This is a genomic window from Pseudarthrobacter sp. NKDBFgelt (assembly GCF_046097905.1).
Lineage (GTDB): Bacteria > Actinomycetota > Actinomycetes > Actinomycetales > Micrococcaceae > Arthrobacter > Arthrobacter polychromogenes.
In genome coordinates, this window is sequence record NZ_JBJURL010000026.1 from 1 (window position 1) to 49,522 (window position 49,522).

General features: G+C 66.0%; 44 protein-coding genes. 26 read left to right on the forward strand and 18 right to left on the reverse strand.

Annotated elements, in window-relative coordinates; genetic code table 11:
• Positions 1-209 precede the first annotated feature (209 nt).
• On the reverse strand, positions 210-1,760 hold the full coding sequence (locus ACKAE7_RS09050; RefSeq protein WP_408978985.1) for a PucR family transcriptional regulator ligand-binding domain-containing protein: 1,551 nt from the start codon (positions 1,758-1,760) through the stop codon (positions 210-212).
• Positions 1,761-1,869: 109 nt separating this feature from the next.
• Between ACKAE7_RS09050 and ACKAE7_RS09055 the strand changes: the two genes are divergently transcribed.
• The 4 genes from ACKAE7_RS09055 to ACKAE7_RS09070 all read left to right on the forward strand — a co-directional run bounded on the left by ACKAE7_RS09055 (position 1,870) and on the right by ACKAE7_RS09070 (position 6,341).
• Positions 1,870-3,393, forward strand: coding sequence for a cytosine permease (locus ACKAE7_RS09055; protein WP_190614105.1), 1,524 nt, complete (start codon positions 1,870-1,872; stop codon positions 3,391-3,393).
• 18 nt (positions 3,394-3,411) lie between these two features.
• Positions 3,412-4,368: a polysaccharide deacetylase gene (locus tag ACKAE7_RS09060; RefSeq protein ID WP_190614103.1), complete on the forward strand. Its 957-nt coding sequence runs from the start codon at positions 3,412-3,414 to the stop codon at positions 4,366-4,368.
• Positions 4,369-4,586: 218 nt separating this feature from the next.
• On the forward strand, positions 4,587-5,018 hold the full coding sequence (locus ACKAE7_RS09065; RefSeq protein ID WP_190614100.1) for a translesion error-prone DNA polymerase V autoproteolytic subunit: 432 nt from the start codon (positions 4,587-4,589) through the stop codon (positions 5,016-5,018).
• 24 nt (positions 5,019-5,042) lie between these two features.
• Positions 5,043-6,341, forward strand: a complete 1,299-nt coding sequence (locus ACKAE7_RS09070; protein WP_408978986.1) for a Y-family DNA polymerase — start codon at positions 5,043-5,045, stop codon at positions 6,339-6,341.
• Between the two features lie 41 nt (positions 6,342-6,382).
• Here the strand turns inward: ACKAE7_RS09070 and ACKAE7_RS09075 are convergent, their stop codons facing one another.
• Positions 6,383-6,820, reverse strand: a complete 438-nt coding sequence (locus ACKAE7_RS09075) for an SRPBCC domain-containing protein (protein WP_408978987.1) — start codon at positions 6,818-6,820, stop codon at positions 6,383-6,385.
• A gap of 268 nt (positions 6,821-7,088) precedes the next feature.
• On the opposite strand from ACKAE7_RS09075, the gene ACKAE7_RS09080 reads away from it, so the two are divergent.
• The 7 genes from ACKAE7_RS09080 to ACKAE7_RS09110 all read left to right on the forward strand — a co-directional run bounded on the left by ACKAE7_RS09080 (position 7,089) and on the right by ACKAE7_RS09110 (position 14,835).
• Positions 7,089-8,276 carry an ABC transporter substrate-binding protein gene (locus ACKAE7_RS09080; protein WP_408978988.1) on the forward strand — a complete coding sequence of 396 codons (1,188 nt, stop codon included), beginning with the start codon at positions 7,089-7,091 and terminating at the stop codon, positions 8,274-8,276.
• A 303-nt stretch (positions 8,277-8,579) separates the two neighbouring features.
• Positions 8,580-9,599 (forward strand): VOC family protein, encoded by a 1,020-nt coding sequence (locus ACKAE7_RS09085; RefSeq protein WP_190614093.1) that lies wholly within the window; start codon positions 8,580-8,582, stop codon positions 9,597-9,599.
• A gap of 6 nt (positions 9,600-9,605) precedes the next feature.
• Positions 9,606-10,553: a fumarylacetoacetate hydrolase family protein gene (locus ACKAE7_RS09090; protein ID WP_190614091.1), complete on the forward strand. Its 948-nt coding sequence runs from the start codon at positions 9,606-9,608 to the stop codon at positions 10,551-10,553.
• Positions 10,550-11,557: a cyclase family protein gene (locus ACKAE7_RS09095; RefSeq protein WP_321201512.1), complete on the forward strand. Its 1,008-nt coding sequence runs from the start codon at positions 10,550-10,552 to the stop codon at positions 11,555-11,557. The genes ACKAE7_RS09090 and ACKAE7_RS09095 overlap by 4 nt, the downstream gene beginning before the upstream one ends.
• A 63-nt stretch (positions 11,558-11,620) precedes the next feature.
• The gene (locus ACKAE7_RS09100) at positions 11,621-12,745 is read left to right on the forward strand and encodes an FAD-dependent monooxygenase (protein ID WP_190614088.1); all 1,125 of its coding nucleotides are present in this window, start codon (positions 11,621-11,623) and stop codon (positions 12,743-12,745) included.
• Complete coding sequence (locus tag ACKAE7_RS09105) at positions 12,742-13,824, forward strand: amidohydrolase family protein (RefSeq protein ID WP_408978989.1); 1,083 nt, start codon at positions 12,742-12,744, stop codon at positions 13,822-13,824. Before ACKAE7_RS09100 ends, ACKAE7_RS09105 begins: the two co-directional genes overlap by 4 nt.
• 12 nt (positions 13,825-13,836) lie before the next feature.
• Entirely contained in the window at positions 13,837-14,835 is a 999-nt protein-coding gene (locus ACKAE7_RS09110) for a fumarylacetoacetate hydrolase family protein (protein WP_190614084.1), read from the forward strand.
• A 44-nt stretch (positions 14,836-14,879) separates the two neighbouring features.
• Here the strand turns inward: ACKAE7_RS09110 and ACKAE7_RS09115 are convergent, their stop codons facing one another.
• From ACKAE7_RS09115 to ACKAE7_RS09165, 11 genes are all read right to left on the reverse strand, one after another.
• Positions 14,880-15,848 carry a LysR family transcriptional regulator gene (locus ACKAE7_RS09115; protein ID WP_190614082.1) on the reverse strand — a complete coding sequence of 323 codons (969 nt, stop codon included), beginning with the start codon at positions 15,846-15,848 and terminating at the stop codon, positions 14,880-14,882.
• 90 nt (positions 15,849-15,938) lie between these two features.
• The gene (locus tag ACKAE7_RS09120) at positions 15,939-17,711 is read right to left on the reverse strand and encodes a glycoside hydrolase family 3 protein (RefSeq protein WP_408978990.1); all 1,773 of its coding nucleotides are present in this window, start codon (positions 17,709-17,711) and stop codon (positions 15,939-15,941) included.
• A complete protein-coding gene (gene uidA / locus ACKAE7_RS09125) occupies positions 17,708-19,510 on the reverse strand; it encodes a beta-glucuronidase (protein ID WP_190614080.1) in 1,803 nt (600 codons plus the stop codon). Before uidA ends, ACKAE7_RS09120 begins: the two co-directional genes overlap by 4 nt.
• A 13-nt stretch (positions 19,511-19,523) precedes the next feature.
• Positions 19,524-20,624, reverse strand: coding sequence for a LacI family DNA-binding transcriptional regulator (locus tag ACKAE7_RS09130; protein WP_190614078.1), 1,101 nt, complete (start codon positions 20,622-20,624; stop codon positions 19,524-19,526).
• Complete coding sequence (locus ACKAE7_RS09135) at positions 20,621-21,532, reverse strand: ATP-binding cassette domain-containing protein (protein WP_321201510.1); 912 nt, start codon at positions 21,530-21,532, stop codon at positions 20,621-20,623. The genes ACKAE7_RS09130 and ACKAE7_RS09135 overlap by 4 nt, the downstream gene beginning before the upstream one ends.
• Positions 21,529-23,394 (reverse strand): ATP-binding cassette domain-containing protein, encoded by a 1,866-nt coding sequence (locus tag ACKAE7_RS09140; protein ID WP_190614075.1) that lies wholly within the window; start codon positions 23,392-23,394, stop codon positions 21,529-21,531. The genes ACKAE7_RS09135 and ACKAE7_RS09140 overlap by 4 nt, the downstream gene beginning before the upstream one ends.
• Positions 23,391-24,332: an ABC transporter permease gene (locus tag ACKAE7_RS09145; protein ID WP_190614072.1), complete on the reverse strand. Its 942-nt coding sequence runs from the start codon at positions 24,330-24,332 to the stop codon at positions 23,391-23,393. Before ACKAE7_RS09145 ends, ACKAE7_RS09140 begins: the two co-directional genes overlap by 4 nt.
• A gap of 85 nt (positions 24,333-24,417) precedes the next feature.
• The gene (locus ACKAE7_RS09150) at positions 24,418-25,959 is read right to left on the reverse strand and encodes an ABC transporter substrate-binding protein (RefSeq protein WP_190614070.1); all 1,542 of its coding nucleotides are present in this window, start codon (positions 25,957-25,959) and stop codon (positions 24,418-24,420) included.
• A gap of 365 nt (positions 25,960-26,324) precedes the next feature.
• The gene (locus tag ACKAE7_RS09155) at positions 26,325-27,377 is read right to left on the reverse strand and encodes a carbohydrate kinase family protein (protein ID WP_408978991.1); all 1,053 of its coding nucleotides are present in this window, start codon (positions 27,375-27,377) and stop codon (positions 26,325-26,327) included.
• Positions 27,337-27,912, reverse strand: a complete 576-nt coding sequence (locus ACKAE7_RS09160) for a DUF1349 domain-containing protein (RefSeq protein ID WP_190614066.1) — start codon at positions 27,910-27,912, stop codon at positions 27,337-27,339. The genes ACKAE7_RS09155 and ACKAE7_RS09160 overlap by 41 nt, the downstream gene beginning before the upstream one ends.
• A gap of 50 nt (positions 27,913-27,962) precedes the next feature.
• Positions 27,963-28,763, reverse strand: coding sequence for an alpha/beta hydrolase (locus ACKAE7_RS09165; RefSeq protein ID WP_190614064.1), 801 nt, complete (start codon positions 28,761-28,763; stop codon positions 27,963-27,965).
• Between the two features lie 105 nt (positions 28,764-28,868).
• On the opposite strand from ACKAE7_RS09165, the gene ACKAE7_RS09170 reads away from it, so the two are divergent.
• The 3 genes from ACKAE7_RS09170 to ACKAE7_RS09180 all read left to right on the forward strand — a co-directional run bounded on the left by ACKAE7_RS09170 (position 28,869) and on the right by ACKAE7_RS09180 (position 31,716).
• On the forward strand, positions 28,869-29,195 hold the full coding sequence (locus tag ACKAE7_RS09170) for a GYD domain-containing protein (RefSeq protein WP_190614062.1): 327 nt from the start codon (positions 28,869-28,871) through the stop codon (positions 29,193-29,195).
• 77 nt (positions 29,196-29,272) lie between these two features.
• Positions 29,273-30,853, forward strand: a complete 1,581-nt coding sequence (locus tag ACKAE7_RS09175) for a succinic semialdehyde dehydrogenase (RefSeq protein WP_408978992.1) — start codon at positions 29,273-29,275, stop codon at positions 30,851-30,853.
• Entirely contained in the window at positions 30,853-31,716 is an 864-nt protein-coding gene (locus ACKAE7_RS09180) for an SDR family oxidoreductase (RefSeq protein ID WP_408978993.1), read from the forward strand. Before ACKAE7_RS09175 ends, ACKAE7_RS09180 begins: the two co-directional genes overlap by 1 nt.
• A 68-nt stretch (positions 31,717-31,784) precedes the next feature.
• On the opposite strand, the gene ACKAE7_RS09185 is transcribed toward ACKAE7_RS09180, so the two are convergent.
• The 4 genes from ACKAE7_RS09185 to ACKAE7_RS09200 all read right to left on the reverse strand — a co-directional run bounded on the left by ACKAE7_RS09185 (position 31,785) and on the right by ACKAE7_RS09200 (position 35,645).
• Positions 31,785-32,762: a ribokinase gene (locus ACKAE7_RS09185; RefSeq protein WP_408978994.1), complete on the reverse strand. Its 978-nt coding sequence runs from the start codon at positions 32,760-32,762 to the stop codon at positions 31,785-31,787.
• A complete protein-coding gene (locus ACKAE7_RS09190) occupies positions 32,759-34,186 on the reverse strand; it encodes an MFS transporter (protein WP_408978995.1) in 1,428 nt (475 codons plus the stop codon). The genes ACKAE7_RS09185 and ACKAE7_RS09190 overlap by 4 nt, the downstream gene beginning before the upstream one ends.
• A complete protein-coding gene (locus ACKAE7_RS09195; RefSeq protein WP_408978996.1) occupies positions 34,187-35,251 on the reverse strand; it encodes a nucleoside hydrolase in 1,065 nt (354 codons plus the stop codon). It lies immediately after the preceding gene.
• Positions 35,252-35,426: 175 nt separating this feature from the next.
• Positions 35,427-35,645, reverse strand: a complete 219-nt coding sequence (locus ACKAE7_RS09200) for a hypothetical protein (RefSeq protein WP_408978997.1) — start codon at positions 35,643-35,645, stop codon at positions 35,427-35,429.
• 175 nt (positions 35,646-35,820) lie between these two features.
• On the opposite strand from ACKAE7_RS09200, the gene ACKAE7_RS09205 reads away from it, so the two are divergent.
• The 3 genes from ACKAE7_RS09205 (at position 35,821) to ACKAE7_RS09215 (ending at position 38,521) form a co-directional block, all read left to right on the forward strand.
• Complete coding sequence (locus ACKAE7_RS09205; protein ID WP_190614047.1) at positions 35,821-36,867, forward strand: LacI family DNA-binding transcriptional regulator; 1,047 nt, start codon at positions 35,821-35,823, stop codon at positions 36,865-36,867.
• 49 nt (positions 36,868-36,916) lie between these two features.
• Entirely contained in the window at positions 36,917-38,023 is a 1,107-nt protein-coding gene (locus ACKAE7_RS09210; RefSeq protein WP_188813671.1) for a GTP pyrophosphokinase family protein, read from the forward strand.
• Between the two features lie 252 nt (positions 38,024-38,275).
• Positions 38,276-38,521: a hypothetical protein gene (locus tag ACKAE7_RS09215; RefSeq protein WP_408978998.1), complete on the forward strand. Its 246-nt coding sequence runs from the start codon at positions 38,276-38,278 to the stop codon at positions 38,519-38,521.
• 62 nt (positions 38,522-38,583) lie between these two features.
• Here ACKAE7_RS09215 and ACKAE7_RS09220 read toward each other — a convergent pair whose 3' ends face one another.
• A complete protein-coding gene (locus ACKAE7_RS09220) occupies positions 38,584-39,627 on the reverse strand; it encodes a LacI family DNA-binding transcriptional regulator (protein ID WP_408978999.1) in 1,044 nt (347 codons plus the stop codon).
• 233 nt (positions 39,628-39,860) lie between these two features.
• Between ACKAE7_RS09220 and ACKAE7_RS09225 the strand changes: the two genes are divergently transcribed.
• From ACKAE7_RS09225 to ACKAE7_RS09265, 9 genes are all read left to right on the forward strand, one after another.
• A complete protein-coding gene (locus ACKAE7_RS09225; RefSeq protein ID WP_408979000.1) occupies positions 39,861-41,189 on the forward strand; it encodes an extracellular solute-binding protein in 1,329 nt (442 codons plus the stop codon).
• On the forward strand, positions 41,186-42,133 hold the full coding sequence (locus tag ACKAE7_RS09230; protein ID WP_408979001.1) for a carbohydrate ABC transporter permease: 948 nt from the start codon (positions 41,186-41,188) through the stop codon (positions 42,131-42,133). The genes ACKAE7_RS09225 and ACKAE7_RS09230 overlap by 4 nt, the downstream gene beginning before the upstream one ends.
• Before the next feature lies 1 nt (position 42,134).
• Entirely contained in the window at positions 42,135-43,040 is a 906-nt protein-coding gene (locus ACKAE7_RS09235; RefSeq protein WP_188813685.1) for a carbohydrate ABC transporter permease, read from the forward strand.
• Positions 43,041-43,069: 29 nt separating this feature from the next.
• Positions 43,070-44,260 carry a Gfo/Idh/MocA family protein gene (locus ACKAE7_RS09240; protein WP_190614037.1) on the forward strand — a complete coding sequence of 397 codons (1,191 nt, stop codon included), beginning with the start codon at positions 43,070-43,072 and terminating at the stop codon, positions 44,258-44,260.
• A 34-nt stretch (positions 44,261-44,294) separates the two neighbouring features.
• Positions 44,295-45,299 (forward strand): sugar phosphate isomerase/epimerase, encoded by a 1,005-nt coding sequence (locus ACKAE7_RS09245; RefSeq protein ID WP_191036292.1) that lies wholly within the window; start codon positions 44,295-44,297, stop codon positions 45,297-45,299.
• 63 nt (positions 45,300-45,362) lie between these two features.
• Entirely contained in the window at positions 45,363-46,061 is a 699-nt protein-coding gene (locus tag ACKAE7_RS09250) for a ThuA domain-containing protein (protein WP_188813691.1), read from the forward strand.
• Positions 46,046-47,170 (forward strand): Gfo/Idh/MocA family protein, encoded by a 1,125-nt coding sequence (locus ACKAE7_RS09255; protein ID WP_408979002.1) that lies wholly within the window; start codon positions 46,046-46,048, stop codon positions 47,168-47,170. The genes ACKAE7_RS09250 and ACKAE7_RS09255 overlap by 16 nt, the downstream gene beginning before the upstream one ends.
• 2 nt (positions 47,171-47,172) lie before the next feature.
• Positions 47,173-48,171, forward strand: coding sequence for a sugar phosphate isomerase/epimerase family protein (locus tag ACKAE7_RS09260; RefSeq protein WP_408979003.1), 999 nt, complete (start codon positions 47,173-47,175; stop codon positions 48,169-48,171).
• 46 nt (positions 48,172-48,217) lie between these two features.
• Positions 48,218-49,522: dihydroxyacetone kinase family protein (locus tag ACKAE7_RS09265; protein ID WP_408979004.1), on the forward strand; the 1,305-nt coding region annotated here is incomplete at its 3' end.

Below are 49,522 nucleotides of genomic sequence, written 5' to 3' on the forward strand. Positions count from 1 at the left end.
GGTTTCCCCGGCACCTACCAGCCCCAGGTGACAACACTCTCAGGATCATCGATCAACAGAGGGTCGCAATCATGCCCAGGACCGGCAGGCCAGCACACCCTCATCCTGCAACAGGAAACGGGCTACGAAAAAGGTAACGAGGGTCGGCCGGAAGCCGACGTTAAGTGCGAGAGCGTCGCCAAAAAAGGGGCATCAAGTGAGAGAGCGTCCTAGTCGGAGTGCATGGCAGCGAGGCGGCTGGCCAAGTGGAGTGCGGCAAGGCGGCCGGTACTGCGGGGGTCGCCGCCGCAAAGGGAGAAGATCCGTTGCAAACGCTGGTGCATGGACTGCCGCTCCAGGTGCAGTTCCCGCGCAGCCTGGGCGGTATTGCAACCGGAGTCCAGCCACACCCGCAGCGTTTCGGCCAGCTGCGAGCGGCGCTGCGCATCGTAGTCAAGGACGAATCCCAACTGCTGGCGCACAAAATCCTCGCGCCTGGCCGCATCCAAGGAATGGAAGGCCATCCGTTCCACCGCAAACGCCTCCGCGTCGAGCGCCCCAGTGGTGAGCCGCGCCCCGGACGGGCGCAGTTCATTACGGGCTCCAATATCCAGGGTCAGCCGCGCCTCGGCCAGCGACCAGGGTGCCGACGAAATCCCCGATGCCACGGGGCCTACCGCGCTGATGCTGCCCTCGGGCAGTTCGAGCGTCCGGAGCCCGGCCAGGATCTCGCTCCGGTCCTCCTGCGCTTTTCCGGTCCGCAACGCCGCGAGCGCCAGCAGTTCCTCGTTATCCGCATAGCTGGCACTGTGCCGGCCCACCCGGTCCAGCAGCTGCTCCACTGAGGTTCGCAACTGCCGGGAGCCAGGAGAACGGACCACAACCGCCACCAGCTGCGCGGCCGGAGGAATCCCCGCAGCCGGGGCGAGCTGCTGGAGCCGCCAGTTTTGCGTACCGGCATCAACGGCGCGGATCAGTGCGGCACCCGCCATCTCCTTCAGGCCGGGCGGCATGCGCTGCAGCAGGGCCAGTACCAGAATGTACACCGAGCGGTTCCCGGCAATCCTTGCCAGGTTCACGTCTCCTCCCTCCAACGTGCGGAGGCTCAGACGCGCTGAAGGGATGCCCCGCACGGACACGTCAATATTGGTGGTGCGTGCCCTGTCCTGGTCGGTCTCCACCGATGGGGCCGGGCCGCCGCCCCCGGCATAGTCGGCAGGCAGTGCACTCGCCAGCGGAGCCCCCGCGTTGGATGTCAGGGCAACTTCCGCGCCGGTAGCGTCAGCAAGGACAGCCAGGATCCGGTCAAGGCTGCCGCCGTGGGCCAGCTCCACCGCCATGGCATGGCTTGCCCGGTCAGCCAGCTGCAGGTGCGCAGCCGACTCGCTCACCAGCAACGAATTGATGGCTTCCATGACGCCCACGAACGGCACCCTTTTGCGCAGCTCTATCAACGGAAGTCCGGCAGCTTCAGCCGCTCCCACCATGGACGAAGGAATGGACGGCAGGGCGGTACCTGTCTCGATGGCCAGTGCGGCCACTCCACGTTCCGCCAGCTCCCAGATGTAGCCGATACGCCGCTTATCCGTCGCCGCGGCCAGCGCCTGGCCGCCGGTGAGCAGCAGTTCTCCGCCGCCAAGTAACGGTGCGATGTCCAAGACCTCACTCGAGTGGATCCAGCGCAGCTGCGTTTGGGCCGCAATCGCCGCCGCTGCGCGGATTACTGGATCCGCGGGTGTGAGGGTGGAATGTTTCAAAACATCCTGCAGCCGTATTGGCATGACACTCCGTCAAGTAGAAGGCAAATCTTCACGACACATTGTATGTGGTGGTTGTGGCATGAGCCACATAATCTGGATCTATCCCTTTCACTTACTGGAGGCTTTCCCCATGCAAGACAACCTCTCCACGAAGCAGTCTGGGCCGGCAATGGCGCCGGCCGAAGACTGCGAAGCCTGGCTCCAGCCCATTCCCGAGTCCCAGCGCACGCACAAGGTTTCAGGCCAGTTCTGGATCTGGGCCGGCGCCAACCTCGCCCCCATCAACTGGGTGCTGGGTGCCCTCGGAATCCACCTGGGGTTGGGTTTCGCGGACACCGTCACCGTCCTGGTCCTGGGCAACCTGATCGGCATGCTGCTCTTTGGCTGCTTCGTCCTGCTGGGCCAGAAGACCGGCGCCACCGGCATGGTCCTGGCCCGGGCCGCCTTCGGCCGGCGCGGAAACTACCTCCCCGCAAGCATCCAGGCCCTCCTGGTGATCGGCTGGTGCGCCGTCAACACCTGGATCATCCTGGACCTGGTGATGGCACTGTTCGGAACGCTCGGCTGGGTGGATCCCACGGCACAGAACTATGCCTGGAAGATTGCTGTGGCCACAGGGATCATGGCCACCCAGGTGGCCATCGCCTGGTTCGGCTACAAGGCAATCGCCGCCTTCGAAAAGTGGACCGTCCCGCCCACCATCATCATCCTGGCCGTCATGTCCGCTGTGGCCTGGTTCGGCATGAAGATCGATTGGGCCTACGCCGGCCCCGCGGGCAACATCCTGGAAGGCTCCGAGCGGATCGCGGCCATGAGTGCCGTGATGACGGCAATCGGCATCGGCTGGGGCATCACCTGGTTCACATACGCCGCCGACTACTCCCGCTTCGTCAGCACCGAAGTCCCCAAGAAGAAGGTCTACCTGGCCTCCGTCCTGGGCCAGTTCATCCCGGTCGTCTGGCTCGGCGTCCTGGGTGCGAGCCTGGCCACCAACAGCGGTGAAATCGACCCCGGAAAGCTCATCGTCCAGAACTTCGGCGTCCTCGCGCTGCCCGTCCTGCTGATGGTGCTGCACGGCCCCATCGCCACCAACATCCTGAACATCTACACCTTCTCGGTGGCCACCCAGTCACTGGACATCACCATCAGCCGCCGCAAGCTGAACCTGTTCGTCGGCGTCTTCTCGCTGATCGCCGTCGTCTTCTTCATCTTCCAGGAGGACTTCGCGGCGGTCCTGGACGCCTGGCTCATCGGCCTGGTGGCCTGGGTGGCCGCCTGGGGCGGCGTCATGCTGGTGCATTACTTCTGGATCGAGAAGCGCTGGCCCGGCAACCCCGCACGGCTGTTCGACGGCGTCGGCACCAAGCGGCTGCCCGGCGTCAACTGGGCGGGAGTCACCTCCCTCCTGGTAGGCATCTTCGCCACCTGGCTGTTTATGTACGGCCTCGTTCCCGCCATGCAGGGCCCCTTCGCCGTGGCCATGGGCGGCTTGGACCTGTCCTGGCTGGCTGGCGGGCTGGCGAGCGCCACGAGCTACGCCATCCTGGGTCCGAGGGTTCACCGCAAGTTCCTCGAATCCGCCCCGGCCGCCAGTGCCGACGCCCAGCCATCTGCAGCCGTGGCCAGCGTCCCCGCCCAGCCTGCAGCCCTCTAAGCCCTAGGACTTTCCGCCATGACCTTTGAAGCATTCCCGGATTCCGCCCACCCGATCACCTGGCCCGAGGGCAAGCAGGCGGCAGCCTCCTTCACCTTCGACGTCGACGCCGAATCCTGCACCATCGCGCACGATCCCAAGAGCACCAGCCGGATGTCCCTCATGACCCACCAGTCCTACGGGCCCAAGGTGGCAGTTCCCCGGCTGCTGCAGATCCTCCAGCGGCAGGACATCCGCGCCACGTTCTTCGTCCCCGGCTTCACGGCCGAGTGCTATCCGGACACCGTCCGGCGCATCGTGGATGCGGGGCACGAGGTGGCGCACCACGGCTACCTGCACGAGCCCATGCAGGGTATCGACGCTGAGACGGAGGCGCGCTACATGGACCGCGGCCTGGAGGCGCTGGCCAAGGCAGCTGGGGTGGAGCCGGTGGGCTACCGGGCGCCGTGGTGGGAACTGAACTGGCATTCCCCGGCCCTTCTGGCGGACCGCGGATTCCTCTACGATTCGAGCCTGCTCGACGGCGATGCCCCCTACCGCTTCAGCGTCGCCCCGGGCGACTCCCGGGACATCGTGGAGATTCCCGTGGACTGGGCGCTGGACGACTGGGAGCAGTACGCGTTCTACCCCGGCGTCACCGGCAGCGGCGTCATCGAAAGCCCGGCGAAGGTCCTGGAGATGTGGACGCTGGAGGCGGAGGCACACCACGCGCAGGGCAGCTGCTTTGTCCTCACCAACCATCCGTTCATCTCCGGCCGGCCCTCCAAGGCCGTGGCGTTGGAACGGCTGATTGAACGGGTCAAGGGGATGGACGGCATGTGGGTGGCCACCATGGAGGAGATCGCGGAGCACACCCGCCGGACGGTTCAGGAAGTCCACACCCACGCCCGCATCCAGGTGCCCTCCTTCCCGGACACCGGGGCGAAGTTCACGCCGTCGGTGGTCCGGGAGTCACGGCCCGCCGTCGCCGGCTGACTTAGCCACAATTAGACGAGGAGTGGTGCTGCCCAGCTGGGCAGCACCACTCCTGTGTTTAATGGGCGTCGCCGTCAGGTGCGGCAGCGCTGCTGTCTGTCAAGGCACGACGGCGGCCTTCACCATTGCGTCCCACCCTGCAGTACGGAGGGGATGGCTTTGTCAGAGGCAGGGGCTACACTGAAGTAATCGAACATATATTCGAATAAAGGTGTGTTGTGGGCGTTATTATCGGTCCCCGCGTGATAGATGCGGGCGCCTCATTGTTCTCGGTGCTGATCTCGCCGGTGCCCGTCGCCGCAGGGTTTCCGTCACCGGCGCAGGACTACTTTGATGGGCGGATCGACCTGAACGCCCACCTGATCAAGGACATCACCAGCACCTTTGTTGTCCGGGTGACGGGAGACTCCATGGAGCGCGCCGGCATCAGTGACGGTGACGAGCTGATCGTCAACAGGGCCCTGGAAGCAAAGGACGGGTCCGTGGTCATCGCCGTACTGGACGGGGAACTGACTGTGAAGCGCCTGCGCCTGACTGCCACGGGAGTGGTGCTGCAGGCGGAAAATCCAAAGTATCCGGACATCAAAGTGCCTGCCCTCTCGGAGCTGACCATCTGGGGCGTGGCCACCAGGTGCCTGCACCATGTCTAGCCGGCGCCGTCTTCCGGCACGGCCATGAGCAAGCCCGCCATCATGCGGCAGATGCCGCAGATCGCCCACGTGGACGTCAACTGCTTCTACGCCTCGGCGGAACGTGCCTTCGATCCTTCGCTGGAGGGCAGGCCTCTGGTGGTGCTCTCGAACAATGACGGCTGCGCCGTGACCCGCTCCCCCGAAGCGAAAGCCCTGGGCATTGCCACCGGCGAGCCATGGTTCAAACTCGCGCCCCGCGCGAAGGAATGGGGGCTGGTGGCCAAGTCCAGCAACTACGAGCTCTACGGGGACATCAGCGCCCGGGTCATGGAGCTGCTCGGCAGGTACTCGGCGTGGCTGGAGGTTTACAGCATCGACGAGGCCTTCCTCGGGGTGAAAGGTGAGCCGGAGCAGCTGCTGGCTCTGGGCAGGACCATGAAGAACGCCGTCCGCCGCAACGTCGGCGTGCCGGTATGTGTTGGAATCGCACCCACCAAAACGCTGGCCAAGTTGTGCAACAAGTGGGCCAAGAACAACCCCGCGTTTGGCGGGGTATGCCACTGGGACAGCGTTCCTGCTGCCGTGCGGGAGCAACTGCTGGCACGCCTGTCCGTCGAGGAAATCTGGGGCATCGCCGGCCGCCTGGCCGGGCGCCTGAACGCAATCGGCATCCACACCGTCCTGGACCTCGCCCGCGCCGAGCCCGTGGCCATCCGGGACAAGTTCTCGGTGGTGATGATGCGCACCGTCCTGGAGCTCAACGGGACACCCTGCATCCCCATGGAGGAGGAACGCCTGGGCCGGGACCAGCTGATCTTCTCGCGTTCCTTCGCCACCCCGGTCACCACCGCTGCCGGGCTGCGGCAGGTCCTCAGCATCTACGGCCAGAATGCGAGCGCGCGGCTGGCCAAACATGGGCTGCAGGCGAAAGTCCTCACGGCATTCGCCGGCACCTCGCCCTTCAGCGGACAGGAACAGTCCTATCCGTCGGTGTGCGTCCCGCTGCCGATGCCCACAGCGGACCCGCTCCTGCTCACCAAGGCGGCGCACGCCCTGCTGCCCAACATCCGCGAAGGCATCCGGTACGCCAAAGTGGGGCTCATGCTCACGGACCTGCGGCCCAGCGGCAACCAATCCCCGCTGGAACTGTTCGAGAACCGGCACGAGGAACGCCGCATCGGCACCCTCCTGGAAGACGTGAGCAGCCGCTTCGGACGCGGCTCCATTGGCCTGGGCCACGGCGGGATCAAAACGGGCCTGGACTGGACCATGAAACGGAACATGCGCTCGCCCCGCTACACCACCCACTGGGACGAACTCCCGCTCGTCAAAGCCGCCTAAACGGATGTTGCCTACGCCGCCCGGGCGCCCAGCGCCGTAGGTTAGACCCGAGCTTCGGCGAGGTCCTTGAGTTTGGCGAGGGCCACGGGCCAAGTGTCATTCAGCATGGCCGCCCACTCGTCCACGCTGTCAAGCTCCACCTCGACCCTCGTCACCCCGTCAGCTTCGGTGAATGAATAGTTTTCGTGGGCTCCGATGAATTTCTTCGCCGCATCGCTTGTCCTGTCCTCCACACCATCGACGATCTGGCCGAGATATCGCAGGGAGACGAACTCATGCGGCCGGCAGTCCTCAACTGTTGCGATCATCCCTCCCACGGACCCCTCACCGTCCGGGCCGAGGAATCGAATCTCGCTGCCCGTGTTCCAGTCGCCCTCATAGAAGGAACCTGTCTCGCTGAAGGCACTCGTCCATTCCCGGTACGTGGCGTCATCGAGCATCGTTGCCCAGACCGTTTGGGCGGGAGCCTTGATATTCACCTCAAATTTCAGCTTTTCCATGCCTGATCGTACGTCCGCTTCGGCACCCGGAAACAGGCCCGAGTGACCGGCAACCTATGGGGACTCATTGCACAGGGGCGCTCCTTCGGGCGCACTGGAAAAAGACGTCCCGCGACGTTTCTTGTCGCTGTGCTACGCCTTGTTGAGCCCACGCGACCTCCCGTGAACGCCCGCTACGGGAATGATTGTGGCGCTGCCGGGCGCTCCGTAATCTCGTCTCAGCATCCGCCCCAGCAAAGGAACTCCAGTGTCAGATCCGTCCAGCCAGAGGCCCAAGAGCCCCCAGACCCAGCAAAGCTCCACCCGGATCGTTGCCGGACAGTCCGCCGCTCCCAAACGGCCGCTCGGCCTTAAGGTAGGCATCGCCGTCGGCATCCTTGCCCTCATTGGTGGGGGCGCCGCCGTCGCCTCCGCCGTGACCGGCGGGACCTCCGCGGCAGTGCAGGAGACCGCCCCCGCCGGCAACCCCGCCGCGGAACTCAAGCTTGGATACTTCGGCAACGTCACCCACGCCCCCGCCCTGGTGGGGGTAAGCCAGGGCTACATCGCGGAGGAGCTCGGCAGCACCAGGCTCGGCACCCAGGTGTTCAACGCGGGCCCGGCCGCGATCGAGGCCCTGAACGCGGGCGCCATTGACGCCACGTACATTGGCCCGAACCCCGCCATCAACTCGTTCGTGAAGAGCGGCGGCGAATCGGTGAACATCATCGCCGGCGCTGCAGCCGGCGGCGCCCAGCTGGTGGTCAGGCCGGAGATCAGCTCCGCAGCGGACCTAAGGGGCAAAACGCTTGCCTCCCCGCAGCTCGGCGGTACGCAGGACGTGGCCCTCCGGTCCTGGCTCGCGTCGGAGGGGTACCAGACCAACGTGGACGGCAGCGGCGACGTTGCCATCAACCCCACGGAGAACGCGCAGACGCTGAAGCTGTTCCAGGACGGAAAGCTCGACGGCGCGTGGTTGCCTGAGCCGTGGGCCTCACGCCTGGTGCTCACTGCCGGAGCCAAGGTCCTGGTGGACGAAAAGGACCTGTGGGACGGCTCGCTGTCCGGCAAGCCGGGCGAGTTCCCCACCACCATCCTGATTGTCAACCAGAAGTTCGCCGCCGACCACCCGGACACTGTGAAAGCGCTGCTCAAGGGCCACGTGAAGTCAGTCGAGTGGCTGAACAGTGCGGCCGATGGCGAAAAGGCCAGCGTCATCAACGCTGCCCTCAAGGAAGCCGCGGGCGCCGAGCTGAAGGCCGACGTCATCGACCGCTCGCTGAAGAACATTGTGTTCACCGTGGACCCGCTGGCCGGAACCTATGGGAAGCTCCTGGCCGACGGCGTGGCTGCCGGCACCACCAAGCAGGCCGACATCAGCGGCATCTTCGACCTCACCGCGCTCAACGGCGTAACGGGCGAGAAGACCTCGGCTGCGGGGCTGGGGAAGGAGTAGGGGCAGCGGGTTTTCAGGTCCCCGCCGAAACGCTCTCGCAGTTACTGCATCATTTTGGCCATCGCTCTCTCACTTTCCCCTGGAGAGTGAGAGAGCGATGGCGATTAACCTGCATCAAGTGAGAGAGCGTCCTGGGCAGGAAAACAGGTGCCCGGCCACAGCCGTTTCGGGGGCATGCAGGTATCAGCGGAACGGATACCTGATATCAAGAACCTCGTCTTCCCCAAATATATGAAGTGCCTCACAGTAGTTACAGGACCTGCAGCAACCAGTACCGCAGCCAGTAACCAGAAGGACTTCAACGTGGAAACTCCGCTCTCCCATCTTGCCCACCTCGAGATCACCACCCCGGACGTCGAAGCCTCGGCACGGTTCTACGAGGAAAAGTTCGGCATGCGCATCATCGACCGAGTGGACGGCAACGTCTACCTGCGCTGCTGGGGCGACTACTACCGCTACAGCCTGGTCATCACCGAAGGACCGGAAGCGTCCCTGGGGCGCATGGCCTGGCGTACCACCTCCCAGGCAGCCCTTGAAGCCGCAGCCCAGCGCATCGAAGCAACCGGCGTCCAGGGCACCTGGACCGCAGGCGGCCACGGCTACGGCAAGGCCTACGAGTTCACCGGCCCCTACGGCCACCACATGCGCCTCTTCTTCGACGTCGAGAAGTTCGTGGCCGAGCCCGGCTTTGAATCCACTTACCCGGACCGTCCCGAGCGCCGCAGCAGCCACGCTGCCGCACCCCGCTTCCTGGACCACGTCACCGTAGCCTCCTCCGATGTCCGCGGCTTCGCCAAGTGGTACAACGAGGCACTGGGCTTCCGCGTGATGGCGTTCACCGAACTCGACGAGGCCCCCATCACCGTGTTCTCGGTCCTCACCACCAACGAGAAGTCCCACGACCTTGGGGTGGTCCTGGACACCTCCAGCCGTGCCGGCCGCGTGAACCACGTCGCGTTCTGGGTGGACACCCACGAGGACCTGCTGCGCACCGCGGACGTTCTCATGGAGAACGGCACTCCCATGGAGTACGGCCCCTCGATCCACGGCATCGGCGAACAGAACTTCCTCTACTTCCGTGAACCGTCCGGCCTGCGTGTGGAGCTCAACTCCGGCGGCTACCGCAACTATGTTCCGGACTGGGAGGCCAACACCTGGAAGCCGTCGGAGGGCTCCAACAACTTCTACAAGAACGGTGCAATGCCGCACTCCATGACGGAATCGTTCCCGCCGGCCGAGGGTTTCACCGCCACGGAGGAGGGCGCTTCCCCGGAGATGAAGGAAGCCCTCCTGAACCCGTACTCCAAGCAGGGCCGGGGCTAAAGGACAATGACCGAAACACAGTATGCCCTGGTCCGGTTCCAGGAAGCCGGCGACAGCAAGGCCCGCGTGGGCCTGCTGGTGGAAAACCGGGTCCTGCCGCTGGACGGGGACATCAACTCCCTGATCGAGCACTGGGACACCACCGAAGGCCAGTTGGACTCCCTGGCCGCCACTGCCGGCAAGGACACCGGCCTGGCGGCGGCCGACGTCGAAATCCTTGCCCCGGTTGAGCCTGCGCAGGTACTGCAAACCGGCGCTAACTACCGCAAGCACGTGATCGACCTCGCCGCAGCGCACCGCGAACCGGGCGAGGACGAGGAGGATGTGCGCGCCAAGACGGCGGCCATCATGGACAAGCGCGCGGGCCAGGGCACGCCGTACTTCTTCATCGGACTTCCGACGGCGATCGCGTCCGCCACGGACGACCTCACCCTGCCCTCCTACAGCAAGTCCCACGACTGGGAACTTGAACTGGCAGCGGTGATCGGCAGGACGGCGTTCCGCGTCACCCCGGAGGAGGCCCTCGGGTACGTGTTCGGCTACACCATGGTCAACGACATCACCACCCGCGAATATGTGTTCCGCAAGGACATGCCCGCCATCGGCTCGGACTGGTACCGCGCCAAGAACGCCCCGGGCTTCCTGCCCGCCGGACCCCTGCTGGTACCCGCCAAATTCTTCGGCGACCCGCAGGACGTCCAGGTGACGCTGAAGCTCAACGGCAAGGCCATGCAGGACGAATCCACCTCGGACATGATCTTCGGCGTGGCCAAACTGGTCAGCGAAGCGTCGCAGATCATGCCGCTGCGCCCGGGCGACCTGGTCCTCACCGGCAGCCCTGCCGGCAACGGCGCTCACTGGGGCCGCCTGCTCCAGGACGGCGACGTTATGGAAGGCACCATCACCGGGCTCGGCACCCAGCTGATCCGCTGCAAGGACGAGGTCCAGCCGTGACAGCCGATGCGGTGGAAGAGCAGCTGATCCAGCGCGGGGATCCGCTGGCAAGCATCACGGCGGCCGCCTACAGGTACAACAATTGGGGCCGCTGGGGCGAAGACGATGTCTTGGGCACTCTGAACTTCATCGATGCCGCAAAACGTGTGGAAGCAGCAGCGCTGGTTCGCACCGGCGAAGCATTCTCGCTGTCCCAGCCCTTTGATACCAACGGGCCCCAAAAGGGCTGGCGGCGCCGTACCAACCCCGTCCACACCATGACGGACACCGGAGTGGACGCGGAACGCGGAAACCAAGGTTTCCCGCACGGCATCGGCGGCGCCGATGACGTGATCGCCATGCCGCTGCAGTGCTCCACCCAGTGGGACGGGCTGGGCCACATCTTCGACCGTGGCAAGGCCTGGAACGGCCGCGCCGCCGGGGACGTCGTGACCTCCGAAGGTGACCTGGTCACGGGCATCGAGACCGCAGCTGCCAAAATCGTCAGCCGCGGAGTGCTGCTGGATGTTGGCAGGGCGCTCGGACCGGAGCTCGGAAGGCTCGACGGTGAACTGCCGGACGGCTTCGCCATCACCCCCGAGCACCTGCACCGGACCATCGAACTCCAGGGGCCCAGCGCGAAGGTTGGGCGGGGGGACATCGTGGTAATCCGCACAGGGCAGTACTCCAGGACCCGCCGCGAAGGCTGGGGCGACTATGCCGGCGGGCCGGCACCCGGGCTGTCCTTCCGCACGGCCCCGTGGCTGCACGGAAGCGAAATCGCCGGGATCGCGACGGACACTTGGGGTTTCGAGGTCCGTCCCAACGAATTCGACGACGCCTTCCAGCCCCTCCACCAGATCGCCATCCCCAACCTCGGGCTGTTCCTGGGCGAAATGTGGGACCCGGACGCACTTGCCGCAGCCTGCGCAGCGGACGGCCGGTACGATTTCTTGCTGACGGCCGCCCCGCTTCCCATCACCGGCGCCGTCGGTTCCCCCGTCAACCCGATTGCCCTCCGGTAGCGATCACATCAACAGCCGCAAACCACCACGAGCAGTAACGCCGTCAATACAAAGGAGTCAGCGATGGCAGCAGTACAGAACGTCGGAATCGTCGGGGCGGGAGCCGCGGGACTGACCGCAGCCATCCTCCTGGCCGACGCCGGAATCCACGTGGAAGTGCTTGAGAGGGCCGACGCCCCACAGACGCTCGGATCCGGAATCACCCTGCAGGGGAATGCCCTTCGGGTCCTGCGCCAGCTCGGCGTCTGGGAGCAGATCGAGGCGAAGGGTTATGCATTCAGCACCCTTGGGCTGCGGGCTCCGGACCCTGCCGGCACCGTCGTTGCAGTCCTGGACGACATGCGGACCGGCGGCGACGACCTGCCGGCCACCCTGGGCATGTACCGCCCCGACCTGACCGCCATCCTCCGGGACCGGGCGGAGCAGGCCGGCGCCCGGATCAGTTACGGCAAGACCCTGACCGGAATAACGGACGACGGCGGCTCCGTCACCGTGGGCACCGCCGACGGCAACACAGCCCGCTACGATCTCCTGATCGGCGCCGACGGCCTGCACTCAGCCGTACGTAAAGCCATCGGCATCGACATTGAACCCAAGTCCACCGGGATGGGCATCTGGCGTGCCTTCGTGGAACGTCCCGCCGACGTGGTCCGCACGGACCTCACCTACGGTGGCCCCTGCTTCATCGCCGGCTACTGCCCCACCGGCCCGGACACCATCTACGCCTACCTGGTGGAGCGGGCGCAGGAGCGCCGGCACGAGGACGGCCCGCGGATCATGTCCGAACTTGCCGCGGCCTACGGCGGACCGTGGAATGAGATCCGCTCGAACCTGGACCACAGTGCCCGCATCAACTACACCTGGTTCACCACGCACTTGGTGGATGGGCCCTGGAACCGTGGCCGCACCGTGATCATCGGCGATGCCGCCCACAGCTGCCCGCCCACGGTGGCCCAGGGGGCTGCCATGGCGCTCGAGGACGCGGCCGTGCTCGCCGAACTGCTGATCAAGGCCGACGAGGTCACCGAAACTGTCTGGAAGGAGTTCACTGACCGCCGGCTGGACCGGGCCAAGGCAGTGGTCAACGCGTCCGTCCAGCTGGGCCAGTGGATGCTGGACGGTGTCCGCGACGCCGATGTCCCGGGTTTGGTGCATTCGGTGTCCGTCATGGTGAAGGAACCTGCATGAGCAACAGCTTCATCCTCGAGGCGTCCAGCCCTACCGTGGACGTCCACGCCCACGTCCTGCTTCCGGCCCTGCAGCAGATGGTCGCCGAAGCCGACCCCGAGGGCTTCGGGGCCCAGCAGTCGCTGGAGGTGCTGCGCCACGGGGCTGATTCCATGGCCATCTCAGGCCGGATGGTCAGAGAGCGATGGCCGCAGCTGACAGACCTCGACCGCCGGCTTTCGGACATGGATGCCCAAGGCGTGGACGTGCAGCTGGTCTCGCCGTCGCCGTCGCACTTCTACTACTTCGCGGGGGAAGGCCTGTCGCTGCAGGTGGCGAAGGCCGCCAACCAGGCAGTGCGGGAGTTCGTTGACCGCGCCCCGGAACGCCTCAACGGCCTGGGCCTGGTCCCGCTCCAGCACCCCGCACTCATGGTGGAGGCACTGGAGCACGCGGTCCTGGAGTGCGGGCTGCTTGGTGTGGAAATCGGATCATTCGCGGCTACTCCCGGAAGTCCGGAACGCAGCACCGTTGAATTGTCCGATCCGCGGCTGGAACCGTTTTGGAGCCGGGCAGAGGAACTGGGCGCTCTTATTTTCCTCCATCCGTTTGGTTGCTCCCTTGATGAGCGGCTGGACCGGTTCTACCTTGCCAACACTGTCTCCCAGCCCGCAGAAAATGCGGTTGCCCTGTCCCACCTCATCTTCAGCGGGGTCCTGGACCGGCACCAAGGACTGAAGGTTCTGGCCGCGCATGGCGGAGGCTACCTTCCCACCACCCTCGGCCGCTCGGACCATGCCTGGAAGGTCCGGCCGGAGGCACACGGCTGCGCCAAGCCGCCGTCGTCGTACCTGAAGAAGCTCTACTTCGATTCCCTGGTCCACAGCGCCGGTGAGCTGCGGGCACTGGTGGCGGCAGCGGGCCCGGAGCAGGTGCTCCTCGGCTCGGACTACCCGTTCGACATGGGCTCCGAGCGCCCTGTTGCCGAGGTCATCGGGGCGCAGCTTTCCGCGAAGGACGAAGCCAGCGTGCTGACCGGCAATGCTGCTGCCCTCGGCATCGCGGCGGCTGCCGCACTCTCACAACGCCCTACTGTCTAAGGAACAACTCCCATGGTGAAGATTGCACGCTGGAATTTCGACGGCGGCACGCAGTCCGGCTTCGTCGATGGCGGTAACTGCTACCCCCTGCCGGCAGGCCAGGGTGTCCAGACCCTCCTGGACGCCGGGCTGGAAGAAACGCTGGGCCTTGCCCGGGACATCATCGGGTCCAGCCCTGCCGTTCCGCTTGCGGACGTGGAGCTGCTCGCTCCGCTGGTGCCCGCCACCATCCGCGACTTTGTGACTTTTGAGGAACACGTCGAAGGGATGCGGATGAGCATCGACGGCGTGGCAGGCGTTATGCCTGAATGGTACGAGGCGCCCACGTTCTACTTCACGAACCCGCATACGGTAACCGGCACCGGTGAGGTGATCGGTATTCCGGCGGGCTGCGATGACCTGGACTTTGAAACGGAAGTGGCCGCCGTCGTCGGCCGTGTCCCGGGGAGCGACGGCCGGAACCTCACGGCAGAAGAGGCGCGCCGGCACATCTTCGGCTACACAGTGCTCAACGACTGGTCCGCGCGTGACCTGCAGCGCCGTGAGATGAAAGTCAGCCTGGGGCCGTGCAAGGGCAAGGACTTTGCCAACACCCTGGGGCCCTGGATTGTCACCGCGGACGAGTTTGAGGACCGGCACGACGCCGAAGGGTTCCTGCCGATCTCCATGGCGGTGGAGGTCAACGGGGAAGCCATCGGTCAGGACCTGCTGTCCAATATGGGGTGGCCTTTCGCCGAACTGGTGGCATACGCCTCCCAGGACTCCGTGGTCCGGCCCGGCGACGTCCTTGGCTCCGGTACCTGCGGCAGCGGCTGCCTCGGCGAACTCTGGGGACGTAACGGCGCAAAGACTCCCCCGCCGCTGAAGACAGGCGATGTTGTCCGCATGACAGTGGAAGGCATCGGCAGCATCGAAAACACCGTCGGTGACCGGCGCGAGGCCGTGACCCGGGTGGCTGCACGCGTCCGTCCGCGCAACCGGACGGTCTACCCGGCTCCGGCCGGATCCTAGCTGGCAGTCATCACGAACCACTCCTCAGCACCGCGAGCGCAGGCCTACGGGGTAGTGTCCAGGGCGCGGACGGTCACAGGGTGGGTTGAAATCGGGAAGAGCTCGTGCAGCTTTGAGCAGGCACGCTGGACCACGGAGCGCAGCCACACACTGGCCGGGTCCTCCGTCTGGGAAGGGTGCCAGTACATGGCTTCCACCAGGGACGCGTCTACATCGTCCGAGACCTCCAGCACCACGATGTCCGCGCCGCGCTGTGCCCTCGCTGCCAGCATCCGCGGCACCAGGGCCACGAGATCCGTACCTTCGACCAGCAGCGGCAGCGACAGGAAGCCGGCCACCACCGCCGCCACTCGCCGCTGTATGGCGCGGGTCTCGAACAGTTTGTCGGCAGGTGTGCTGATCCCCTCACCAAAGTAGCCGACGGCGTGGGGCACCGTAGTCAGGTCCGCCAGGGTGAGCCTAGGCTGCTGCAGCAGGGGGTTTCCGGCGTCAGCTATGGCCACGAAGCTGTCGCGGAACAACTGCTTGCTGGCACCCTGCAGTTGGTAGCCCATGGGTCCGACGAGCAGATCGATTCTGGAATAGTCGGCCATCTGGCCCAGGATGCCGGACTTGGCTGCTGTGGGTACGATATCTACCGACACACCCGGCGCCTCCTGGCGGAGGATTCCCCGCAGTGGGCCCACAATCAGTGCTGCGGCGTAGTCCGACGCGGCGATGATGAACTCCCGCTCGCTGGTATCCGGATCAAAACCGGACCGCACGCGCGAGGCCCGCTGGATATGAATCATGGCCTCATCAACCAGCGGGACCAGCGACTGCGCAAACGGCGTGAGGTCGTACGTGCGGCCATTCCTTACCAGGAGGTCGTCATCGAAGTGGCGGCGGAGCCTGGCCATTGCCGCGCTGGTGGCCGGCTGGCTGAGCTGGAGCCGCTCCGCTGCCCGGGAGATGTTCCGCAATTCCAGCAGGACCTGCAGCTGGGGCAACAGGTTGAGGTCCAGGTTCTTCATACCCACAGGTTATCCGGCCCCACCTTTCGTCCCTCCAGTGGCAGGCTCGCAGCGTCAGCGTCTGGGATGTAGTCGTTCATGGGCAAGGCCTCAGCTTTTCAAGCCGGCCCATCCTGCGAGGCCGTGGCCGTACGGGTAGAGAGGGTCTGCTGAACCCCCCGGAACATCACTCTGCGCTTCCAGAACTGCCTGGGTTGATCGGGGAAGCTCAAAGGGAAGGCGGCCTTCGGGCACGGCCTTTCCGGTCAGCACCCGCGTGAGGGCTTCGTCTGATACTCCGAACGTGGCCAGTATGGCGGAGCAGTGTGGTTCCAGCGGAGTGAGGATCGCGGGGCGGTCCAGGTTGGCCACCAAGACCAGGGGCGCCTGCCCGGCAAGCTCTTTCAAATGGGAGGCCACGGCGTCGTCGAACTCGAGGCTTCCCGCATGGAACATCGCCTCGAGGAACCGCTCGTTCCGCGGCTCGTAGGGAGCGTCCAGGCGGACGATGGCAAGGTCAGCCTCTGCCGGAGACGCGACAACGGACGCGCCGCAGGATTGGATGGCATCAGCTGACAGGCCTTCAAGATACACCCGCATGGACGTTCGGAGGGGAAGGATTCCTTCGGTGGTTTTGATGACGACCACCGACCGGCTTTGGGCCTTCAGTCCTTCCTCACGGAACGCGGCGTTACCCACCAGGACTTCAGCAGCATCCTCATCCACATAGCGGTCATCGAAGAGGCCCAGCTCGAACTTGACCCGCAGCAGACGTCGCACGGACATGTCGATGCGCTGCGTTGATATGCGCCCGGCCCTAACCAAGTCAACGAGAATCTCGGGGCACGACTCACCACCGAACTGGTCGCAGCCGGCGTCGATTGCCTTGATCATTCGCTCTTCGACAGAGAGGTGCTCCACGCCCCAGGCCCGGGCCGGCAACGTCATGCCAAAGACATGGGAATCGTGCAGAAGCCCCCAGTCGGTGCACACCACGCCGTCGTAGCCCAGTTCGTCGCGGAGCAGCTTGGTGATGATCTGGCGGTTGAACCCGAAACCTACTTCCTCTATCGCTTCGCCATCACGGCTGAGGCCGACGGGCATGCCGTAGTACGGCATAATCGCACTGGTCCCGGCGTTGATGGCGTCCCGGAAAGGGAGCAGGTGGTCCTCGAATCTGCCGCCGGGGTAGACCTGCTCCCGCCCATAGGGGAAGTGGGGGTCTTCCCCGTCTTTTTGGGGCCCGCCGCCAGGGAAATGCTTGGTCATGCACGCGACGCTCTGGCGGCCCAGTGCATGACCCTGAAACCCTTCCAGGTACGCGGCGGCCAGCTTCCCCGTCAGCCCGGGATCCTGGCCAAAGCCGCTGTACTGCCGGGCCCAACGAGGTTCCGTGGCCAGGTCCACGGTGGGATGCAGCGCTGCACGCAGGCCCACGGCAAGGTACTCCTGCCGGGCGGTGTCAGCGAACCTCCGCACGGTTTCCGGATCCCGGAGCGCGGCTAGGCCGATGGGCTCGGGCCAGGCCGAGAAAAAACCGGCGGCAAATGAGGCGCCCTCATTTTCCGCGAAGGCATGCCGGGGGTCGGTGGAGACCGTAATTGGAATGCCGAGCCGGGTGTGCGAGGCCAGTTCCTGCATTTGGTTGTGCCAGCGTGCTGCAGTGCGGGCGTCCGGCAACTGATGGACGTTGAAATGGCTGATGAAACCCTCAGTGACCTGTCCCTGCGTTTCGCCGTCTACGCCCGCGACTCCGATGGAGATGACGTGGAACATTTGTCCGGCCTTCTCTTCCAGCGTCATGCGGGTCAGCAGGTCTTCGACCCGTTCACTGACCGGACGCGTTGCGTCACGGTAAGCGGGTTTGGTGTTTGTCGCTGTCACTGGCTGTCCTTCTTGCCTGCCAGCGCCGTCCAGCGCTGGCGCAGGGCGTAGGCGGCCGGTTTGGGCCGGCGGTCACGGGTGAAAACTCCCTTTTTGTTTCCGTCCACGCGCCGTACCCCGTCGGAAGTCTGGAAGTCAGCGAAATTCCATACGTGTTCACCCACCATCGCATCAATGCGGTCGAAGACGCGCTGGTACATGGCAAGGAAGGCCGTCTGGTATTCCTCGCTCCAGGGCTGCTCGTAAATGGAGTGCAGGCCGGTCATGGTGTCGGCGCCGTACTCGGTCATGATCATGGGCTTCCCGTAGGCGTCTTCCCAGGTACGGAGTTCAGCTTCCAGCAGGACTTCCGCGTTCTCCAGGTCACCGGTGTTGGTGTACCAGCCCTGGTAGCGGTTAAGCATGATGACATCGAAAAGGTCTCCCAGCTTTTCCTTGCCAACGGGATCGAATATCAGGTTGACGTAGCCAACAGGGCGGCTCGGGTCCAGCTCGCGCGTGAGCTGGGCAAGGGGTTCGTAGTACTCGCGGGCGCCTTCCTCCGAGGCGTTGGGCTCGTTGGCGATGGACCAGAGAACCACGGAGGGGTGGTTCTTGTCCCGGTCTACGAGTTCTGTGATGGCCTGGCGGTGGTTCGCAGCAGTCTTTGCGTCCACCGCGCCCTCCTCATAAGTCTTCTGGGGCAGGCCCCCGAAGGCGGCAGCGAAGCCGTGGTTCAACCCAACCGCGGCTGTTTCGTCGATGACCACAATGCCGTGTCGGTCCGCGAACTCCAGGAACTCCTCGGCGTACGGGTAGTGGGACGTTCGGAAAGAGTTCGCCCCTGTCCATTTCAGCAGTTCGAGGTCATTGACCATCTGGGCGTTGCTGTGGCCCTTGCCGATGGTGACGTGGTCCTCATGCATTCCAAAGCCGGTGAAGTAGAACGGCTCGCCGTTGATCAGGAATTCGGCCCCGCTGACTTCCACGGTGCGTACGCCGACAGGCAGGGTATAGGTATCCAGCAGCTGGTCCCCGTCACGCACGTCGGCAGTAAGGCTGTACAGGTAGCCGGCACCCGGTTGCCAGAGAACGACGTCGCTGATCGTCAGGGTGCCGTCAGTTCCGTCCCGCCGGGCTACTTCGGCGCCTGAAGCATCCCGGAGCGTGATGGTGACAGCTTCGGTGCCGGACCCGCCACGTACGGCGACGCTGAAGTCGACGCTGCCGGTGTGGCCTTCAAAGCCGGTAACAACCGTGATGTCGTCGACTGTCACGGCGGGTGTGCTGTAAAGCCAGAGGCTGCGGTGCAGGCCGGCGTAATTGTAGAAGTCGTGGAAGTAGGCCTGCTTCCTGCGGCCGTCCTCCCCCACAGTGATTTTGCCGGGCGGGATGGTCGCCTGGGTCAGTTCGTTATTCACAGCGACGGTGAGCCGGAAAGCCCTGCCGGGAGTTACATGGTCGGTGATGTCCGCGCTGAAGGGCGCGTAGCCGCCAACGTGCTCGGCAACGAGTGCGTCATCTACCCAGACCATACCCTCATGCGTGGCTGAGTCGAGCCGCAGGTGGATGCGCTCCCCCGCCCAACCGCGGGGCACACGCACTTCGCGCTGATACCAGACGTAACCCACGTGGTCCCGGATTGCCTTGTCCGGGAACACGTCGTTGTAACTGCCGGGCACGCCCATTTCCAGGCCGGTTTCAAGGGGTTTCTTGAACCATTCCTGGCTATGTCCGGTGCGCTCGGTGTCCACCTTGAACCGGTACAGGCCGTCCAGGTTGACCAGTTCACGGGTGCTGTTCGCTTGGGGTTTTAGCAAGTTCTTGTCCTTTTCATAGTGTTGGAGCGCCCCGAAGGGCACTCGCGCCCGTCAGAGCGGAAGAGTGGTGGGGGCGCCGCGCGGCAGGCATCAGCCGTCCGCTGGAGCCGCGACGGATCAGTTCGGTCTCAACATGCACCAGAGAGGACTTCTCCTCCGGTTCCCTGTCGAACATGTCCAGCAGGAGTGCCGCCGCGGTGGTGCCGCAGCTCGCCAACGGTGAGCGAACGGTTGTCAGGGGCGGGGTGGTGAAGTCTGCCCCGAAGATGTCGTCAAAGCCGACAATGCTGACCTGGTCAGGTACCACCACTCCCGCCGCCTGGAGTTCCTGCATCAGTCCGATGGCGAGGAGGTCGTTGTACGCCATAACTGCAGTCGCTCCGGTGGACAGGACTTCCCGCGCAACCCGGCGTCCGCCGTCCACTGTGGGTTTGGCCGTTTCCAGCCGGACTGCCTCCAGCCGGGACCAGTCGCAGGCCTCTTGAACGCCTTCCCAGCGACGGACCGACATCCATGATTGCTGCGGGCCAGCCAAATAGGCGATTTTGCGATGTCCTTGTTCGGCCAAAGCCCTGACAGCGGCGCCGATTCCGCCGTTGACATCCGGGACGACACAGGAAACACCTTCAACTTCGCGGTTGATGACGACGAGCGGTTTGGTGCGGGCGAGCATCCGGATGTTGTCATCGTCCATGCGGGGGCTTGCCAGTATCAGTCCGTCCACGGTGGCCTGCATCCTCAGCGCGGCCTTCAGCTCGGTGGCTGGAGATTCGGCCGACTCGGCAATCATCATGGTGTAGTTCCGGGTGATCGCCGTCGATTGGGCGGCGCGAATTATGTCGAAGAACGTGGGGTTGGTGATGTCTGTAAGAATCAGTCCGAGCGTTTCGGTGCGGCCTGTGCCCAGCGCCCGCGCGTAGGGGTTCATCTGGAATTGCAGTTCCTCTGCTGCGTCCTGGATGACTTTTTGGGTCTTGGCGCTGACGCGTCCTGGTTTGTTAAGTGCGCGGGAAACCGTCGACGGATTGACGCCGGTGGCTCTGGCGATGTCGTAAATTGTCGGCTTCGATCTAGCCTTGCCTGTCGCGTTGTCGGTTCCCGGTTGCATGCTCATGCTGGGAGAGCCTGTTCGTTTTGTTCCCGTTGGGTTTCGAGGAGCCGGTGGCGGTCGGCGCGGCGTTGTTCCTGGCGGTCCGGGTCCGGTACCGGGGATGCGAGGAGCAGGCGCTGGGTGTAGGGGTGTTCGGGGTTGGTGGTGACGGCCCGGGCGGGTCCTTGTTCGACGATTTCGCCCCGGTACATGACGGCCACGCGGTGGCTGATGTGGCGGACGACGTCCAGGTCGTGGGAGACGAAGAGGTAGGAGACGCCGGTGTCTTTTTGGATCTGCAGGAACAGGTCCAGGACGCGGGCCTGGGTGGAGAGGTCCAGGGCGGAGACGGGCTCGTCACAGACGATCAGTTTCGGTGCGAGGGCCAGGGCGCGGGCGATCGCGACGCGTTGGCGCTGCCCGCCGCTGAATTCCCGGGGCAGGCGGTGGATCGCGTCGGCGGGCAGGCCCACCTGGTCCAGGAGTTCCTTGACCCGTTTCTTCGCGGCGGCTGGTTCCATGCCCTGCACGCCGAGGGGTTCAGCGAGGATGTCGCCGATTTCCAGGGCCGGGTTCAGGGAGGTGTAGGGGTCCTGGAAGACCACCTGGAGGTCCCGGCTGAGTGTTCGGCGTTCTTTGCGGGTGGCGTGGCTGATGTCCTTGCCCTCGAAGATGATCCGCCCGCCGGTGACCGGTGCCAGGCCCAGGACGGCGCGGCCCAGGGTGGTTTTGCCGGAGCCGGATTCCCCCACCAGGCCCAGGGTTTCGCCCTGGCCGATGCTGATGTTGATCTCCGTCAGGGCACGGAACGGCCGGGAGCGCCAGCCCTTGCCCGGGTACTCCACCACGAGGTCCTCCACCCGGAGCAGCCCTGCGCCGCTGGTTCGTTCATCCGGTGCGCTCGTTCCGGTGGTGGCCGTGTGGGCGGTCATGAGGAGGCTCCGTCCGGGGTGGCGGTGACGAGCATGGTCATGGGCTCCTTGCCCTCGAGCATCGACCCGAGCAGGGTCCGGGTGTATTGCTCTTTCGGGGTGGACAGGATCTCCCGGACCGGTCCTTCCTCCACGAGCCTGCCGTTCTGCATCACCACCACGCGGTCGCAAAGGTCGGCCACCACGCCGAAGTTGTGGGTCACCAGGATCACCCCAACGCCCAGGCGGGCCTGCAGGTCACGGATGAGGTCCAGGACCTCGGCCTGGACAGTCACATCCAGGGCGGTGGTGGGTTCGTCAGCGATGATCAGGTCCGGTTCGCAGCTGATCGCCCCAGCGATGAGGACGCGCTGGGCCATGCCGCCGGAGACCTCGTGCGGGTAGGCGCTGAAGGTCCGGTCCGGGTTGGTGATCCCGACGTCGGCCAGCAGCTTCAGCGCGCGGCGCTTCGCTTCGGCCTTGGAGATCCCCAGGACCCGCACCATGGGGGTAACCAGCTGGTAGCCGATGGTGAACGCCGGGTCCAGGTTGGACATGGGCTCCTGCGGGATATAGGAGATCCGCTTGCCCCGGAGCTTGGAGAGCCTTTCCTGGTTGACCTTCTCATCCCCCGGGGCCACGGTGTAGTTCCCGTCGAACTGGATGGAGCCTGCCACGATCCGGGCGGTGTCCGGGAGCAGGCCCAGGATGGAGAACGCCGTCTGGGACTTGCCGGAGCCGGACTCGCCCACGATGCCCAGGATCTCCCCGCGGTCCACGTGGAAGGAGACGTCATCGACCACCTTCTTGACGGAACCGTCCGCTTGCGGATATCCGACGCCGAGGTTGGTGACCTTCACCAGGTGGTGCTCGGTCCCGGCCTCCACCGCAGCCACGGACCGCCGGGACGTGCCCACCCTGCCGGGGGCCGCCGTCGTGGTTGCTGCCGGTGCTGCCTTTTTCCTGTGCTTGATCTTGTCCCCGTCTTCGAGGGCGTCGCGGATGGCGTTGCCCAGCAGGACCAGCGCGCCGATGGTCAGCGCCATGGCGAACGCGGGCCAGAAGAGCAGGGTGGGGGTGAGGTAGACGTTCTTGAAGCCCTCGGACAGCATCACGCCCCAGGTTGCCTTGGCCGGGTCCCCCAGGCCGAGGAACTCCAGCCCGGATTGGATGGCGATGGCCACACCGGCGATCGCTGCCGTCTGGATGATGATCGGGGCCCGGACCACGGAGAAGATGTGCCGGGCGATGATGCTCGCATCCGAGAGCCCGGAGACCCTCGCTGCGTCGACGTAGAGTTCGTTGCGGACCGACTGCACCGCTGACCTGGTCAGCCGGAAATAGGACGGGCTGATCAGGATCCCGAACGCGATCATCGCGATCCACACCGAGGGCCCGAACGCTGCGCGGATGGTCAGCAGCACGATCAGGCCCGGCAGGCTCATGAGGATACTGACCACCCAGTTCGATACGGCCTCGAACCTGCCCGCGTAATAGCCCGCGACCAGCCCGGCCGGCAGTCCGATGCCGATCGCTACCGCCGCGCACAACAACGCCGACAGCAGCGTCAACCGTGCCCCGAACAACAACCGGCTCCAGACATCGCGGCCGGAACTGTCCGTGCCCAGGATGTTCACCTCGTCCGGGGCGGCAAGGGTCTTGGAGATGTTGGCGAAGTTCTCATCAAAGGGGGCCAGGACATCAGCGAACACCGCCAGCAGGGCCATGCCCAGCAGGATGACCATCGCAATAATGCCCAGCGGGTTCCGGAACAGGCGCTTGAGGACCGTGGACCGGACCACCGTCCCGGACTGGCCCGTTCCCGTGCCGCCGGCAGTGCCGGGGGCGGGGGTCAGGGCTGAGGTTTCAACGGACTCGGTCACGAGGCACGCACCTTCGGGTTGAGCCAGCCGTTGAGCAGGTCAACGATGAGGTTGACCACGATCACCACGGCGACGGTGTACATAACAACGCCCATCACCACGGGCTGGTCACTCTGCACGGTGGCCGCCACCGCGAGCGGACCTATCCCCGGCAGGGCAAAAATGGACTCCAGGATCACCACACCGCCCAGCATCCCGATCAGCTGCAGGCTCAGCACGGTCAGCCCCGCCGGTGCAGCGCTGCGCAGGACATGCTTGAAAAGGATCTCCCCTTCCTTGATGCCGCGGCTGCGGAGGGTACGGACGTAGTCGCGCTCCAGCTGCTTGATCACAGCACTGCGGATCTGCTGGGCGCCGCCGGTCACACCATTGATCAGGAGCGCAATCACCGGCAGGGTCAGCGAAAGCACCCACGCCTCTGCCCCCGCACCGGGTGAGATCGTGCTGGTGGCCGGAAACATTCCCAACTGGATCGCCAGGACGGTCACCAGGATGACGCCGATAACAAACCCCGGAATCGAGTCCCCGATGATCGCACCGACCTGGACCACACGGTCCACCCAGCCCCGCTTCACCGCCGCGGCGACGCCGATGAGGGTGGCAATGATGGCAATAAGGATCATGGCGGTGAACACCATGACCATGGTCACGGGAATCCGCGTGGCCAGTGCATTGGCAACAGGTTCAGACGTGAACCACGAGGAACCAAAATCCCCCCGCAGCGCGCCAAGGACCCAATCCAGGTATCTTCCAAGGACGGGCTGGTCCAGCCCGAGCTCGGTTTCCTTCAGCGCCACCTGCTCAGGCGTGGCCTGGTCTCCGACGATGTTCCGGGCGATGCTTCCGCTGGAGGCATACAGGAGGAAGAAGGTCAACGCCGAGACGGCGAACAGGACCACAAGTCCGCTGCCGAGGCGTTTAAGGATGAATTTGATCATGGCTGGTTCTCCATTGAACTGGCGAGCGCTGGCGTTGCCCAACGGCGGCCCCTGGGGGGCCGCCGTTGGGCGGCTGCTGTGGAATCTACTTCGCGGGGGAGTAGTTGTAGATCGACGGGACGGCCTGCTGGAGCTGCGGCGTCACATTGACTTTGTCGTTGAAGTAGTACATCTGGTTGATCCGGAACAGCGGGGCAAACCACGCCTCCTCAACGAGGTACCGGTTGACTTCCTCCGCCAGCTTGTCCGCGTCCTCCCCGCCGTTCTGCACCGCATCAATCTTTGCCTGCAGCTCAGGAGTGGTGTTCTTGAACGGGTTGTAGAAGGCCGTGGTGGAAGCAAGCTGGTTGATGGCCACCCACGGTTCGCCCTGGAACAGGGAGAAGTACATGCTGGGGTACTTGCGGGCGGCGACGTCACTGGAGAAGGTGGGCCCCGACCAGGCACCGGCGTTCAAGGTGATGCCGACGTCAGCCAGCTGCTGCTTGAGGATATTGATCTGCGTTTCGAAGGCCGGAACCAGCGGAACTTCCAGGACAACTCCTGATTCGTAGCCGGCTTCCTTCAACAGGGCCTTGGCCTTCGCGGGATCGTACGGGTACTTGTCCTCAAGTTCCTCAACCCACGCCCCGCTTTCCTTGCCGAAAGGCTGGGACGTGGGCGTCCCCTCACCCAGCAACACCTGTTCCAGGATGGTCTTCCTGTCGAACGCGTGGTTGATGGCCTGCCGGACCCGCACGTCTTTCAGGGCGGGGTTCGCAGTGCCGTCACGGTCGAACAGCAGCAGCCCCTGCCAGTCCACCTCGTTGCTGGCGAGCCGCATCCCGGCGCCCTCCGCCTGCTTGCCGGTTTTCGGGTCAAGAATTGCAGCATCCACCTGGCCGGAGACCAGCGCGTTGGTGCGTGCGGTGATGTCGTTCAAAACCTTGTACGAGAACTTGGAGTACTTCTGCAGGTCCTTGTTCCAATAGCCCTCGCGGGCAGTGAAAACGGCCACCGAGTCCTTGACGGTTGACGCCTTGTCCATGACGTAGGGACCGCTGCCCACGGGCTCAGTCTTGATGGCCTCGGTTCCGAGTGCCGCGGGGCTGCCCATGAAGCCGGCCGCCTGGCTCAGGTAGTACTCAAGGGCAGGATCCGGCGCGCTGAGGTTGAGCTCCACCGTGTCCGCGTCCACCACCTTGACTTCCGAGACGGATGCAAGTTGGGACATCTGGGGACCGTTCGCCTTCTTGAAATGGTCCATGTTGGCCTTCGCCGCTTCTGCATCAAACTTCGCGCCGTCGCTAAAGGTGACGTCGGTCCGCAGATCCAGGGTAAGAACGGTGTTGGTCTCGTTATACTTCCAGTCCGTTGCCAGCATGGGGCTGAGCTTCCCATCCGGTTCGCGGAGAAGGAGCGAGTCGTAGGCGATCTGGTAGGGCTGCAGACCGTTGCCTACGTGTGCCTGCGCGGGGTCCCAAGAGCGGACATCCTGCAGCGCTCCGAGGGTCAGGGAGGTGACCGTTGGGTTCTCCGGGTTTGAGCCCTGAGTACTTCCTCCACTGGCGTTGCCGCCGCAAGCGGTCAACGCCAGTGCGGCGCTGAGGGTGATTGCGGTCGCTGCCGCCTTGGGACCTAACTTCATCGTTGGCTCCTGATTTATCGCTGATTGGTTGGTGGTGTTTGAACCGGCGATGGCACAGAAAACCTGACGGGATTTCCGTGACAACCGGTTGTCAAACTTGTTGCAATCAACAATGACCCATGGAAGAAAAGTCGGGAACCCACCCAATTTGTCTAGTTACTATTCGCAGCGCAGATACTTGGATCCCCATCGCCGCACCTGGGAAAGAGGCTGTTATCTCCCCCGCTGGCCTGAATCGGCCAAACAGTCTTTTCGGAAGCAGATCAGGGCCCATCCGCGGGCACCACAACATCCTCCGCGACTGGGAATCCCTACAGGTTCATGTTCCGTTGATCTGATCGGACTCCCAGCCGCGCAGCAGCCCGCTAACCCAGAACCGCATCCAGTTCAGCCCGCGTCGGCGGGTTCGCACCGGGCCGGGAAACCGTCACCGCGGCGGCCCGGGCAGCATGCGCCAGGAGTTCAGCTAGCCCCTCGGCCGGCAGTTCGCGCAGGTCCTTCCGGTTCTGGGCGCCGTCCAGGCCGCGGTCCACCAGCCCGGACAGCAGCGCCGCCATGAATGAGTCCCCTGCCCCCACGGTGTCCGCCACCTCAACCCGGGGCGCCGGCACCTTGGCTTCACCGGCATGGCACACTCCCCAGGGCCCGTCGGCACCGCGCGTGACCACCACCATGGCCGGCCCTTCGGTTCCGCCCAGGGACAACCAGCGGCGCGCGGCATCCAGCACGTCCATGTCCGGGTACAGCCAGGCGAGGTCCTCATCGGAGGCCTTGACCACGTCCGCGAGGGTCACGAACTTCTCAGTGTGCCGGCGCGCGTAGTCCACATCGGTGATGATGCTGGGCCGGCAGTTGGGGTCGAAGCTGATGGTGGCGTGCGGGTGGGCGTATTCGACGGCGGCCAGCACGTCCGTCGCGCCGGGCGCCAGCATGGTGGCGATGGAGCCGGTGTGCAGCAGGGTGGTGCCCTGCAGCATGAAGGCGAGCCGGTCGGCGATGCCGGGAAGCTCCCAGGTGAGGTCGAACGTGTAGGTGGCGGCGCCGTCGTCGTCAATCAGGGCGGTGGCCACGCTGGTGGGCAGGTCATCGGGGCCCATTGGAATCATGACGGAGCTGGCGCGCAGGTGCGCGGCCACCGAATCGCCGTAGGCGTCGCGGCCGTACCGGCCGATGAACTGCACCGGGTGGTCGAGGCGGGCCAGGCCCACCGCCACGTTCAGCGGGCTGCCGCCCACGTGGGCTTCAATTCCCGAGGCGCGCTGGACAACGTCAACAAGGCCTTCGCCAATAACAGTGAGCATGGTCATACTCTGCCAGAAGGAGGGCAGCTGACGCTGTCCGTGACGACAGCCGCGGTGCCAGGGGCCAGCCAGCGGGTCAGTGCAGGGCGCCGTCGGGTTGCGTGGTCCGCCAGGCATGGAAGGGCACGGCCAGGCCCGCCCTGGTCGGGGCGCAGATAAAGGGGCCAGCGTGGGCTTCCTCCGCAGGATCGAGCGGAACCACCCGGACCAGCTGCAGGGCCCCGTCCCCTGCCTGAGCCCGGATGGTCAGTGCGTCGCCGCTGCGGCTGATCCGGACGAGGACCCGGCTTCCCTTCCAGGCCGGAACCGGAGCCAGGGACCAGTCGGACATCCCGTCGGTGACCACCGCCCCCACCTGGCAGGCGCCGTCGGCGAATTCGACGCCGGCCTTGACCCACCGCTCGGCGGAAACGCGCACGAAGATCCCGGCCTGGTCGAACTGCTCCGAGAAGCCTGCGGTGAATTCCACCTCCACCGCGGAATCTGGCGGGAACGGAGCCAGAAGCGCGTGCTCGCTCTCATGGATAAAGCCATACGACGTAATCCGCCAGGCGTCGCTGCCCTCTTTGGCAGTGACCAGCAGGTCCGTGCCCTGCTCGACGGCGGAAACGGGCGGGTTGGTCCAGGTACCGTGCTGCCAGGGAATGTCCATGGCCGCCACTGTACTGCAGGCCGGCGCGCCGCTTTGTGCCTCCGCTGCGCTCAGCGCATCAGCTCCCGGACGAGTTCCCGGCATGTTGCGTAGGCCGGGGCATGGGGATCGATCAAAGCGAAGTGGTCCCCGGGCACCGTCACGAGCTGCGCCGGCCCGGGCCCGGGCCAGCTCGCCTCCACATAGGAGGTGGACATCGCCAGCGGCACATCCTCGTCCTCCGTGGCATGGACGGCGTAGACGGGAATGTCCAGGGGCAGCGCGGCCATGGGGTCCGCGTAACGGTACCGGCCGGGGAATTCCGACGACGGCCCGCCCAGGAAGTTGGCCACGGCACCATCGCTGAGGTTCAGCTTTTCCGCTTCGGCCAGATCCAGGACGCCGGACTGGCTCACCACCCCGGTGAGGCGGACGCCGTCGTCCTTCACTGCAGCCTCGCGGTGCTCGGCTTCCAACTCCAGCCGGGGCAGCCGGCCGCGGCCCGCCGCCCACACCGCGAGGTGCCCGCCGGCGGAGTGGCCCAGCGCCACCACCTTGGCCAGGTCCAGGGCATGGGGCCCGGCAAGCTCCTGCAGTTTGTTGATGCCCGCCAGGATGTCCCGGAACGTATGCGGCCAGCCGCCGCCATTCCCTGCCCGGCGGTACTCCAGGTTCCAGGCCGCCATCCCGTGCGCGGCGAGGTCCTCAGCCAGCGGCTCCCCCAGCCCTGCACCGTACTTTGACCGCCAGTAGCCGCCGTGGATCACCACCACCACGCCCCGGTGGGTACCGCCGCGGGGCAGGTCAGGGAGGAACAGCTCGCCCCACTGGCTGGGGTCCTCACCGTAGTAATGCCTATGCCGCTGCACCATGTGCCGAGCGTACCGCCAGCCAATGACAAAGCCCGTTGCCGTGCCATCCGCGCACTGCCATTCTGGGTGAATCCGCACTCCAGAACCCAATGAAGGGACAGGAAAATGCCTCTGTATTTGTCAAGGTTCAGCTACACACCGGAGACCTGGGGCCGGCTGATCAACAACCCCGAAGACCGGCGGAAAGCCGCGCAGGCGTACATCGAATCGGTAGGCGGAAAGCTGCACGGATTCTGGTATGCCTTCGGCAGCCATGACGGCTACAACCTGTGGGAAGCGCCGGACAACGTCTCCATGGGAGCGGTGGCACTGGCCATCAGCGGAGGCGGTGCGCTGAGCACGTTCGAAACCACGGTGCTGATGAGTGTGGAGGAGACCATGGAAGCCCTGCAGAAAGCCGGTGAGATTAGGTACCGACCTCCCGGCTCCTGAATTCCCGGGCGCTGCCGGACCCATGTGCCCTTCTGCGGCTAGGCTCGGAAATTACATTGCCGCCAAAGGGGACCACAATGACCAGCACCACCGAGCCGGGGACCACACCGGCAGCAACCGGCCGAAAGCTTGCAGTACCGGCGGATCTTTACCACCTGCCGGACCTGGTGACCTGCGGACCGGGCCGGGCAACGCAGGCCTCCCATTCCCCGGTGGACGGCAGCCTGGTGGGCGCAGTCCCCGTCTGCACGCCGGATGACGTGGCGGCCGCCGTCGAAAGTGCCCGGGCAGCCCAGCGGGAGTGGGCCGCCGTTCCCCTCCGCGAGCGCCGCGCCGTCGTCGGGCGCTTCCACGCACTGCTCCTCCACAGAGAGGCGGAGATCCTGGACCTGGTCCAGGCGGAGAGCGGCAAGTCGCGGCTCAACGCGTTCGAGGAACTCGCCGACGCCGCCCTGACCGCGTCCTACTACCAGCGCACAGCAGAACGATTCCTCCGTCCCGCCCGCCGCACGGGAGCGGCGCCGGGCCTGACACGGACGGTGGAGTACCGGATCCCCAAAGGCGTGGTGGGCATCATCAGCCCGTGGAACTATCCCCTGACCCTCGCCGTCTCGGATGCGATCCCCGCCCTGCTGGCCGGTAACGCCTGTGTCCTCAAGCCCGACTCCCAGACCCCGTTCACGGCACTGCTCGCCTTGGAGCTGCTGCGGGAGGCCGGGCTTCCGCAGGACCTGTTCCAGATCGTGACCGGCGACGGGCCGGTGCTGGGCCCCGCCCTGATCGGCGGTGCCGACTTCCTCATGTTCACGGGATCCTCGGAGACAGGGAAGGTGGTGGCACAGCAGTGCGCGGCGCGGCTGATCGGCTTCTCGGGTGAGCTCGGCGGGAAGAATGCGACGCTCGTCCTGGCAGACGCGGACCTGGACAAGGCGGCCAGGGGTGCCGCGCAGGGCTGCTTCTCCAACTCCGGCCAGCTGTGCATCAGCATGGAACGCATCTACGTCCACCGCGCGGTCTTCGACGACTTCCTGGCAACCTTCACTGAACAGGTGGAGGGAATCCGGTTGGGTGCCGGCCCGGGCTGGGACATCGACATGGGCTCGCTGACGGGCCAACGGCAGCTGGACCGGGTCAGCGCGCATGTGGAGGACGCGCGGGCGCAGGGAGCCCGCGTCATCACGGGCGGGCGCCCCCGGCCGGACCTTGGCCCGTTCTTCTATGAACCCACCATCCTCACCGGCGTCACCGGGGAGATGGTGGTTGCACGGGAGGAGACGTTCGGGCCCGTGGTGGCCGTCTACCAGGTGGAGGACAACGACGAAGCGGTGGCCCTCGCCAACGACTCCCATTACGGACTCAACGCCAGCGTGTGGTCCGCACGGCACGGCCGGGAGGTGGGGCGGCGCCTGCTCGCCGGCACGGTCAACGTCAACGACGGCTACTCCGCGGCGTGGGCGTCCCACGATGCCCCGATGGGCGGGATGAAGGACTCCGGCGTGGGGCGGCGCCACGGCAGGGAGGGCATCCTGAAGTACACGGAAGCCCAGACAATCGCGAGCCAGCGGCTGGTTCCCGTGGGCCCGCCGCCCGGCATGGCGAACGAGCGGTACACCAGGCTGGTCAAGGGCGCGCTCACGCTGATGGGGCGGCTGCGCTGATGGGCGCCGGAACAGCGCTTGCCGGCAGCACCGTGCTCATCACCGGGGGCGGCAGCGGGCTGGGCCGCCGCATGGCCCTGGACGCTTCCCGGCGGGGCGCCCGGGTGGTCATCTGGGATGTTTCGGCCGACGGCGGCAGGCGAGTCCGCGATGAAATCCGCAGCGCCGGTGGTGTGGCGGACGCGCAGACCGTGAACGTGGCGGACAGGGAGGCCGTGCAGGCGGCGGCCGCTGTTGCGGGTCCGGTGGACGTGCTGATCAACAACGCCGGCGTGGTCACGGGCAAGCTGCTCCTGGACGCCGCCGACGAGGACATTGCGCGGACCTTCAACGTCAACGTCCTCGCACTGTATTGGGTGACGCGCGCGTTCCTCCCCGGCATGGCCGCCCGCGGCCGGGGCACCGTGGTGACAGTTGCCAGCGCGGCCGGGCTGGTGGGCGTCGCCAGGCAGACCGACTACTCTGCCAGCAAGTTCGCAGCGTTCGGCTTCAACGAGTCACTGCGCGCCGAGCTGCGGGCGGGCAGGACCGGCGTCAACACCCTGGTGGTCTGCCCGTATTACATCGATACGGGCATGTTCGACGGCGTGCGGACCCGGTTCCCGCGCCTGCTTCCCATCCTCAAAGAGGAGGCCGTGGCGGCCAAGGTGCTGGACGCCGTCGAACGCGGGCGGCAGAAGCTGGTCCTCCCGCCGCTCGTTAACCTGGTCCCGGCAGCCCGGCTGCTTCCGGTCGCCGCCTTCGACCGGCTCATGGACACCCTGGGCATCAACCGGACCATGGACCGTTTCACCGGGCGCCCCGCCGAAGTTCCGGGGGCACCCGGCATCAAGCACGACGGCGGGAGCTACTCAGCGGGTTAGGCGCCCCGGCTTCATCGAGTGCTCCGTACCTGCCCTTTTGAGGTGTGAAAACGGCAGGTACGGAGCACTCAATCCGCTTTAACAGCCAGCACCCGCTGCACGTCAGACGCCTCCGGGTACGCAGCCTGCGTCCCCTTCCGGGTGGTGGCCAGGGCGGCAGCCACCGACGCGAATGCTGCAGCGTCGGCGAGCGCGTCCCCGGCTGCCAGCCGGACGGCAACGGCGCCGGTGAAGGCATCGCCCGCGCCGGTGGTGTCCACGGCCTGGACCGTGGTGGGCGCAATCCGGACCACCCGGGAACCCTCGGGAGCAGCAGAGTCCAGCACCACCGAGCCCTGCGAACCGAGAGTCACCAGCACCTGGCGGATCCCCCGCTGCGCAAACCGCAGGCGCACCCTGTCCCACTCGGAATCAGCAGCGTCGGGGCCCGGGGCGGCGGCACCGTCGCCCAGGAACAGCGCGGCCTCATGCGCGTTGACCAGCAGGACATCGGTGAGGACGGTCAGCTCCTCCGGCACCTCGCCGTACGGCGAGAGATTGAGCAGGACTGTTGCGCCGGCGTCGTGCCCTGCCTGTGCCGCGGCGAGCACCGTGTCCAGGCTGACCTCCAGGCAAAGACAGACGACGGCGGCCGCCTCCAGGACGTCCGAGGCCTCCGCCACGCCCGCCGGAGAGAGGGTGCCGTTGGCGCCGGCCGAGATGATGATGTTGTTCTCGCCGCCGGCATCGACCGCGATGACCGCCACGCCCGTGGGCTCGGACGATGTGCGGACGTGCCCCACATCCACCCCGGCGCGGGCGGCGGAGGAGAGCAGCATGGCGCCGTTGGGGTCCTCCCCCACCGCGCCCACCAGGCTGACGGTCCCGCCCAGCCGGCTGGCGGCAACGGCCTGGTTGGCGCTCTTCCCGCCAGGGTTCACGGCGAATCCGTTGCCGTGCACCGTCTCGCCAGGGAGCGGAAGGCGTTCGCAGTAGATGGTGAGATCGGCGTTCAGGGAGCCGACGACGACGATCCTGCCTGCCTGGTCGACGGCGGCGGCGCTCACTCGGCAACCTCCGCTTCAACCGGCTTGGGGATCAGGAGCGAGGCGGCGAACGCGGCGATGGTGAGTGCGAGGCCGACCACCACGACGGTCAGGTAGGACGCCTTGGCATCGCCGAGGGCCGTCGTCGCCACCAGGACAGCGGGCAGCACCAGGAAGCTGAGGCCGGCGCCCAGGTTGAAGGCGCCCGCGTTCATGCCCGGCAGGAAGCCCGGGTTGCCGGCGGGTGAAAGGACAACACCGAGTCCGTTGAGCATGATGTTGACCGTACCGGCGTACATGATGCCCAGCAACACCGTGCCGGCGATCATCAGGGGCAGGCTGTCCAGGCCGAAGAACGCGATGATGGCCAGCGCCGCGATGCTGCCCAGGAGGCCGATGCGGAGCACCTTGGTGTACCCGAGCACGGGGGCGAGCCTGCCGCTGAGGGGTCCCACCGCCCAGCCGAGCAGTGCATAGGGCGTGAGGATGATGAGCGACATCTCGGTGGGCCCGATGCCGAAACCGGGGTCGGCAGCCTGGACGTACGCGGGGACAATGCCGTTGATGACGGCGAAAATGCCGGTCATGGTCAGCGTGGTGGTGAGCAGCGGCGCCCAGGTGGAGCGCTGGCGCAGGTGCACGGTTTCCACCATCGGCTGGCTGGCCCGCTTTTCGGTCCGCCAGAACAGGGAGAACGCGGCGGCGGACACCAGCACCAGCGTGAGGCTCAGCATCAGGGTGCCGGAGGAGAAGGCGCCCACCAGCTTGGCGCCTTCGTTCAGGGCGGTGAGCAGCGCGCCCACGGCGACCACGATGAAGAACACACCCAGCCAGTCCATCCGGGTGCCGGCCCCCGGCTTGCTTTCACCGGCCAGGACAGCGATGAGCGCGGTGGCAACCAGTGCCAGGACCACCATGAGCCAGAAGATGCTGCGGAAGCCGAAGTGCTCGGCAAAGTAGCCGCCCACAAAGGAGTCCACGCCTGCCACGCCGCCGTTGACGGCCGTGATCAGGCCCATGAGGGTGCCGTATTTCCGCGGGTTGCTGACAGCGGAGCGCAGCATGATCAGGCAGAGCGGGACGGTGGGGCCGCTGACGCCCTGGATGATGCGGCCCACGAAGAGCCAGGTGACGTCCGGGGCAAGGGCTGCGATGACGGACCCCACGGCCATCAGGAGCATCATGCCCATGAGGATCTTCTTGCGGCCCACGATGTCGCTCAGGCGGGGCAGGAACAGGGAGAACAGGGCGGCCGCGGTGAAGAACCAGGTCTGGGAGAGGCCGATGACGGCCTGGTCCGTGTTCAGCTCCTCGCCCATGGTCACCAGGGCGGGGCTGAGCATGGAGGCGTTGAGCTGGAAGGCCACGCAGGCTGCCAGCAGGGCGACCATCAGGGCGGTGACGTTGCCCTTGGCGGTCCGGGTTTCGAGGACGGTGGCGGTCATTTACTTGACCCCTCCCACGGTGAGGCCGGCACGTTCCCGGCGGTCGACGTCGGCCGTGTCCGTTGTGGTGCGCGCGGCACCGGTGAGCGGATCACCGATGGTGACCAGGGCCTCGGTGACCAGGTTCCAGAACTTTTCATGGTCCAGGTCCACGGCGACGCTGGTGTGGCAGTCCGCCGGCGCGGGCGCCCGGAAGTCCGCCACCGTCATGCCGAGCGTCAGCTTGCCCTGCAGCTCAATGTCCACCGGAACCTTGCGGGTGGTGACGATGCTGGGGTCGATCACGTAGGCAACGGCGCAGGGGTCGTGGACCGGCGGGTGGTCGAAGCCCTGGGCGTCCTTGTAGGTGTGGGCGAAGAAGTCCATCAGCTCGGTGACGAATTTCGCGGGCCGGGTGCCGATCGCTGCGATCTTCTCCACGACGTCCGGGGTGGCGAGCGCCTGGTGCGTCAGGTCCAGGCCCACCATCACCACGGGCCACTTCTCGTTGAAGACGATGTGCGCGGCCTCGGGGTCGATGATGATATTGAACTCGGCCACAGCACTCCAGTTGCCCACGTGGTAGCCGCCGCCCATAAGGACAACTTCCTTCACGCGCTCCACGATGCGCGGTTCCTTGCGGGCGGCGAGGGCGATGTTGGTCAGGCCGGCGGTGGGCACCAGGGTGACGGTGCCGGGCTCGTGCGCCATGACGGTATCGATGATAAGGTCCACCGCGTGGCGGGGGTCCAGGTCAATGTCCGACGACGGAAGTTCCGGGCCGTCCATGCCGCTGTCCCCATGGATGTCCGGGGCGGTTTCGATGCTGCGCACTAGGGGGCGTCCGCAGCCGGCGGCGAAGGGGACACCGGTGATGCCGGCGATGGTGCCGACGGCCAGGGCGTTGCGGGTGACCTTTTCCAGGGTCTGGTTTCCCACGACCGTTGTGACGGCCAGCAGGTCGATGTCCGGGTTGCCGTGGGCGAGCAGCAGCGCCACAGCGTCGTCATGCCCGGGGTCGCAGTCAAGAATGATCTTCTTGCGGGCGGGGGATTGCCGTTCAGGGGAAGGGGCAGTGGGTTCCACGATGATCTCCACGTCGTTGGGGCCCGCAGGGGTGCGGGGAGCTGAAGCGTTCAGGAGAGATCATGGCAGTGCTGTGTGGTGCACGTCAAACGCTTGACGTTAACGCAGGTCAAGCGCTTGATGCCAGTGCCTGCCTAGAGGGGTACCGGATGGTGTGGCGTGTCTACGGGGCCGGCTAGTGGCGCTTCTCCTTGCCGGGGTGCCCGGCTTCCGGGTGGGCCTGGGCCTCGTGCTGTTCGTACCTTTGGCGGGCCTCCTGGAGGTGCTGTTCAAGCTTCTCCTCCGCCTCGCGCCGGCGCTGCCCAATGGTCCGGATCTCCTGGGTGGTCGGCGTAACGTGGGCGTGCTGGCGGGGGCCAAGGTCCCGCGCTGTTGCATGGCTGGTATCGCTCATACGGGCATCGTCCCACCAGAGCCCCCGGTCCGGAAGGCCTGCATGACCCCCATTTTTCGGGGCGGTGGGGATCGCCCATTTTCCTTTCCGGCGGCCGCTCCCGGGCGCGGAATTGCCGTGCCATGTGTGGCCATGGAGGACAGTCCGCCAGCCCGGCGCCTACTACGATCGAGGTATGGAATCCGCGGAACAGCTGCAGCAGCCCGCGCGTTCGCGGCGGATTACGGCGGCGATGGTGGCCGCCCGGGCAGGGGTTTCCACGGCCACGGTCTCGCTAGTGGCCAACGGCAAGACCGCCGGCCGGGTCTCGGAGGACAACATTTCCAGGGTCCGGGAGGCAATTGCCGAGCTTGGCTACGTGGTGGACGGCATCGGCAGTTCGCTGGCCAAGGGCGTGAGCTCGATCGTGATCCTGGTGGCGCCGGATATCTCCAACCCGTTCTTCGCCAAGGTGATCGCCGGGGTGCGGGAATCGCTGGGCCCGCAGTACCAACTGCTGCTGTCCGTCACGGAGGCCGGCGAGTCCCCCCGGGCCGACGACGTCCGGCGGCTGATGTCCCTGCGCCCGGCAGGTCTCCTGGTGGACGCACCCAGCGCAGGCTTCCTCGAGGACCTCGCGTCGCCGTCGCCCGTTGTGCTGCTGGACGCGCCCGGGCTGGAGGCCTACGCGCCGTCGGTGAACCTGGACGTGGCAAGCGGTGCGCGGGAACTCGCGGCGCACCTGGCGGACGCCGGGCACCGCGAGGTGGCGTACGTGGACAGCGTCACGGGCACGGAAACCTTCGCGCTCCGGCGGAAAGCCTTCCTGGAGGAGGCGGCCGCCCGCGGCATCACCGTGGGCGCGGAACGCATTATCAGCACCACCATCGACGTCGGCACGGCGGCTTCAGCCTTCGCCGCCGCCTGGCCGGGATGGCAGCGGGAGGGGGTGACCGCCGTCGTCTGCGGCACCGACACGCACGCCTACGGGGTGCTGCAGGAGGCCCGCGTGGCCGGTGTGCGGATTCCGGAGGAGCTGGCGGTGGCCGGCTTCGACGACCTTCCGTATTCGGCCACCAGCAATCCGGGCCTCACCAGCGTCCACCTGCCGGCCACTCCCCTGGGCCTGAAAGCCGGGGAACAGCTGCGCCGCCTCATGGAAGGCCAGGTGCTCGAACAGGCCGGGGTGACACTGGAGAGTTCACTGGTGGTGCGCGGATCCACGGCCGCAGCGGAACGCTGAGGGTGCCCGCCGCCGTCGTTCTGTCAGTGCCCGGCCGTAAGCTGGAACCATGCCGAGTCATTGGGACAGCCTGGACGCGAGCCTGCGCGAATCCGTGGAACAGAACGTGGAGATCTACGAGCGCGTCCGCCCTGCCCTGAAACTGGTCACCCGGGACGTCCTGCTGACCCTGCGGGACATGCTGAAGGACTCCGAGGTCACGCCGCTGTTTGTCACCGGGCGCACCAAAACGGTGGAATCGTTCAAAGAGAAGATTTCACGGATCGAGGAACCCCTGGAACCGGGCGGACCCCCAGTGCTGAAGTTCCCGGACCCGTTCCGGACCCTCAATGACATGGTGGGGATCCGGGTGATCACCAAGCTCCCGGCCGAGAACGCGGTGGTGGCCAACATCATCAAGCACCAGCGCCAGCTCTTCGACTGCCGCGGGGACCGGGAAAAGGACATCGGCTCCATCGAATCCGGCACCTACGGGTATTCCAGCCGGCACCTGATCCTGCGCACCATCCAGAATGAGGCCGTCAAGGAATACCAGCAGGTTTTCAACCCGGACGCCGTGCCCAACGGCAGCTACTTCTTTGAGTGCCAGATCCGCACCATTTTTGCCCACGCGTGGAGCGAGATCGAGCATGACATCCGGTTCAAGGCCGAAGACCCCCGCGCCTGGACCCCGCACTTCGACCGGCAGTTCACCGCCACGGCCGCCATGCTGGAGACGGTGGAGACAGCTTTCGCAGACCTCCACGAGCGCTACGAGGAAGTCCGCAGTTTCTGGGACGCCGACGGCGAAGGAGCCGCGCCGCTGACGCCCAACCGCATCCGGGACGTCTGGCGGACGCTGCTCCCCCACGTGGACCGCAAGGTGGACGACGACTGGGGCTGGGCCGCCGAACTCCTGGCCGCTCACGGCCTCAACCAGACCATGCAGCTGGCCGGGCTGCTCAGTGCCAACCGCATCACCGAGGTCCGGAAGGCCCTGGACCACCGCTACTCCCCCGGCCCCGACCGGCTGCTCGATGACCTGCTGCTGTGGCAGTACGGCACCAAGCACATCGACCTCACCGCGGAAGCATCGGACACCGTCCCGCACCCGCGGCGCGACAGCCTGATGCGGCGGCTGCGGCAGATCGAGCGGTACCGGCTCACCAAGAAGTAGGGGCTCCCCGTGAGTTCCGCCACCTTATTTTGATGCACTCAAAATAAGCCGTAATGTTGGTGGCAGGCCACCGAAGCCCTGTCCGGGCTGTATGCGGGTGAACAGTTCCCCGAGCGCCAACGCGCCGGCCCCCCGCACTGCATCGAACCCCACCCCCATTGCCCCCTGCGGACCACCTGCAGGGCTGTCGCACGTGGGAACGGCAGGGACCCGGACTGGCAGCCACCCCGCCACACGCATCAGGAGAACATCATGACCCAGATCCTCGAACGCCCCGTCATCATCGAAGCAGCCCCGTCCGCCGTCATCGGGACACCCCGGGGCGGCAGCTATGTCACCCTGGCCGGCCACCTGGCCGGCTTCCGCCGCACCGAGGCAGGCTACATATCGATTCCCGGCAGCGGCACCCGCACCGGGAGCAAAGCCCAGGGCAGTTACGTAACCCTGCACACGGCACCCCTGGGAGCGACCGAAATCAGCTACACGCGCCGGGGCTAACCTCAGCTGGCGCATCGCCGGTCTTGCCTGGAGCCTGGGCTGACCCAGCCGCCTTCCCCAGCTCAGGCCGCGGGCGGTGCGGTGGAGTCACGGACAATCAGGTGGGTGGCGAGCTCCACGCGGTGCGAATCCAGGACCTCCCCCCGCGCCTGGCGCAGCACAGACCGAAGCGCTGCGCGCCCCATCTCCTCCAGCGGCTGGGCTACGGAGCTCAACGAGGGCACCGACTCCTCGCCCTGGTTCGTGCCGTCAAAGCCGATCAGGCTCAGGTCCTCGGGAACCCGGATACCGTGCCGGGCGGCCTCACCAAGAATGCCCAGGGCGATGGTGTCGCTGCCGGCGAAGATCGCCGTCGGAAGCTTGTCCAGCTCAAGCAGCGCCTGCAGGCCCTTGACGCCGCTTTCCCGGCGGAACCTGCCGCCGGAATAGATGTACTGCGGGTCCACCTGCACGCCGTGCGCCATGAGCGCGGCCATGTAGCCGTGCAGCCGCGCCTGGTTGCATTCGGCCTTCTCGATGCCGCCGATGTACGCGATGCGGCGGTGCCCCAGCTCCAGCAGATGTTCCGTGGCCGCCTTGCCGCCGGCCCAGTTGGTGGCCCCTATGCTGACCACGTCAGCGGAGGGCGGGTTCAGCGGGTCAATCACGACGACGGGAATCTGGCGGCGCCGGAAAGGGTGCAGTTGCGTCTCGCTGAAGGCTGAGGTCACCACGATCATTCCGGCCCTGCCCTCGTCCACCATGCGCTGGGCGCGGCCCTCGGGGCTGCGCCGGCCCTGGCTCGCCGGACCGGTAACGCTGACCATGATTTCGACGTCGGCATCGGCGGCGGACTGCAGCACGCCGTTGAGGACCTGGATGGTGTAGGCGGAATCAAGAACATCGATGACCACTTCAACTACCGTGCCGGTCTCCCCGGCGGAACGGCGCTGCAGCGGGGACTGGTATCCCGCCTGCTGCAGCACGGCCAGGACGCGTTCCCGGGTGTCCGGCGATACATCCTCGCGGCCATTCACCACCTTAGAGACGGTGGGCACTGAGACGCCGGCCTGCTGGGCAACGGAGGCAAGCGTCGGCTTGGCCCGTTCCGGGATCTTCGTTGCCATTCTGTTGAGACCTTTCGAAAAGTTTCGTTGACTCATTGTTCAGTTTTGCGCTGTCACGGTCAAGGGGCGAGCCAAGACCTTCGAAACAAACCTCCATAATTAGGCCTTGACCTTTGCTCCTCCGGGCCTTTAGTTTAGACCGTGACCGAAATCACCTAATCGAAACATTTCGAAATTGTTGGTGGAGCTCACGCCCAAACATTTGCAACGAAGCAATTTCAGATGGAGAAGCAATGAAGCAATCCCAGACCTCCCGCCGCTCATTCCTCGCCCTTGCCGCCCTCACCCCCTTCGCCGCCATGACGGCCACTGCCTGCGGGACGTCGGGACCGGGCACCTCCAGCAGCGGCGGGGGCGCCAGCATGTGGTACCTCTCCGGCGAACCCAACCAGACCACCATGCAGAAGGCCGTGGACGCGTTCACCTCCGCGAACCCGGACGACAAGCTCGCCGTCACGTACTTCCAGAACGACGCTTACAAAACCAAGATCAAGACTGCCATCGGCGCCGGCCAGGCACCCACCATCATCTACGGCTGGGGCGGCGGCACCCTGAAGACTTACGCCGAGGCCAACCAGGTGGACGATCTCACCGGCTGGTTTGACGAGAACCCGGACCTGAAGGACAAGTTCTTCCCGGCGTCGTTCGGTGCAGCCACGGTCAACGGAAAGATCTACGCACTGCCCAACCAGTACGTCGCCCCGATCGTCCTGTTCTACAACAAGGAACTGTTCGAGAAGGCCGGCGCCCAGCCTCCCAAGACGTGGGATGACGTGATGTCCCTGGTCAAGACCTTCAACGACATGGGCGTGGCACCCTTCTCCCTCGGCGGGCAGTCCAGGTGGACCTCCATGATGTGGCTGGAATACCTGCTGGACCGCATCGGCGGCGCCGAGGTCTTCACTGCCATCTTCGAGGGCAAGCCGGACTCCTGGATGGATCCCGCCGTCATCGAAACCGGAACCAAGATCCAGGAGCTCGTCTCCGCGGACGGATTCATCAAGGGCTTCTCCTCCATCGCGGCGGACTCCAATGCGGACCAGGCCCTGCTGTTCACAGGCAAGGCGGCCATGATGCTGCACGGCTCCTGGACCTACGGTGCCATGAAAAAGGGCGGCCAGAACTTCGTCCAGGATGGGAAGCTGGGGTTCGTCCAGTTCCCAACGGTTGCCGGCGGCAAGGGCGATCCGAAGAACGGCGTGGGAAACCCCGCCCAGTACATGTCGATCTCCTCCAAGGCCACCGACACGGAAAAAGAGACGGCGAAGAAGTTCTTCAAGGACGGCATCCTGACCGAGACGGTCATCGATACCTACATCAACTCCGGCTCCGTCCCTATCGTCAACGGCATCGAGGACAAGCTCAACACCTCCGAGGACAAGGACTTCCTGAACTTCGTCTACGACCTGGCCAAGAACGCCCCCAACTTCCAGCAGTCATGGGACCAGGCCCTGAGCCCCACCGCGGCTGAAGCCCTGCTGAACAACATCGACCAGCTGTTCCTGAAGTCGATCACCCCGCAGCAGTTCGCCGAGAACATGAATGCAACCCTCGGAAAATGAGTAACGCCGTCGCCACCACCCGCAAACCTGCTGTCCGGGCCGCCCGCTCCAAGGGGGACCCCGGCCACAGCGGCCAACGAAACGCCACCCTCGCCTGGCTGACAGTGCCTGCCCTGTTCTTCTTCTTGACGTTCGCCGTGGTGCCGCTGGCCGGTGTCCTCATCCTGAGCTTCGCCAGCTGGGACGGCATCGGCGCCATCGGGTCGGCAGGGCTGGGCAACTGGTTCTCCGTGCTCGCGGACCCGGGGCTGTACAACGCCCTGGGACTGACGTTCCTGATCATGATCGCCTCCTGGCTGGTTCAGACGCCCATCAGCCTCCTTTTGGGTGTCTTCACCGCGGGAAGCCAGCGCTACCGGGCTGCCCTGGCCGTGCTGTACTTCCTGCCGCTGCTGCTTTCATCGGCAGCGGTCGCCATCGCCTTCAAGGCCCTGCTGGACCCGAACTTCGGCCTGGCCACCGGGCTGGGGCTGCCCTTCCTGGCGCAGGACTGGCTGGGTGTCCCCCATCTGGCGCTGGGGCTGGTCATCTTTGTGATCGCCTGGCAGTTCGTGCCGTTCCACACGCTTATCTACCAGGGCGGTGTGCGGCAGATTCCCAGGTCGCTCTACGAGGCAGCGGAAATCGACGGGGCGGGAACCATCAAGCAGTTCTTCCACATCACCCTCCCCCAGCTGAAGTACACCATCATCACCTCCTCCACCCTGATGGTGGTGGGGTCCCTGACGTACTTCGACCTGATCTTCGTCCTCACCGGCGGCGGCCCGGGCAACTCCACCCGGATCCTGGCCCTGGATATGTACCTGCGGGGCTTCCGGGCCAACCTCATGGGCCCTGCCAGCGTCATCGCCGTCATCCTCGTACTCATCGGCCTTGCACTCGCCCTGTTCCTCCAGCGCCTTGGAGGCAAGGACAAGCAGGGCAGCCAATTGGAAGGTATGTAGGGTGAGCACAGTCCTGAAAAGCAGCACTGAGGAAGTTCCCGCCGGCCCCCGGGCCAACGCCGCCGCGCCAAAGCGGGGGCTGGGATCCCGGATGCGGAAGCTGAACGTCCCGGCAGGCCTTGCCGGCTGGATCTGGCTGGCCATCATCATCATTCCGGTGTACTACGTGGTCATCACCAGCCTGAAGACCCAGGAAGGGTACTTCGGCCAAAATCCGCTGGCACTTCCCACGTCCCCGACGCTGGAAAACTACCAGATGGTCCTCGAGGCGGATTTCGCGCAGTACTTCATGAACAGCACCATCGTCACGCTGGGTGCCGTCATCCCCACGGTGCTGATCTCCTTCATGGCCGCCTTCGCGATTGTCCGGGGCAAGGGCAGGTTCCTCAAGCTGGTCAACGGCATGTTCCTGATGGGACTGGCCATTCCGCTGCAGGCCACGATCATCCCGATCTACCTGATGATTATCCGACTCAACCTGTACGACAGCCTGCTGGCGCTCATGCTTCCCTCCATTGCCTTTGCCATCCCGCTGACCGTGCTGATCCTGTCCAACTTCATCCGCGACGTTCCCAACGAGCTGTTCGAGTCGATGCGGCTGGACGGCTGCAGCGAATGGCAGACCATGTGGCGGCTCGCCCTCCCGCTGACCCGCCCCGCAATCGTGACGGTCGCCATCTACAACGGCCTGCACGTCTGGAACGGCTTCCTGCTCCCGCTGGTCCTGACCCAGAGCCCGGGTCTGCGCGTCCTTCCCCTGGCGTTGTGGACGTTCCAGGGCGAATACAGCGTCAACATCCCGGCCGTGCTTGCCTCGGTGGTGCTCAGCACCCTGCCCATCCTGGTGCTCTACGTGATCGGCCGGCGCCAGCTGCTCGCAGGCCTCACCGCCGGTTTCAGCAAGTAACAACCAGATTTTCACGAAAGGACGGACACATGACCCCCGCACAGCCCCTCCGCGTCGGCATGGTGGGTTACGCCTTCATGGGCGCGGCACACTCCCACGCCTGGCGCACCGCACCACGGTTTTTCGCCCTGCCGCTGCAGCCCCGGCTCACCGCCGTCGCCGGCCGGAATGCCGATGCCGCGGCGGCAGCAGCGGACAAGCTGGGCTGGGACTCGGTGGAAACGGACTGGCGCCGCCTGATCGAGCGCGACGACATCGACCTGATCGACATCTGCACGCCCGGCGATACCCACGCCGAGATCGCCATCGCAGCCCTCGAGGCCGGCAAGCACGTGCTGTGCGAGAAGCCGCTGGCGAACTCCGTGGAGGAGGCCGAGCGGATGACCCTCGCTGCCGAGACCGCCGCCAAGCAGGGGGTCATGTCCATGTGCGGCTTCAGCTACCGCCGCACCCCGGCACTGGCGCTGGCCAAACGGTTCGTGGAGCAAGGCAGGCTGGGCGAGATCCGCCACATCCGGGCGCAGTACCTGCAGGACTGGCTCTCCGACGCCAACGCCCCCATGACCTGGCGGCTGGACAAGGGCAAGTCCGGGTCCGGGTCCCTGGGCGACATCGGTGCGCACAGCATCGACGCCGCCCAGTGGGTGGCCGGCCAGAGCATCACCGGGGTCTCGGCGCTGCTTGAAACGTTTGTCCCGGAACGCCCGTTGGCCGGGGACCTAGTGGGCCTGGGCGGCCACGGCGACCTCAGCGGCGACGCGCCCCGCGGGCAAGTCACCGTGGATGACGCCGCCATCTTCAGCGCAAAGTTCGACGGCGGCGCCTCCTCGGGTGCGATCGGCGTCTTTGAAGCCACGCGGTACGCGCTGGGCCGGAAGAACGCCATGCGCCTGGAGCTGAACGGCACCAAAGGCTCCCTCGCCTTCGATTTCGAGGACATGAACGTCCTGTCCTTCTACGACGCGGCGGAGTCCCCGGACGCCGGCTTCCGGAAAATCTTTGTCACCGAACCCGAGCACCCGTACGTCGGCAACTGGTGGCCCACCGGCCACGGGCTGGGCTACGAGCACGGATTCACCCACCAGGTGGTGGACCTGGTCACTGCAATCGGTGAGGGCCGCCAGCCGGAACCGTCCTTTGCGGACGCCCTGCAGGTCCAGCGGGTTTTGGCCGCCGTGGAGGCCAGCGCCGCCAATTCCAGCCAGTGGCAGAAGGTCTAGGAACGTGAACACGGGAACAGGAGAAGAAGCAGCCATGACACGACCAATCACGCTTTTTACCGGCCAGTGGGCCGACCTGCCGTTCGAGGAGGTGGCCCGGCTCGCAGGCGAGTGGGGCTTCGACGGGCTGGAGATCGCCTGCTGGGGCGACCACCTGGACCCCCGCCGGGCGGCTGAGGACGACAACTACCTCCAGGGCCGGCTGGACATCCTGGAGAAGAACCACCTGAAGGTCTTCGCCATCGCCAACCACCTCACCGGCCAGGCCGTGTGCGATGACCCCATCGATGAACGCCACCAGGGCATCCTGTCAGCGGAAATCTGGGGCGACGGCGACCCCGAAGGTGTGCGCCGCCGGGCCGCGGAGTCCATGAAGGACACAGCCCGGGCAGCCGCCCGCTTGGGCGTTAAGACCGTCACAGGGTTCACCGGATCGTCCATCTGGAAGGCCGTGGCGATGTTCCCGCCCGCCTCGGAGGCAATGATCGACGCCGGCTACCGGGACTTCGCAGACCGCTGGAACCCCATCCTGGATGTCTTCGACGAGGTGGGCGTCCGGTTCGCCCTGGAGGTCCACCCGTCCGAGATCGCCTACGACTACTGGACCGCCAAGCGCACCCTGGAGGCGATCGGGCACCGCAAGAGCTTCGGCCTGAACTTCGACCCGTCCCACTTCATCTGGCAGGACCTGGATCCGGTGATGTTCCTCCAGGACTTCGCGGACCACATCCTCCACGTGCACGTCAAGGAATCGGTCCGCCAGCTCGATGGCCGGAACGGGCGCCTGGGCTCCCACCTGGCCTGGGCGGACCCCCGGCGCGGCTGGGACTTCGTCACTGCCGGGCACGGGGACGTCCAGTGGAACCGGATCTTCCGGACCCTGAACGCCATCGGCTACAGCGGGCCCACCAGCATCGAGTGGGAGGACGCCGGCATGGACCGGCTCATCGGCGCACCGCAGGCACTGGCCATGGTCAAGGAACTTGCCCGGATCGCCCCGCCGGCAGCCGCTTTCGACGCCGCCTTCTCCAGCCGCTGACCCAGACCTTCCGGCCCAGACTTTCCGGTCCTGGCCGGCAGCCAAACAAAGGAAACCTCTGACATGACAGAACGCAAGAACGCCCTGGTGGTCCGCGGCGGCTGGGACGGCCACCAGCCGTACGAGGCCACGGAACTCTTCATCCCCTACCTCAAGGACAACGGCTATGACGTCCGCGTGGAGGAATCCCCCAAGGTCTATGCAGACGCCGAATACATGGCAGGCGTGGACCTGATCATGCAGTGCATGACCATGACCACCATTGAAAAGGACGAGTTCGCCGGGCTGCGGGCCGCCGTCGAAAACGGCACCGGCCTGGCCGGCTGGCACGGCGGCATCGCCGATTCGTACCGCAACAACTCTGACTACCTGCACCTGATCGGCGGGCAGTTCGCCTGCCACCCCGGCAAGCACCCGGACGAGTGCGTCGGCGAGCAGTCGGACAACTACGTTCCCTACACGGTGAACATGCTCCCGGCCGCCGCGGAGCACCCCATCACCAAAGGTATCTCCGACTTCGACCTGGTCACCGAGCAGTACTGGGTGCTCTCGGACGACTACATCGATGTCCTGGCCACCACCACCCAGAAGGTCCGCGAGTGGGACCCCTGGAACCGGGAGGTCACCTCCCCCGCCATCTGGACCCGCCAATGGGGCAAAGGCCGCATCTTCGTCGCCACCCCCGGCCACCGGGTCGACATCCTCCAGGACATCAACGTCCGCACCATCATCGAAAGGGGCCTGCTGTGGGCAAGCCGTTGAAAGTCGGAATCATTGGCTGCGGAGCCATCATCGCGCAGTACCTGGCGAACTTCCGCAAACTCGGACAGATCGACCTGGTGGCCGTGGCGGACCTGGACCCCGCACGTGCCCAGGCGGTGGCGGATGATTACGAAGGTGTGCGCGCCCTCTCCGTGGAGGAACTCCTCGCCGCGGACGACGTCGAACTGGTCCTGAACCTGACCATCCCCGCCGCCCATGCCGAGGTGGCGCTGAAGGCTATCGCGGCAGGCAAGAGCGTGTACGGCGAGAAGCCCCTTGCTGCCACCACTGCGGAAGCACGCCAGGTGCTGGACGCCGCGCGGGAGGCGGGAGTCGCCGTCGGCTGCGCTCCTGACACGGTGCTCGGCACCGGCATCCAGACCGCCCGCAAGGCGATTGACGACGGACTGATCGGCGCACCCATCTCGGCGAGCGCCACCATGGTGACCCCGGGCCATGAGCGGTGGCACCCGAACCCGGACTTCTACTACCAGCCCGGCGGCGGGCCCCTCCTGGACATGGGCCCGTACTACGTGACCGCACTCGTCACCCTGCTGGGCCCGGTGGTCTCGGTCATCGGCGCAGCAAGCCACACCCGCAACGAACGCACCATCGGCTCCGGACCCCGCCAGGGCGAGAAGGTCCCCGTCGACATCGATTCCCATGTGACCGGTGTCCTGGTGCACGCCTCCGGCGCGCTCTCCACCCTGTTCATGAGCTTCGACGCCGTGAAGTCCAAGTCCCCCAACATCGAGATCCACGGGGAACGCGGGTCCCTGGTGGTGCCCGACCCCAACCACTTCGACGGCGACGTCCAGCTGTTCTCCCTCGGCGCCGAGGACTGGGAAACCCTTCCGGTGTCCGCCGGCTACGTGGACTCCGGGCGCGGCTTCGGCATCGCGGACTTGGCGTCCACCCCCGCCGGCGCCGAGCCCCGCGCCGGCGGAGTTATGGCCTACCACGCCCTCGAGGTGATGGAATCGGTCCTCGAGTCAGCCCAGAGCGGCGCAGCGGTAGCCATCCGCAGCACCGTTGAGCGGCCGGCGGGCGTCGAACTGGCCGTTCTGGCGGAGGAACTGGACAGGCTCCAGACGCAGGAAGCGGTCTAGGCATGGCCTACACCGCCGAGAACTGGCCCATTACCGCGGCCATGCTGCCCTTCCCGGGCACCAGCGCGCAGGGAACCCACATCAACGACGCCGATCCGTCGGCCTGGGCGGAGGTGCTGACCGAGGTCAAGGAGGCCGGGTTCGCCAACGCGGACCTGACGGACAGTTGGGTCCGCCCGGGCGACCTGAGCCCTGACCGGCTGGCTGAGTTCAAACAGACGGCACAGGACGTGGGCATCGGCACCCCTGCCATCTCCGCCATCCGCCGCAGCGTCATTGACGGGCGGAACTGGGAAGCCAACCTGGCGTACAGCCACCGGACCATTGACGCCGCTGCGGAGCTGGGCTGCGAGGTTGTCTCTTTTGGCCTCCACCAGGCCCTCACGCCGGAGCAGCAGAAACAGCTGTGGTTCTGGACGGTTGAAGGGCACAAGGACCCGGAGGGTGACCGGGAAACCTGGGGCAACGCGGTCTCGCGCCTCCGGGAACTCGGCCGGCACGCCGCCGAGGTGGGCCTCCTGCTCTCGCTCGAAATGTACGAGGACACGTACCTGGGCACCGCAGATTCATCCGTGCGCCTTGTCCAGGACATTGGGCTCCCAAATGTGGGCCTCAACCCGGACCTTGGAAACCTGATCCGGCTGCACCGGCCGGTGGAGGACTGGCGGGAACTGGTGGCCAAAACGCTCCCGTACGCCAACTTCTGGCACATGAAGAACTACCTCCGCGACGAGGACGCGTCCCGCGACATGTATGTGGCCATGCCTTCCCCCATGGAAAGCGGCCTCATCAACTACCGGGAGGCCTTCAAGGTGGCCCTGGCCGCCGGGTTCCAGGGAATCCTTTGCACCGAACACTACGGCGGGGACGGCCTGAGTGTCTCCGCCAGCAACCAGGACTACCTCCGCCGGCACGTCCTGCCCAAGGCCGCCGGTTACGCCCTCGGCAGCAGCCAGGTGGCCCAGGGGCGGCAGCAGCCGGCGCAGCCCGCCCGCGTCTAAGCGCTGCACCACGGCGTTTTCAACCCAAGGATTCGATGAGGAAACCATGACCCAGATCTTTGACAACCCCGCAGACTTTGCGGAGGAGGCGCTGGACGGCCTGGTGGCAGCCAACCGCGGCTATGTGGCCAGGGTGGACGGCGGCGTTGTCCGGTCCACCGAGGTCCCAGCCGGCCAGGTAGCCGTGGTGGTGGGCGGCGGTTCCGGACACTACCCGGCCTTCGCCGGCCTGGTGGGGCCCGGCCTCGCCGCAGGTGCGGTGTGCGGCAACATTTTCACCTCGCCCTCCGCCGGGCAGGCGTACCGGGTGGCAAAGGCAGCAAACGCCGGCGGCGGCGTGCTGTTCAGCTACGGCAATTACGCCGGGGACGTGATCCATTTCGGCGAGGCACAGCAGCGGCTCAACGCCGAAGGCATTGAGACCCGCACCGTCCTTGTCACCGATGACATCGCCAGCGCCCCGCTGGACCAGATCGAGAAACGCCGCGGCATCGCCGGGGACCTGACGGTCTTCAAGATCGCAGGCGCCGCAGCCGAAGCGGGACTGGACCTCGACGCCGTCGAACAGCTCGCCGTCCGCGCAAACTACCGCACGCGTTCCCTCGGAGTGGCCTTCGACGGCTGCACCCTGCCGGGTGCTGCCGAACCGCTGTTCCACGTGCCGGCCGGCGGAATGTCGCTCGGGCTGGGCATCCATGGCGAACCCGGAATCTCGGACCATCCCATGCCCACGGCGTCCGAACTCGCCGAACTGCTTGTTTCCGGCCTGCTCCGGGACAAGCCCGATGATACCGGGAACCGTGTGGTGGCCATCCTCAACGGACTGGGCCGGGTGAAGTACGAGGAACTCTTCCTGCTGTTCGGCAAGATCGACAAGCTCCTCACCGCCGCCGGCCTGACCGTGGTTGAACCAGAGTGCGGGGAACTGGTGACCAGCCTGGACATGTCCGGCCTGTCCCTCACGCTGCTGTGGCTGGACGACGAACTGGAGCGCTACTGGACAGCCCCGGCCGACACCCCCGGGTACCGCAAGGGCAGCCTGGCACCGCGGGCCCGCCGGGAGCTGGCTGCAGCGGAAGGCACCCTGGCCGCCGAGGAGGAAGATACGACGGCGGCAGCGGCCGGGCTGGGCAGGCTGGCAGCCGACGTGCTCGCCCAGGCGAGGGACGCCGTCGTCGACCATGAACGTGAACTGGGCAGGCTGGATGCCATTGCCGGCGACGGCGACCATGGCGTCGGCATGCGCCGGGGCGTGGACGCCGCGGTGGCAGCGGCCGGTGAAGCTGTTGGCGCGGGACTTTCGGTCCGCCGCGTCCTTACCGCGGCAGGCGAAGCGTGGAGCGAGCGCGCC

Excerpts from the sequence above, each read along its gene's own strand:
- ACKAE7_RS09050 (WP_408978985.1), bottom strand. The coding sequence starts at position 1,760 with ATGCCAATACGGCTGCAGGATGTTTTGAAACATTCCACCCTCACACCC.
- ACKAE7_RS09055 (WP_190614105.1), top strand. The coding sequence starts at position 1,870 with ATGCAAGACAACCTCTCCACGAAGCAGTCTGGGCCGGCAATGGCGCCG.
- ACKAE7_RS09060 (WP_190614103.1), top strand. The coding sequence starts at position 3,412 with ATGACCTTTGAAGCATTCCCGGATTCCGCCCACCCGATCACCTGGCCC.
- ACKAE7_RS09070 (WP_408978986.1), top strand. The coding sequence starts at position 5,043 with ATGAGCAAGCCCGCCATCATGCGGCAGATGCCGCAGATCGCCCACGTG.
- ACKAE7_RS09090 (WP_190614091.1), top strand. The coding sequence starts at position 9,606 with ATGACCGAAACACAGTATGCCCTGGTCCGGTTCCAGGAAGCCGGCGAC.
- ACKAE7_RS09100 (WP_190614088.1), top strand. The coding sequence starts at position 11,621 with ATGGCAGCAGTACAGAACGTCGGAATCGTCGGGGCGGGAGCCGCGGGA.
- ACKAE7_RS09105 (WP_408978989.1), top strand. The coding sequence starts at position 12,742 with ATGAGCAACAGCTTCATCCTCGAGGCGTCCAGCCCTACCGTGGACGTC.
- ACKAE7_RS09110 (WP_190614084.1), top strand. The coding sequence starts at position 13,837 with ATGGTGAAGATTGCACGCTGGAATTTCGACGGCGGCACGCAGTCCGGC.
- ACKAE7_RS09115 (WP_190614082.1), bottom strand. The coding sequence starts at position 15,848 with ATGAAGAACCTGGACCTCAACCTGTTGCCCCAGCTGCAGGTCCTGCTG.
- ACKAE7_RS09130 (WP_190614078.1), bottom strand. The coding sequence starts at position 20,624 with ATGAGCATGCAACCGGGAACCGACAACGCGACAGGCAAGGCTAGATCG.
- ACKAE7_RS09135 (WP_321201510.1), bottom strand. The coding sequence starts at position 21,532 with ATGACCGCCCACACGGCCACCACCGGAACGAGCGCACCGGATGAACGA.
- ACKAE7_RS09145 (WP_190614072.1), bottom strand. The coding sequence starts at position 24,332 with ATGATCAAATTCATCCTTAAACGCCTCGGCAGCGGACTTGTGGTCCTG.
- ACKAE7_RS09150 (WP_190614070.1), bottom strand. The coding sequence starts at position 25,959 with ATGAAGTTAGGTCCCAAGGCGGCAGCGACCGCAATCACCCTCAGCGCC.
- ACKAE7_RS09155 (WP_408978991.1), bottom strand. The coding sequence starts at position 27,377 with ATGCCTGGCGGACCACGCAACCCGACGGCGCCCTGCACTGACCCGCTG.
- ACKAE7_RS09160 (WP_190614066.1), bottom strand. The coding sequence starts at position 27,912 with ATGGACATTCCCTGGCAGCACGGTACCTGGACCAACCCGCCCGTTTCC.
- ACKAE7_RS09165 (WP_190614064.1), bottom strand. The coding sequence starts at position 28,763 with ATGGTGCAGCGGCATAGGCATTACTACGGTGAGGACCCCAGCCAGTGG.
- ACKAE7_RS09170 (WP_190614062.1), top strand. The coding sequence starts at position 28,869 with ATGCCTCTGTATTTGTCAAGGTTCAGCTACACACCGGAGACCTGGGGC.
- ACKAE7_RS09175 (WP_408978992.1), top strand. The coding sequence starts at position 29,273 with ATGACCAGCACCACCGAGCCGGGGACCACACCGGCAGCAACCGGCCGA.
- ACKAE7_RS09180 (WP_408978993.1), top strand. The coding sequence starts at position 30,853 with ATGGGCGCCGGAACAGCGCTTGCCGGCAGCACCGTGCTCATCACCGGG.
- ACKAE7_RS09190 (WP_408978995.1), bottom strand. The coding sequence starts at position 34,186 with ATGACCGCCACCGTCCTCGAAACCCGGACCGCCAAGGGCAACGTCACC.
- ACKAE7_RS09200 (WP_408978997.1), bottom strand. The coding sequence starts at position 35,645 with ATGAGCGATACCAGCCATGCAACAGCGCGGGACCTTGGCCCCCGCCAG.
- ACKAE7_RS09205 (WP_190614047.1), top strand. The coding sequence starts at position 35,821 with ATGGAATCCGCGGAACAGCTGCAGCAGCCCGCGCGTTCGCGGCGGATT.
- ACKAE7_RS09210 (WP_188813671.1), top strand. The coding sequence starts at position 36,917 with ATGCCGAGTCATTGGGACAGCCTGGACGCGAGCCTGCGCGAATCCGTG.
- ACKAE7_RS09215 (WP_408978998.1), top strand. The coding sequence starts at position 38,276 with ATGACCCAGATCCTCGAACGCCCCGTCATCATCGAAGCAGCCCCGTCC.
- ACKAE7_RS09220 (WP_408978999.1), bottom strand. The coding sequence starts at position 39,627 with ATGGCAACGAAGATCCCGGAACGGGCCAAGCCGACGCTTGCCTCCGTT.
- ACKAE7_RS09225 (WP_408979000.1), top strand. The coding sequence starts at position 39,861 with ATGAAGCAATCCCAGACCTCCCGCCGCTCATTCCTCGCCCTTGCCGCC.
- ACKAE7_RS09230 (WP_408979001.1), top strand. The coding sequence starts at position 41,186 with ATGAGTAACGCCGTCGCCACCACCCGCAAACCTGCTGTCCGGGCCGCC.
- ACKAE7_RS09240 (WP_190614037.1), top strand. The coding sequence starts at position 43,070 with ATGACCCCCGCACAGCCCCTCCGCGTCGGCATGGTGGGTTACGCCTTC.
- ACKAE7_RS09245 (WP_191036292.1), top strand. The coding sequence starts at position 44,295 with ATGACACGACCAATCACGCTTTTTACCGGCCAGTGGGCCGACCTGCCG.
- ACKAE7_RS09250 (WP_188813691.1), top strand. The coding sequence starts at position 45,363 with ATGACAGAACGCAAGAACGCCCTGGTGGTCCGCGGCGGCTGGGACGGC.
- ACKAE7_RS09260 (WP_408979003.1), top strand. The coding sequence starts at position 47,173 with ATGGCCTACACCGCCGAGAACTGGCCCATTACCGCGGCCATGCTGCCC.